Genomic DNA, 57,671 nt, shown 5'->3' with positions numbered 1-57,671 from the left:
GCCGGGCTCGCCGCGATCTTCCTCCCCGCACCGCTTCCGCGTGAGGGCCGTATCGCCTTCTGGGACCCCGAGGACGCACCCCTGCCCGCCGCGTCCCCCGAGAGCGACGCCAGGCCGGTGGAGCGCACCGAGCTCACCGTCGTACGACCGTACGGCGCCGGAGTCCGCCGCCGGACCGCTCCCGCCCTCTCCCTCCCGGTCGGGGAGGGCCTGCCGCTGCTCGTCCGGGCCCGCCGGGACCCCGCCGCCCATCCCGCCACCGCCTGCTGGGGCGCGGCCGCCCTGCACGCGCTGCGGCTCACGGCCCGCGGCCGGCTCCTGCCCGGCCTGACCGCCACCGGCCACGACGCCTGGCGGGCCGGCCCCCTGGACCCCGACGACATCGCCCACCTGCGCGCGATCGCCGCCGCCCTTCCCTACGAGGGCCACGCGGTGCCGCTGCCGGGAACCGGCCCGCTGCGGCTGCCCGAACCGGAAGCGCTGATGCGCTCCTTCCTGGACGCGGTCGCGGACACCCTGCCCCGCACCCCGGCCGCCCCCTTCGCCGCCGGCAGGCCCTTCGCCGACCGTGCGCCCCAGCGGCTGCCGCACGCGCACGAGTGGGCCGCCGAGGTCGCCGCCGGCATGGACGCGGGCGTGCGGATCTCGCTCCGCCTCGACCTGTCCGCGTCCCGCCTCTTCAACGCCGACGACGCCGGTGCGCGCAGTGCGGGCGCCGCGATCGTCCAGGTGCACAGCCTCGCCGACCCGACCCTGGTGGCCGACGCGGCAGCCCTGTGGGCGGGCGACGCCGACGCGGTCTTCGGACCACGCGCACGCGTGGACGCGGCCCTCGCAGTGCGGCGCGCCGCCCGGGTCTGGCCACCGCTGGACCGGCTCTCCGAGCAGGACGTGCCCGACGTACTGGCCCTGTCCGACGAGGAGTTGGGCGACCTGCTGGGCGTGGCCGCGACCCGGCTCGCCGCGGCCGGCGTGGCGGTGCACTGGCCGCGGGACCTGGCGCAGGACCTCACCGCGGCGGCGGTCGTACGCTCCGCTCCGGGCTCCGCGACCGACGGCACCGGATTCTTCGAGAGCGAGGAACTCCTCCAGTTCCGCTGGCAGTTGGCGCTCGGCGGCGACCCGCTCAGCGAGGCCGAGATGGACGCGCTGGCCGAGGCCCACCGGCCCGTCGTACGCCTCAGGGACCAGTGGGTGCTGGTCGACCCCGCCCTTGTCCGCAAGGCCCGCAAACGTGAACTGGGCCTGCTCGACCCGGTCGACGCGCTCTCCGTGGCCCTCACCGGCAGCGCGGAGGTCGAAGGAGAGACCGTGGACGCGGTGCCGGTGGGCGCGCTCGCCGCCCTCCGTGACCGTCTGACGACCGGTGTGCAGCCGGCGGAACCGCCCCCGGGTCTGCTCGCCACCCTCCGCGACTACCAGCTCCGCGGCCTGGCCTGGCTGGACCTCATGACCTCCCTGGGCCTCGGCGGCTGCCTCGCCGACGACATGGGCCTCGGCAAGACGATCACCGTCATCGCGCTGCACCTGCGCCGAGCCCGCCGCGAGCCGACCCTGGTCGTCTGTCCCGCCTCCCTGCTGGGCAACTGGCAGCGGGAGATCACCCGGTTCGCCCCCGGCGTCCCCGTCCGCCGCTTCCACGGCACCGAGCGCAGCCTGGACGACCTCGACGGCGGCTTCGTCCTCACCACCTACGGCACCATGCGGGCGGCGGCGGCCCGGCTGGCGGAGCAGCGCTGGGGCATGGTCGTCGCGGACGAGGCCCAGCATGTGAAGAACCCCTACTCGGCGACCGCGAAAGCCCTGCGCACCATCCCGTCGCCCGCGCGCGTGGCCCTCACCGGCACCCCGGTCGAGAACAACCTCTCGGAGCTGTGGGCCCTGCTCGACTGGACGACCCCCGGACTGCTCGGCCCGCTGAAGTCCTTCCGCGCCCGGCACGCCCGCGCGGTGGAGAACGGCGAGGACGAGGAAGCGGTGACCAGGCTGGCCCGTCTGGTCCGCCCGTTCCTGCTGCGCCGCAAGAAGTCGGACCCCGGCATCGTCCCCGAACTGCCGCCCAAGACGGAGACCGACCACCCCGTCCCGCTCACCCGCGAACAGGCCTCGCTGTACGAGGCGGTGGTGCGCGAGTCCATGCTGGCCATCGAGACCGCGCAGGGCATCGCCCGCAGGGGCCTGGTGCTCAAACTGCTCGGGGCCCTGAAGCAGATCTGCGACCATCCCGCGCTGTACCTGAAGGAGGAGGTCCCGGCGACGGTCGGCGACCGCCTCGCCGCCCGCTCGGGCAAACTGGCCCTGCTGGACGAGCTGTTGGACACCCTGCTGGCGGAGGACGGCTCGGCGCTCGTCTTCACGCAGTACGTCGGCATGGCCCGTCTCATCACCGCTCACCTCGCCGCCCGCGCGGTCCCGGTGGACCTGCTGCACGGGGGCACGCCAGTGCCGGAGCGGGAGCGGATGGTGGACCGCTTCCAGAGCGGGTCGATCCCGGTCCTGGTGCTGTCCCTGAAGGCGGCGGGCACCGGCCTCAACCTCACCCGCGCGGGTCATGTCGTCCACTTCGACCGGTGGTGGAACCCGGCCGTGGAGGAACAGGCCACCGACCGCGCCTACCGCATCGGCCAGACCCAGCCCGTCCAGGTCCACCGCCTCATCACCGAGGGCACCGTGGAGGACCGCATCGCGGAGATGCTGGAGTCCAAGCGGGCCCTGGCCGACGCGATCCTGGGCTCCGGCGAGTCCGCCCTCACCGAACTCACGGACCGCGAACTGACCGACCTGGTCTCCCTCAGGAGGCCGTCATGACCCCGGGCCCCGCGGACGAGGCCCGCCGGGCCCTGCGGGCGGCACGGGAGCGGGCCACGGGAGCGGCCGACGGCGCCGGCACCCCGGCGCCGGAGGGCGCGGGACATCGGGAGACGGCTGACCCGGCGGCTCCGGACCCGAGGAGCGTGCCGGTGGAGGAGGGCGGGACCGCCCGGGCGTTCACGGAGCGCGACGGGCCAGGCGGGCCGGCTGGACAGGACACAGAGGCCCTGAGGTCCGAGCACACCGTCAAGGACCCTGCCCCACCCGAGCCTCGCCCCGGGGACGCGGTCCGCGCCGCCTTGCGCAAGGCCGTCGCGGGCGTGGATCACGGCACAGGCCGGTCCGACGCCGGTGCCGTCGACGCCCCCTCTGCCGCCGGCTCGAATGAGGAAGCGGACCGGAGCCCGCAGTCGGCTCGACCCCCCGCGGCAACCCCCCAGGACAACCCCCTGCCCTCCGACCCCCGCCCCGGGGACGCCGCACGCGAGGCCCTGCGTGCGGCACGCAAGAAGCATGCGGAAACCGAGGCCGCGGAGGCGGAGGCAGCCCTCGCGCGCCGCTCGCGTCGTGTCACCGCCGCGCCGCCACGGGACCGGATCCGCACCCCGCGTCCCGCTTCCGACGACCGGGCGCGTGACGTACGGGCGCGTGACGTACGGGCCCCTGACGTACGGGAGCTGCTGGCCGACGCCTTCCGGATGCCCGACGACGTGAGCAGCGGTCCGGGGGACAGGACCGAGAACAACGGCCCTGCACGACAAGGCAGTTCCGGCATACGGCCACCCGTCGCCGAGAAGGCCGTCCTCGACACCACCCCACCCACCGGCACCGACTCGACGGCCCGCTCCGCCGAACCCCCGTCAGCCCCCCGCCATCCCCGCTCCATGGCCGCCCCCAACCGGGACAACGACCTGCGCCGCACCTTCCCCGCCTTCCCGCCCCACACCTCGGGCGGTGCGCCGGACGCCCCGTTCGCCGCGACCTGGTGGGGCAACGCCTGGGTCACCGCCCTGGAGGAGGGCGCGCTGGACGCCAAACGGCTTGTGCGGGGCCGGAGTTACGTCGAGCAGGGACACGTGGACGCGATCACCGTGACGCCGGGACTCGTGCTCGCGTACGTGCAGGGGAGCCGCCCCCGCCCGTACCGGGTGCAGGTGCGCCTGCGGACGCTCGACGACGCCGACTGGGACCGGTTCCTGGACCTCGCCGCCGACCGCACCGGACACATCGCCGCACTGCTGGACGGGGAGATGCCCCAGTCGCTGGCGGAATGCGGCGTGCCGTTGCTCCCCGGCCCCGGGGACCTGGAACCGCAGTGCAGTTGCCCGGACCGCGGCCACCCCTGCAAGCACGCCGCCGCCCTCTGCTATCAGACCGCGCGCCTCCTCGACGCCGACCCCTTCGTCCTGCTCCTGCTGCGCGGCCGGGGCGAACGCGAACTCCTCGACGACCTGTCCCGCCTCAGCGCCGCCCGCGCGGCCCGCGCCGCCCAGGAACGGGAGCCGGCACCCCTGCCCGGCGTGAGGGCGAGCGAAGCCCTCGCGTCCCGCCGGCTCCCGCCGCTCCCGGCCCCGTTGCCCGCCCCGCCGCACCCCGAGCAGCCACCGGCGTACCCGGCGTCCCCGGGCGGCCCCGACCCCTTCGCCCTGGACCAGCTCGCCACCGACGCCGCCGCCCGCGCCCACACCCTGCTCGGCACCGGCCATGACCCGGTCGGCGAACTGACCCTGTGGCAGGACGCGGTCCGGCTGGCCGCGGCCCGCCCCGGTTCCGGCCTCACCGCAGGCACCCGCGCCCTCTACGTCTCCCTGGCCGCCGCCACCGGCCGCACCCCGGCCGACCTGGCCCGCGCGGTCGCCGCCTGGCGTCAGGGCGGCCCAGAAGGTCTCGCCGTCCTCGAGGAGCCCTGGGACCCGCCCGCGGGCCGTTTCGACCGCGCCCGGCCCCTGCTGCTCGCCGCCGACCTGCCCGCCTTCCGCCCCTGGCGCAACCACCTCACCCACCCCCGCGGCCATGTCCAGCTCCGCCTGGGCCGCGACGGCCTGTGGTACGCCTACGAATCCGAACCGGGCCACGACGACTGGTGGCCCCGCGGCACCCCCGACCTCGACCCGGTAGGTGCCCTCACCGGATTGGGCACCCAGAGCGACCTCTGAAAGCGGCGGAGCTTCCGGCACTCATCGCGCTCCTCGACCCACTGCGGGGCCGGATCACCCGGGTAACGGTGAATCCCACGTTCTGGCCCGTCATCCCGCGGAAGGTGCCCGTTCACGGGCACGTGGTGCGCGTCGGCTGGTTCGAGGCCGAGCAGGACCCGCACAAGTTGCTGCTGCTCCCCTGCACCGTCGGCCGCTGGGACCTGCTGGTCATCCCGCCGGACACAGAACCGGCCACCGCGGCCCGGCTCATGGCCACGGCCACCGACCCGTCGCGGACTCTCACGGCGACCGGCCTGATCCATGAGGGCGAGCGCTTCCGGACCGTGGCAGCGGAAGCGGCCGACCGGGACTCGCTCCGGGAGGCGGTCTGGGATGCGGAAGGCGGACATGCCGCACGTACCGCTGCCGCAGAGGTCATCGAGCACGTGCCCACCCCGGTAGTAGGGATGTGACAGGCAGGGAGAACGTCACCACGGTGGGCATCCTGCGGATGCGGCTGCTCACCACGCACAGCTATCCGCCCTAGTGGACTCCGTCCGATTGCCGGCGCGTCCCCCGAGGTGACCGGCCGACCCTGCGCCTGGAACAAGGGCTTCTGAACCGGCCGTTCGCCTCTCCGCACGCGAGCACGACCGTGTACCGAGCGCAGGATGAGCCGCGTGTCCGGTCCTTCGCGCGCCAGGCCCGTCTTCTGAACCGAGGTGCAGAACGGCATTGCTGACCAGTCCGCTCAGCAGGACCGCCGACTCCGCACTGTCCTCGGACACCGCCCATGCCCTCAAGACGGCCCGCGGCCGACAGCAGGTGCCACGGACGTTCTCCGGGTGGCCGGCGAGCAGCATGCGAGCCTGCGGAGCGTTCCAGGGGCGGGGGCCGTCGGCGGGCTTCCTGCCCGGTGCGGCGTCGGCCGCGTCGGCGGATGCCGGTCACGAGTGGGCGAGAAGCCGACTCCGCGTCAGCCCCGTCCAGTCCAGGTTGCGCCCGGCGTTCATGAGGCTGTCTCACATGCCGATGATCAGGCGGCTGACGTCACCGGCCTTTGCCGGTACCGCTGCGGACGTCACGCAGGTACCGCCCTCGTACTCCCAAGCCTCGTCCGGATCGAGTGGCCGGTCGGCCGTGGAGACTGCGTGCCCGGCTCGGTCCGCGGCGATGAGTGCGCTCGCGGTCAGCGGCGGGCCGTCGTAGTCGGATGCGGCCGCCATCAGGCGGGCCGCCGACTGCGCCCCGGTCTCGGGTGGGATGACGAGCAGATCCCAGCGTCCGGTGCCGTAGGAGAGCAGCAGCAGCTTGTGCGGGTCGATCTCCGGCGTGAACCAGCCGACCTTCACGACATGGCCGTTGACGGGCACCTTGCGCGGGATGACCGGCCAGTGCTCGGGGTTGACGGCGATACGGGTGATGCGGCCCCAGACGGGGTCCAGCGCGTCGGTCAGTGCTGGTAGTTCGCGCAGCAGGTCGCGCGAGCGCGGCCACCAGGCGCCGTCCAGGAGTCCACGGGAGGGGCCGTCCGTCTTCAGTACGAGGCGGGCGGGAGGGGCTGCGACGGGTGCGGGCCGCGGCAGGGTTGCTTCGAAGGTCGCGGTCATGATGCGGACCCGTCTCCGGGCCGCCCCTGGGGTTACGGCCCGGGTTTCATCTCTCGCCGAGAACGACCCGGCGTGGAAGCCGGTGTGCGAAATGCCCTCGGTGCCTTCACCCTACTCCTTCCGGAAGGCTGCGGTGGCCGTCGCACCGGCAGGAGTGGGCCGACAGAACCAGGGGCCGTCGCAGGTGATCAGACCGGTCTCGCTGTACCATCCGAGCGCGCCAGGGGGCGCCCGCCGATCGCACCCACCCAGGGCGGCCTGACGACTCCGCCGTCCACCTCTGTCGTCGCAGCCGGTCGTCAGCGGGACTCCCCGGGCTGCCACACGACAGACGGCCAACGGTGTGGCTGGCGTCGGAGTCACGTCGTCGTTCTGGGAGCTGTTCATGATCGACCGACCCGTCATCCCGTCATCGGGCGTCGGCCGGTGGCTTCGGCGGTCACCGCACCACTTCAGATGTGCCGGAGCGGCTGTCCCGAGCAGGAGTAGGCTGAAAACGTCGAGGGCACGTCGTACGCCGGTGTCCGGACCGGTCTCGTCCTCGTCGCAAGAGATGTGGTCCGTGTTCGCCGGCGATGAACAGCGCAGCTATCCCGGCCCCTCGGGAAGCGGGACGCGGCTGCACCTCACACTGGACGCCTCGCGTGCCGCCGGTCCGCTCGGCTCCTGGCTCGACTCCAGCAGACCGCCCGCCGATCGCACCCACCAGGGCGAGACCGCCTGACGGCCCCGCCGCCCACTCTCCACGTCCTCACCAGCCCAAGCCCCTGTAGCTCCCGCAGCCACCGTCCGTGCGACTCGCATCCGCTCTCAGCGATGCCGTTGCGCACCCACGTCGAAGAGGCGCAGCCCAAGACCCCGGCCGCACTGTCGTCACCGAGGTCAAGGACCGCGCATGTCTCTCCATATCCTCCGCTCCCCCTCAGCCAGCCCGCCGTCCCCGGAGTACGACGGGAGGGCAGCCTTCCCGAGAGAGGGAACGGCTGCCGGGCGCACCGGCAGCGAGCGGCTGTCGCTGGCGATCACGGCGTTGATCGTCCTTCTCCCGTTCCTGGCACTCGGTCTGGCCGTCTGGCTGCTGTGGGGGCGCCTGATCCATCCCGCCGATGTCCTGCTCGCCGCGGCGCTCTACATCGTCACGGGCCTCGGCGTCACGGTCGGCTTCCACCGTGGGTTGACCCACGGCAGCTACCGGGCCGTACGGCCGCTGCGCACCGCGCTCGCGGTGGCCGGGTCCATGAGCTTCCAGGGAGACGTGATCGGCTGGGTCGCCATCCATCGCCGCCATCACGCCTTCACCGACCGGCCGGGCGATCCTCACTCTCCGTATCGCTACGGCACTTCTGTATACGGCCAGTTGCGCGGACTGATGGATGCCCACGTCGGCTGGTTGTTCCGCAACGACCCCACGTCCGCCACGCGTTACGCTCCCGATCTGCTGGCCGACCGTGACATCCGGGCCGTGTCCCGGGCCTTCCCGGCTCTGTGTGTGCTCACCCTCGCCCTGCCCTTCGCCGTGGGGTGGCTGATCGGCGGCAGCTGGGTGTCCGCCCTGACCGCCCTGCTGTGGGCGGGACTTGTTCGCATCGCCCTGCTCCACCACGTCACGTGGAGCGTGAACTCCCTCTGCCATGTGATCGGTGAGCGCCCGTTCCGTACCCGTCGCCACGACCGCGCCACCAACCTGTGGCCCCTGGCCCTGGTCTCGTTCGGCGAGAGCTGGCACAACCTGCACCATGCCGACCCCACCTGCGCCCGGCACGGCGTCGACCGCGGCCAGCTCGACCCGTCCGCCGCCGTGATCCGCCTCTTCGAACGCCTCGGCTGGGTCAGAGACGTGCGCTGGCCCACCCCGGAGCGTATCGCCGCCCGCCGCGTGTGAACCCGAGCGACCGCATCCCCTTCAGGAGTTCCCATGACCCTCGCCCCACCGCCCCCGCTCTCCTCGTCGTCCGCCGTTCGCCTGCGCCTGGTGTCCCAGCCGGCACAGGGCCACATGGCCCGGCGCATCGACGGCGCCTGGTGGCCCCACTCGCCCGATCTGGCGTCCGAACTGCCCAGGCTGCTGGGCGGCCTGCCGCACGCCTGGGGACAGGTCACCAGCGCCCTCGTGGATGAGGCCGTATGGTCCCCGTTCCCGGGTCGGCTGCTCGTCGCCAACCAGGTCGTACGCCTGCGCCGGACGACCATCCAGCGCTCCCCGTCCACCGTCTGCCTGCTGGCGCCCGGCCGCGGCCGGTGGGACCTGCTGGTGGTGCCGCCCGCCGCCACGGACGCGGAGGCCGGGCGGCTCATGGAGAGTGTGGCCACCGTTGTGAAGGACAGCGTGGGCTTGGGAGTCGCAGTCCGTTGACGCTGGCCGTCGGACCACCCCGGGTCGGCACTCCGGGTGCGGGCCTGGGGATGTTGTCACCGGACCCGGCTGGGAGGCTCCACGTGCCCGGTCCTGGACCGGCCGCGCTGTCCGACGGGGAGTCCGCTCGGACCGTCGACGGAGTACGCTGGTGTTACCGAGGGTATTTCGTGCACCGGCTTCCATGTCGTTGTCGCTTTCGGCGATTTGATCACGCCGGGCCGGTTCCGGTCGGCCCGGAGCAGGGTTCGCGTCGTGACTGCGACCGTTTCCCCACGCCGATCCCCGGAAGCACGCCCTGCTCTACGTCACTCCGGATCTCTTGCGCTCCTCCCGGTTCCTCGCCGACGGCCGTGCTCGATCCGCTGTCGGGGCTGTTCACCGGGGGCCTGACGAACCGCGCGAACTGGCCGGCCGCGCCGGGTGCGGGGCCCTTCGGTGGGCAGGTGCAGCCGACGCCCGTCTCGGCCCTCTGGCTGATGGCCGCCGGCCGAGGCTGTCTGCGCACCTCGCACGTGCACCGGCTGATGGTGGACGCGGCGCGCCTGCGCACGATGTCGGAGACCGACTCGGCCGTTCAGGCGGCCTGGGACTCCGAAGAGGACCACGAAGTCCGCTGTCCGGCTGCACGCCCGCAGATCCCGGCCGTTTCCGCTGCGCCGACGGCGAGGTGAGGGCCATGCGCACTCCAGCGGCCACCGGGGCCACAGTCGGCGGAGCCCGGACCGGCGTACCGCAGAGTGCTCCCGGCTGAGCCGGGCCGACACACCAGAGCCTCAAAAGCAGCCCGAGACCCCGGCCGCACCGCAGACGACAGGCCGGGGTCCTCCCGCGCCGTGTGCTCCCCGGACCGCTCGGGTCCGGGACCGTCATCGACGTAAGGAAAGTGAGAACCATGGGTGTTCTGATCCCCGTGCTGGCGGTGTGCGCCGTGGCCGGGCTGGTCCTGCTCGCCCTGAGCGTGCGCAACGTCCAGCAGTACGAGAAGGGCGTGGTGTTCCGCTTCGGACGGCTGCTGCCGGACATCCGCGGGCCGGGCCTGCGGGTCATCCGGCCGATCGGGGACCGGATGCGGAAGGTGTCCGTTCAGACCGAGGTCCTCGGCATCCCGCCGCAAGGATCCATCACCGCCGACAACGTGACGCTCACCGTCGACGCGGTCGTCTACTTCAAGGTCATCGACCCCGTCAAGGCCCTGGTGAACGTGCGCAACTATCCTGCCGCCGTCTCCCAGATCGCGCAGACGTCGCTCCGCTCGGTCATCGGAAGGGCCGACCTGGACACGCTGCTCTCCGACCGCGACCACATCAACGCGGAACTCAAGAAGGTGATGGACGCCCCCACCGAGGAGCCCTGGGGACTGCGCATCGAACGCGTCGAGATCAAGGACATAGCCCTTCCGGAGTCGATGATGCGCTCGATGTCGAAGCAGGCCGAGGCCGAGCGGGAACGCCGCGCGCGGGTCATCGCGGCCGACGGAGAGTTCCAGGCGTCCCAGCGGCTGACCGACGCCGCCGCGACGATGGCCGACACCCCCGGAGCACTCCAACTGCGGCTGCTTCAGACCGTGGTGGACGTCTCTGCCGAGAAGAACAGCACCCTCGTGATGCCGTTCCCCGTGGAGATGCTCCGCTTCTTCGAGCACCAGAGCAGGGAGACCGGCGACGAGTCCGCGGGCCGGCGCGTGCACCGGACCGCCAGGCACCCCGCGCTGTCCACCAGCGCTGTGATCCCCGAGCCGGCCACCTCGGCACCTGCCTTCGCACCGTCGGTGTCCCTGCCCGGGGAGCGGGCCGGCAGCCGTGCTGAGGTGGCCCGGGAGCGGCGGGACAACTGGCCGACGCGGCGGGATGCCGAGGAAGCCTTGAGCGGTTGACCGTTCCGGGCCGCCCGGGGTGACGCGATCGTCCTGGTGTGGTGCGGAACCGCTGACGGCCCCGGTGACAGCGTGTCACCGGGGTCGCAGCGGTCCGGGGTGGCTGAAGCGGCCGGCCCGACGGTGGATGCGATGCCGGAGGGTGCGGTGGCGGACCGGCGGCTGTGCGGCCCGCGCGTCGAGGCGGGCGTAGAAGACGTGTTTGGCGCCCTCGATCAGTACCAGGTAGAGCACGACCATCAGGGCCAGGGTGAGGAGGAGTCCGAGCGGCAGGGACTGGAAACCGAGTGGTCCCGCGAGCGGGGACATCGGCAGTGCGACACCGACGGCGACGACGCTGAAGGCGCTGACCAGCAGAGGGCGGCTGGGCCGGCTGCGGTAGAACGGCACCCGGCGCGTGCGGATGGCGAAGACGACCAGCGCCTGCGTGGCGAGGGACTCCACGAACCAACCGGAGCGGAACAGCTCGGCGCCGGTGTGGAAGACCTCGATCATGACCGCGAAGGTGAGGAAGTCGAAGAGGGAGCTGACGGGCCCGAAGAAGAGCATGAAGCGACGGATGAAGGCGATGTCCCAGTGCGAGGGCGCGCGCAGCTGCTCCGGGTCGACGTGGTCGGTGGGGATGGTCAACTGCCCTGCGTCGTAGAGGAGGTTGTTGAGCAGGATCTGCGAGGGCAGCATCGGCAGGAACGGCAGCACCAGGGAGGCTCCGGCCGCGCTGAACATGTTGCCGAAGTTGCTGGAGGTGCCCATCAGGACGTACTTGATGGTGTTGGCGAAGATCCGGCGGCCCTCGGTGACCCCGTCGGCGAGGACGCCGAGGTCCTTCTCCAGGAGCAGGACGTCGGCCGCGTCCTTGGCCACGTCGGTCGCGGTGTCCACGGACAGGCCCACGTCGGCGGCGTGCAGGGCCAGCGCGTCGTTCACGCCGTCGCCCAGGAACCCGATGTCCCGGCCCCGGCGCCGCAGCGCCCGTACGACTCGGGCCTTGTCCTGGGGCGAGACGCGGGCGAAGACGGTGGTGGTCTCGGCCGCACGGGTCAGCTGGTCGTCGTCCAGCTGACCGATGTCCTGGCCGGTGAGGGCGCGGCCGGGCGGCAGGCCGAGGTCGGCGCAGACCTTCTGGGCGACGAGCGCGTTGTCGCCGGTACAGATCTTGACGGTGATGCCGAGGTCGGCGAGGCGGCGCAGTGAGGCGGCGGCGCCGGTCTTGGGCGGGTCGAGGAAGACCAGGAAGCCGGCCAGACACAGCCGGTACTCGTCGGCGGCACTGAGGGACGTCTGCCCGTCCGCGTCCCGGGTGGCCACGGCGACCACCCGGCTGCCCGCCGCGAAGTGCTCCTCGAGTACCGCCGCGGCTTTCTCCGGTACGTCACCGCAGCGGGCCAGGACCGCCTCGGGCGCGCCCTTGACGACGAGAAGGCGGCTGCCGTCCGGGCGCTCGACGAGCGCGGAGCCCAGCTGCCGGTCGTGGTCGAAGGGCAGCAGGGCGAGCCGGTGGTGTCTGGCCGGGGGTGTGCCCGTGGCCTGCCACAGCGCGCTGTCCAGCGCGTTGCCGCCCACGTGGTCGAGGTCGCCCTCGGTGGCCAGCAGGCCGAGCTTGAGCACCGTGTCGGAGAGTGCGCCGGCCGGGTCGAGGGCCGCGTCGAAACGGATGCGGCCCTCGGTGAGTGTGCCGGTCTTGTCGGTGACCAGGACGTCCATGTCGCCCAGGTCCTCGATGCACACCAGCCGCTTGACGAGGACCTTGCGCCGCGCCAGCTGCCGGGAGCCGGTGGCCAGGCTCGTGCTCACCACGGCGGGCAGCAGCTGTGGGGTGATGCCCACCGCGATGGCCAACGAGAAGAGCAGAGCGTCGAGCAGGGGGCGCTGGAGCAGGAGGTTGATGACGAAGATCCCGGTCGTGAGGGCGGCGGCGACCTTGAGGAGCAGCATGGAGAAGCGGCGCAAGCCCGCCTGGAAGTCGGTCTCCGGCTGCCGTTCCCCCAGCCCCAGCGCGATCCGCCCGAACTCGGCACGGCCCCCGGTGGCGACGACCACTCCGGTCGCGCTGCCCGCGTGCACCACCGTTCCCATCAGCGCGCAGGAGGTCAGCTCGGCCAGGGCCGCCCCGGCGACGACCGGTTCCGGTTTCTTGTCGGCGGGGGCGGACTCGCCGGTGAGGACGCTCTCGTCGCAGGCGAACGCGGTGCATTCCAGCAGGCGCAGGTCCGCTGGCACCACCTGCCCCAGCGTCAGACGCACGACGTCGCCCGGGACCAGCTCGGTCACGTCGACCTCGGCGGCCGCACCGTCCCGGACCACGACGGCGGCGTGCCGCACCCGTGAGTGCAGGGCCTGCGCCGCCTTCTCCGCCCGGTACTCGTTGACGAAGCCCAGCGCCACGCTCAGCACCAGGATCCCCGCGATGATGAGCGCGCCGGTCCGCTCGCCGAAGAAGTACGAGACGCCGGCCGTCACCGCCAGCAGGATCAGCAGGGCACTGCGCAGCTGCCGCCCGAGGACCGCGAGGACGCGGACGTGGTGGGTGCGCACGGCGTTCGGGCCGACGGCCGCGAGCCGCTCGGCCGCTTGCCCCCTCTCGCCTCCCGACAGGCCGTCGGGGCTGCTCGCGAGCGCGGCCAGAACGGCCTGCGTGTCCTCGGCGGCGGCGTCGCCCACCCGCAGCTCTGCCGTCCGGATGGTTGACTCCGCGGTCACTGGGCCCATGTCCATTCGGCGACCTCGGGCAGGTCCGCCCCGTGGGCGCGGATCCAGTCGTGATGGCGGTAGCGGACGTCGACCATCCGTTGCCGCAACGCAGCCGCGCGGACCGCGAGGCCCGGCACCCGGTCGATGACGTCCATGACCAGCCGGTACCGGTCGAGGTCGTTGCGGACGACCATGTCGAACGGGGTCGTGGTGGTGCCCTCCTCCTTGTAGCCGCGCACGTGCAGGTGCGGGTGGTTGGCCCGGCGGTAGGCGAGCCGGTGGATCAGCCACGGATAGCCGTGGTACGCGAAGACGACGGGCTTGCCGGGGGTGAACAGCGCGTCGTACTCGCTGTCGGGCATCCCGTGGGGGTGTTCCTCCGCGGGCAACAGCCGCGCGATGTCGACGATGTTGACCACCCGTACCGCGAGTTCGGGCAGGTGGCGGCGGAGCAGCGAAGCCGCGGCCAGCACTTCGAGGGTGGGTACGTCTCCCGCGCAGGCGATCACCACGTCGGGCTCGCCGGGGTCGGACTCGGTGCCGGCCCACTCCCAGATGCCTGCGCCGCGGGCGCAGTGCGCGCGGGCGGCGTCGAGGTCGAGCCAGTCGAAGCACGGCTGCTTGCCCGCGACGACGACGTTGACGTAGTCGCGGCTGCGCAGCACGTGATCCGCGACGCACAGCAGAGTGTTGGCGTCCGGCGGATAGTAGACCCGCACGACCTCAGGCGACTTGTTGAGTACGTGATCGACGAACCCGGGGTCCTGGTGCGAGAAACCGTTGTTGTCCTGGCGCCACACGTGCGAGGTGAGCAGGTAGTTGAGGGAGGCGATCGGGCGGCGCCAGGGGAGCCGACGGGCGACGCGCAGCCACTTGATGTGCTGGTTCGCCATGGAGTCGACGATGTGGACGAATGCCTCGTAGCAGGAGAACAGGCCATGCCGGCCGGTGAGGAGATAGCCCTCCAGCCAGCCCTGGCAGGTGTGTTCGGAGAGGATCTCCATCACCCGGCCACCGCGCTCCAGGTGCTCGTCGGTGTCCAGCACCTGGGCCTCCCACGCCTTGCCGCTCGCCTCGTAGACGGCTTGAAGCCGGTTGGAGGCCGTCTCGTCCGGGCCGACCAGCCGGAAGTCGCGCCGCTCGCCGGTGTCGGCCATCACCTGCGCCAGCAGGTCGCCGAGGACTCGGGTCGGTTCGTGCGCCGTCGCACCGGGCTTGTCGACCGGGACGGCGAACCGCTCCAGGGAGGGCACGGGCAGGTCGCGCAGCAGCAGGCCGCCGTTGGCGTGCGGGTTGGCGCCCAGGCGGTGTGCACCGCAGGGGACGCAGGCAAGGACCTGTTCCCGGGGGCGTCCAAGCTCGTCGAAGAGTTCCTCAGGGCGGTACGAGCGCAGCCACCGCTCCAACTGCCGCAGATGGTCCGGGTTCTCGCGCACGGCCGGCAGCGGCACCTGGTGTGCTCGCCAGGTGCCCTCCACCGGGAGCCCGTCGACCTCGGCGGGCCCGGTCCAGCCCTTGGGCGTACGCAGGACGATCACCGGCCACCGTGGGCGTTCGGCGGTGTCCTCCGTGCGGGCGGCGTGCTGGAAGGCGGCGACACGGTCCAGGGCCTCGTCCATGGCACGAGCCATCGTCTGGTGGACGGCGTGAGGGTCGTCCCCGGTGACATGGAGGGGCTCGTGGCCGTATCCCCTGAGCAGGGCGTCGAGTTCGGGCTCCGGTATCCGGGCCAGGACCGTCGGGTTGGCGATCTTGTAGCCGTTGAGGTGCAGGATCGGCAGGACGGCACCGTCCCGTACCGGGTCGAGGAACTTGTTCGAATGCCAGGAGGCGGCCAGCGGGCCCGTCTCGGCCTCACCGTCGCCGATCACGCAGGCCACCAGGAGCCCCGGATTGTCGAACGCGGCCCCGTAGGCGTGCGAGAGGGAGTAGCCCAGCTCGCCGCCCTCGTGGATCGATCCGGGGGTCTCGGGTGCGACGTGACTGGGGATGCCGCCCGGGAAGGAGAACTGCCGGAAGAGGCGGGTCATGCCGGCCGCATCCCGGGTGATGTCCGGGTACGTCTCGGTGTAGCTGCCCTCCAGCCAGGAGTTCGCCACCACGGCCGGCCCGCCGTGACCGGGCCCCCAGACACAGATCGCGTCCAGGTTCCTCGCCTTGACGACCCTGTTGAGGTGGGTGTGGACCAGGTTCAGGCCCGGTGACGTGCCCCAGTGCCCGAGCAGTCGCGGCTTGACGTGCTCAGGCGCCAACGGCTCGGTCAGCAGAGGGTTGGCCATGAGGTAGATCTGCCCCACGGCCAGGTAGTTCGCCGCCCGCCAATGGGCATCCAGAGCGCTCAGCTCCTCCTCGTCGAGGGGGTTGGGGGTGTCCGGAGTGTCGAGGGAGATCTCGCTGGTGGGGCCGAGCGGCATGACGAACCCTTCTCGCAGGAGGCTGATCAGGAACTTCCGGAAGTGAGACCGGGGAGGTGCTCGGTTTCGTCGACGAAGGCGCGGGCGTAGGCGCGCAGCGTCGTGAAGGTCCGCTCCATGTCCGTGTGGCGGCGTTCGGCGAGCTTTCCCTTGGCCTGTTCGATCAGGACGCGGCTGTTGAGGGCGGTCTGTTCGTTGAGGAGGGTGCTGCGCTCGGTGGTGCGCTGTTGCAGCAGGCTGATGGTGGCGACGTCGGCGAGGGCCTGTGCGAAGGGGGTGGCGGCGGGGCTGATGGGCGCCGGGGTGGTGTGGAAGAGGTTGAGGGCGCCGACGACCTCGTCGCGCAGGCGCATGGGCAGCGCCTGGACGGCGGTGAAGCCGAGGCGCTGCGCCTGGGCGGTGAACAGAGGCCAGCGCGCCGCTTCGTCGCGCAGGTCGGGAACGGAAACGGTGATCCCGGTGTGGAAGCAGTCCAGGCAGGGGCCTTCGTGGTTCTGGAGCTGGAAGAGTTCGAGGAGGCGCACCCGTTCGTCGGAGGTGGCCATGACGCGCAGCACTCCGTCGCGGTCGGCGAGCAGGACGCCCGCCGCACTCGCGTCGAGCAGATCGACGCAGCGGTCGGTGAGCAGACGCAGGAAGTCCATGAGGTCGAAGTCGGCGACGAGACTGTCCGCCAGCTCGACGAACGTCCGGGCCATCAGCTGTTCCTTCATCGTGCACACCTCTGTTTGTGGGGCGTGAGCATCAGGGCTCCTCGTCGGGCGGTCGCGCATCCGGCGGTTGCGGGTTGGACGCTGTCGTCTCCGGGGGGAAGCGGAGCCGATGGGCGACCACGTCGGGGGCGACCACCGAGATCCGTGTCCCCCAGGCGTACGCGCGGGCGCGCAGCCGGATGAAGGCTTCCTCGACGCCGACGCCGAGCTGGACCATGAGGATGCCGGTGGCCTGGTCGATCTCGGCCCGGTAACCGCCCAGGTCGTCGAAGGGCGCGGCGTCCGGCCGGTCCGTGCCGGTCATGTCGGTGCCGGGCGCGCCGGTGCCGGACGGGACACCCGTCTCGCTGATCCCGGCGTCGAGCAGAAGCAGCGTGGCAGTGTCGGCGAAGGCCATCGCGTCGGCCACCTCGTCCGGGTCCAGCTCGACCGAGGTGCTGGAGTACAGGTCGAGTACGCCGGGACTGATGGCACCGATCTGAAGGGGGAAGGCGAAGACCGCCCTGGCTCCGGCTTCCAGAGCCGCGTCGGCGAACACCATCCAACGCCACTGGAGTTCAGCGGCCAACAAGTCGGTGCAGAGGACCGAGGAGCCGAGGACAAAGGCATCCACGCACGGCCCCTCGCCCAGTGTGAGCTGGAGTTCTTCCAGCTGCTGGCTGACGGAGTCGGTGCTGCACAGCGGATGACTCGCCCGGTCGCGGGACATCGCGGACACCCCGGCCCCGCCGACCGGCAGCGCCGCCACCGCCGCCGTACACACGTCGAGGAGGCCGACCCGGGCGCCGCGCAGGGCCGCCTGCTCGGCCACGAGAACCTGGATCCGCGCCGACCGGCTGCCGGGGATCACGGGGACCACCGGATCAAGGGGGGAACCAACGCCAGGAACACGGCACCGCGGGCCGGCCCGCGGACGTTTCCGACGCCTTTCCTGCGCCAGGAGGGGAAAGAGGCCACAATCGGCTCCTCGGCCCGCCCCGCCAAGGCGACACCGAGTGATGCCTGGCGCTCGGAGAGGAGCGGTTCCTGCAACCGTCGGGTCACATCCCGGTGCCGCTCGTGCGGGTGAACCAGGAGCCCGGCGAAGCCGGCGCCGGTGATCCGGCCGACGGCGGGCGGGCGCACTCCGTCGAATTCCGGCCACCCGAAGCCCTCATCGCCTACGACACGGGGGGCTGGGACCGCGTGGGGGAGCCGCCGGTGCCGCCGCCCTGGGGAAGATCCGAACCCGCAGCCCTCCAGGGCCGCGGTCTCCGCGATCACCACGGCGAATCCGGGCTGCTGTACGGCGACGGCGAGACGTCCTGGACGGACTTCCGGGCTCGGCTCGAGAGCATCTTTGTCGAACGCCGCTGCGCGGGACCCCGCGACGGACCCGCGAGATCCCCGCGGGAACAGACGGCCTGCCAGCGGGCTGGACCGGCCCGGGCACATCGCTTCTACGGCGGGCTGCTCGCAACCGCCTCCGCTCCACGGCTGACCGCGGGCTGGAGAGGTGATCATGGTGCCCCCGCCCGCTGGAGGGGACGAGAGCGGCGCGAGCGGTCGCGAGCCCTCCGGCGGATGGACAGCCGCAGAATAGGGCATGACACCTCTGTTCCAGCCGTTCAGGTGTTCTCGGGACCGCTACCGGGCAACGGACGCGAGGCGCCGGGCTTCGTACCTGGCGAGGTGCGACCGAGGTCGGGGCGTACGAACACATGAGTGGGTCACCAGGTCGGAGTTACGCGCTCCGAGGCTCGGTGCCCGACAGGGATCTCCTCGAAGATGCGTCGGGTCCGGACGAGAATCCGCTCCCGTGGCATCGTGGTCAGCAGGCCGTGCGTCCACCGGGGTCCTGGGCGTCCGCTCACCAGCATAGTCCCCGGCCCTTCGCCGAGGTGGGTCCGAACAGGCCGGAATCCGGCAACCGGGCGGCTGCGGAAAGGCATCGGAGAAATCCGGGGCGAGCCGAATGTGAGTGAGCAGGTAGAGGGCTTCAGCTCCGGCCTCGTCGTCTCCGCCTACGGCTACCCCGTCCTCGCCCTCACCGGCGGCATCCTCGCTCTCGCCGTCCTCCCCGCGATCGCCACCAGTGCGAGCAGCCGGTGACCCGGCCTGCCTCGTCGGGGAAGCCGGCCGCCCTCACCGTCGACGGCACCGGGCACCGTCGTCCACGTCTTCGCCAGAACCTCATCCGCCCGATGCTGAACTCGGCAGAGACCGCCAACCCGTCCTCGGCGCCCTCCAGCCAATGAAGGCGGTGCGGTGGATCAGCTGCGGTGCCACGCCGGTGTGGTCACTTCCCGTCGCTGTTCGATGGCGCCGTCGCTGTTGGCTCCGTTTCCTGGGCGGCCGCTTGCTTGTGCTCGATGAGGGCCGTGGTACCGGCTGCCACCGCAGAAAGAGCCACTGCGGCGGACAGCATGGCCGAGGTACGGCTGACGTCGCGCCGCAGGCCCGCAGCCAGGAAAGCGGCGGCATCGACCGAGTCCATGACGATGTTCACCGCAAGAAACTGCTGCTGCTGGGGCCGGGTGAAACTGTCCATCCGTTGCAGTCCAAGCCCGAGAGCAGCGTTGCGGATCGCGAACATCCGCGAGTAGGGGATCGCGGGGGTACCGCTGGCCGTGAGCTGGAAAACCCGCGCGGCCAGCCGCGGGGTGATCAAGTGGGTGGCCGCGACGATGAAGCGCCCGGTCGTCAGCGCTCTGCGGGAAGGAACCAGGTGGAGGGGGAATTTGGACATGGAGAACCCTTTCAATCCGGAACGGGCCGGTCAGTTGTGTTTCATGGGGTTCAGAGCCCGGCGACGGTGCGTCGCAGGAAGCCCGGCGCGATGCGCAGCAAGGCGGGCATGACCTTCGTCTGACCGGGGAATGCCATGTTCCGCCCCCGCCGAAGAGCCTTCATCGTGACCGCCGCCACCTGCTCGGGAGTCAGCTTCTTCCCCGTGGCTTCGGCGTTCATGGGCGTGTCCGTGGACGGTGGGAGGACCTCGAGGACATGGGTGCCCTTCGGGGCGAGTTGACGGCGCAGGCCGTCCGCAAAGCCGTGCAGGCCGGCCTTCACCGCGCCGTGGGTAGGCGCGCGAGTGGGCGAGACCAGAGCGAACCCCGAGGTGATGAACACGAGCGCGTCGGGCTCTGGCCACCGCTCGAGCACTTCGCCCGTCAAGTGGATGGGGGCGGTGAGGTTCAGCGCCACCTCGTCGTCGAGGGTCGCATTAGGGTTCTTGCCGGCTGCATAGTCTCGTTCCTCGAACGTACCGGCGTTGTTGACCAGCACGTCCAGACGCCCGAAGCGATCAGCGACTGCCTGCAGCAACGCTGCCCGATCAGCCGCGTCCGTCACATCGGCCCGCACGGCCAGCGCCTGCGGGTGTACCAGCGCGAATCGGTCGAGCGCAGCCTGCGAACGTCCGCACACGACGACAGACGCCCCGAGCTCGACGAAGGATTGCGCGAGGCTCAAGCCGATGCCTGAGGTTCCGCCAGTGATGAGTACGGTCTGTGACACGATGTCACCTCTCTGTATAGCGTATCGATCGGTACGAAACACGTTAGCACATCCGTACCGATCGGTACCGAAGGAGTAGGATGAAGAAATGACCTCGACGACACCGGCCCCGACCGGCAGGCCCCGCGCGTTCGACATCGACGAGGCACTCGATCGTGCCGTCCTGGTGTTCTGGTCAAAGGGGTTCGAGGGCGCCAGCCTTGACGATCTCACCGAGGCGATGGGGATCAGCCGCCCCGGCCTGTACCGGGCGTTCGGCAGCAAAGAAGACCTCTTCTACAAGGCGCTGGAGCGCTACACCGAGGGCTTGACCGCCTACTTCGGCCGAGCTCTGACAGAGCCCACAAGTGCCGCAGTGGCTACTGCTGTGCTCCACGGGACGGTCGAGGCGGCAACCATGCCGGGACTGCCCACGGGCTGTCTTGGCGTGCTGGGTGCGTTGGCCACCGGGGATGAGAGCCGCCCGGTCCGAGACGCACTCATCGTATGGCGCGAGGATGGGATAGCCCACTTGAAGCGCCGGTTTCAACAGGCGGTGGACGCCGGTGACCTTCCGCCTTCCGCAGATCCTCATCTTCTGGCGCTTTACCTGAGAACAGTCGCCAATGGGATTGCCGTCCAGGCCGCGAGTGGTAGTTCCCGCGCTGAGCTGCTGCAAGTCGCGGACCTCGCGTTGGGCAGCTGGCCAAAGCCGTAGTCAGCCAGTCAGTCAGCCCGGGATCTGCGCACGTACTTCGGTCTTCCGTGGTTCGCGCGAGGCCGGTGTGACTGGCGCGACGGGCGGATGAGCTGCGGGTGCGGCGGTAGCGGGCGGCTCCGAGAGGGCGTGGGATGCCGACGCTGCGACGGGGGCCGACGAGACGGCGCGTGCCGGGGTCGAGTCACGCGGCTGACTTGCGATGATCGACTGTTCATCGAGTCGTGCGTGCCGACGGCATCCCGGCTCCCGTCCTTGTCGCGTCGGTGCCCCAGCTGGCTAGCAGGCGTAGTGCCTCCGCAGACGGGGAGTTGGGTTCGGCGTGGTACGTCGCCAGTGTCTGTTCGTGGTCGTCGGCCAGGTGGAACGATTCGAGGCGGAGCTCGAGTTCGCCGACGAGTGGGTGGTGCAGGCGCTGGATGCCGTGGCACTTGTCCTTGATGTCGTGGGTGGCCCACAGCCGCCGGAACTCCTCGCTCTTCACGGAGAGTTCGCCCACCAGCGCGGACAGCCGGGGGTCATCCGGGTGGGAGCCGGCGTCCAGGCGTAGCTGAGCGACGACGTCGTTCGCTTTGTGCTCCCAGTCCACGAACAGGTCGCTGTACTCGGGCCTGAGGAACACCAGCCGTGCCCAGTTCCGCTCGTGGGCGGGTAGCTCGGCCCAGTCGCCGAAGACCGCCGCGGTCATCCGGTTCCAGGCGAGGAGGTCCCCCCGCCGCCCCACGAGGATCGCTGGGCCGCCTTCCATGGTGTCCAGCAGCGTCCGCAGGTGGCCCCGCACCTGCTGGGTGCGGCCGGCCGGCTTCTTCTTCTGTTTCGGCTTCGCCAGGTGTGTGAGGTGGGCGTGCTCGGCGTCGCTCAGTTTGAGCGCGCGGGCGATGGCGTCGAGGACCTCCGCCGACACGTGCTGCCCGTTGCCCTGCTCCAGCCGCGTGTAGTACCCCACCGACACCCCGGCCAGCTGCGCCAGCTCCTCGCGGCGCAGCCCCGGCACCCGCCGGTACCGCCCGAAGTCCGGCAGGCCCACGTCCTCCGGTTTCAGCCGCGCCCGCCGGGTGCGCAGGAACTCGCTGAGCTCGGCACGCGGGTCCAGAGGGCCGACGGCGGGCTCGTGCACCGGTTCGGGGTATTCGTCCATGCCTTCGAGTATCCACGGTCGGACGCACACCAGCCTGCACCAGCCAGTGGTAGTCACAGCGGATGTACACAAAGCCGTGACCTGGGTGAATACCGGATCGTCCAGCACGCTGGCCACTGTGCCCGGCTGGCAGGCAGCCGGGGCGTGGCTTGCAACAAGAACGGAGCACACCCCATGACTGCAACACAGGGGACCGAGTCGAGGACGCACCAGACCGAAACGGCCGCGGAGGTAGTCGGCCGCCTTCGTGCGACGTTCAACGCCGGCGTCACCCGCCCACTGGACTGGCGCGTCGAGCAGCTGCGGCGGCTGCGGGCCCTGCTGGTGGAGAACGAGCAGGAGCTGCTCGAAGCGCTCTGGGCGGATCTGCGGAAGAGCGCCGCCGAGGCGAAGACGCAGGAGATCGACTTCACCGTCGCCGACATCGACGAGACGCTGGCGAATCTGGAGAGCTGGCTTCAGCCTCGCCCGGTGGAGGTCCCCGCCCACTTCGGTGGTCCCGCGACCACGGCCTACACCACGTACGACCCGCTCGGGGTCGTCCTGGTGATCGCTCCGTGGAATTTCCCGCTGCACCTTCTCATCGACCCCATCATCGGCGCCCTGGCCGCCGGGAACACCGTGGTGGCCAAGCCGAGCGAGATGTCGGTGCGCACCTCGGCGGTCGCTTCACGCCTCCTGCGCGAGTACTTCGACCCTGACGTGCTCACCGTGGTCGAGGGGGGAGCCGAGGAGACCACGGCACTTCTGGCGCAGCGTTTCGACCAGATCTTCTACACCGGCAATGGCACGGTCGGCCGGATCGTCATGGCCGCGGCCGCCAAGAACCTCACCCCCGTCACGCTCGAACTCGGAGGCAAGTCTCCAGTCTTCGTGGCGCCCGACGCCGACGTGGACGAGACCGCGAAGCGGCTGGTCGGTGCCAAGTTCGGCAACGCGGGCCAGCAGTGCATAGCCCCCGACTATGTCCTGGCCGACCCGGCCACCGCCGCCGCCCTGGTTCCCGCCCTGCGCACGGCGGTCGACGCCCAGTTCGGCATCAACCCGCAGACCTCGGCCGACTTCGGCCGGATCATCAACGAGCGGCACTTCGACCGGCTCACGCGTCTGCTGGACTCCGGCCGGGCGGCGGTGGGAGGCCGGCATGACCGCGACGACCTGTTCATCGCGCCGACCGTGCTCACCGATGTCGACCCAGCATCGCCGGTCATGCAGGAGGAGATCTTCGGTCCGATCCTCCCCGTCGTCGAAGTCGAAGACCTCGATGCCGCCATCGCGTTCATCAATGAACGCGACAAGCCCCTCGCTCTCTACGCCTTCACCGAGTCGGAGGCCACCAAGGCGCGCCTGGTGAACGAGACTTCCTCCGGAGGCGTCGCCTGGGGCCAGCCGGTGATGCAGCTGCTCACGCCCGGCCTGCCTTTCGGTGGCGTCGGCGAAAGCGGCATGGGCCGGTACCACGGCCGGTACTCCCTCGAGACGTTCAGCCACCTCAAGGGTGTCGCGGACGTACCGCTCAGCTAACCTCGCGCTTTCGTGCAGCAGGCTGTCCGATGGCGATCGGCCGGCGGAAGTGCCTCAGGCCGAGAATGAGGATCGCTGCGATCGCTGTTCCCGCCACCGCTGCAATCGCCTTCCAGGTGAAGCCGTGTATCGGTCCTCTTCGCGGGTGCGCGTCGAGGCAGTCGATTGTGGCGCGGCCTGCGGACACCGATCCGTACCGACTCCGGCGGCGGCACCCACGACTTCGTCACCTGGCTGACCGCTGATCAAGCGCAAGAAGCGAACGCCCGTACTCCGGCCGGCAGTTGCGCTGACCGGCGACAACGCCGACGGTATGCGGCTCTCACCGCGTTCGCCGCCAACACCGATCGCGTTCCTGGAACCGCGTCACCGCCAGCGGGCCCGCGTCTGCTCGAGGACCGCATCCGCGCCTCCGCCGGGACAGCGTGGACCCCCTGCGTCGCAGACCTTCATCCCGTTTTCCTCCCTATTGCAGAAAGAAAACCCGTGCCTGTTAACACTTCAGACGTTTCGTCCGTTCCTCCGCTTTTCTCCCCTGTCTCTCTCGGGAAGATCGAGCTCGCCAACCGCATCGTCATGGCACCGATGACCCGGGTCCGGTCCGGTTCCTCCGGCATCCCCGGGGACCTGATGGTCGAGTACTACCGGCAGCGGGCGAGCGTAGGGCTGATCATCGCCGAGGGCACCTACCCCGACCGCGCGTCGCAGGGGTATGTCGGTGAGCCGGGCATCGCCACCGACGAGCAGGCGGCCGGCTGGCAGCGGGTGTTCGAGGCGGTGCACGCCGAGGGCGGCCGCATCGTCCTGCAGATCATGCATGCCGGCCGCCAAACCCACCCCGACATCAACGGCGGCCGCCGTATCCTCGCCCCCAGCGCGATCGCCAGGACCGGCGAGACGTTCACCGAGAAGGGCGAGCAGCCCTACCCCGTACCGGAAGCGATGACCACCACAGAGATCCGTGCAGCCCTGGAGGACTTCGTCACCGCCGCCCGCCGGGCCATCGAGGCGGGAGCCGACGGCGTGGAAATCCACGGCGCCAACGGCTACCTGCTCCACCAGTTCCTCTCCCCGGCGGCCAACCAGCGCACCGATGAATACGGCGGCTCGCCGCACAACCGCGCCCGCTTCGTCGTCGAGATCGTCACGGCGGTCGCCCAGGCCGTCGGTGCCGAGCGGGTCGGGCTGCGGATCTCGCCGGAGGTCGACTTCGGGGACGTCTTCGAGACCGACCGGGACGACGTCCTGGTCACCTACGGCACCCTGCTCGACCAACTGCGCCCGCTGGGCCTGGCCTACCTCTCCGTACTGCACACCGAGCCGGGCGGCGACCTGGTACAGGAGCTGCGGCGGCGCTTCGACGGCAAGCTGATCGTCAACAACGGCCCCCTCGGCGGGCACACCACACGCGAGCAGGCGCTCCAGCAGATCGAGGCCGACCACGCCGACGCCGTGGTCGTGGGCCGGGCCCTCATCGCCAACCCCGACCTGGTCGAGCGCTGGCAGGGCGGCCACCCGGAGAACGAGCCGCGGCCGGAACTGTTCTACGGGCCGGGCGCCGAGGGCTACACCGACTACCCCTTCCTCGAAGCGGCTTGAGGCCCACGGTCACGCCTGTCCATGCGGCAGCCCCACCCACCCATGGACAGGCGCCCGACCGGCGACACCGTGATCCGCCTTTGGCAGTCGTTGAGCGCCGTGCGCAGATCGGAGATGAGGGGGGCGTACGTGGCCGGGTCCACGTGTGCGTACGCCTCCGTTACGGCCAGCCCGTCTTCCAGTGGGGTGAGCGCCTCGGACCAGCGCTCCTCGTCTGCCAGGTACTGGCCCACCCGGGCGAGGACCCGCGCGAGGTCGAAGGCGTATCGCACCGGGTCGGCCTTCCACACGGCCTCGTACTGCCTGACGGCGTCGACGCCCGCCGGCAGACGGCCCGGCTGGCGGTCGTTCGCGTTCAGACAGACGGCCAGGATCGACAGGCACCGGCCGAAGTGGGCCCCGTGAAGCTCGGGCGCTTGAGCAAGTTCGATCAGCGAGACCGCCTCCGCGGCGGACAGCGCCTCGGACGGCTGGCGCGCGTGAACGAGGAGGAGGGCGAGGTTGGACAGGGACTGCGTGAGATCACGAGTGTAAGCGGCCGGGTTGTTCCGGAAGAGGCGGTGCCGGATGGCGACGGACTCGGTAGTCGTGGCCACCGCTTCGGGGAGCCGTCCGGCCTCGGCCCGATCGGCGCCATAAACCATAAGGGCATGAGCCATGCGATCGTCGTGGGCGGTGTGGTCGGCCCTGGCCAGAGCGCGCATGCTCTCCACCGCCTTCCGAGAGAACGCCAGGGCTTGCGCGTGCTGTCCCCCTGCGGCCAACTGGGTGGAGAGGGTGAGGAGGGAGTCGGCGAGGCCGGGCTCATGTCCCGACCCGTCCTGTTCGGCGAGTGAAAGCCGGAGGCCGGTCACCTCGCGGGAGACCACATCGGACTCGGCCTGGTGTCCTTGCTCAGACAGCAAGGGCGTGCAGGGCTTCGCCGAGTTGCGGCTCGTGGGCGGGGTCGGCAGCGGAAAGCTGGCGCCAGGCCGCCGTCGCGCGTTTGCTGGCCTCCAGCGCCTCCTGGTGCCGGCCTGTCTCTGCAAGCCGCACAGCGCCCGGATCTTCAAGCTCGCCAAGGACTCCGCCGTCAACGCCCGCACCCAGGCGATCAACCAGCTCAAAGCCGTCCTGGTCATCGCCGATCCCGCACTGCGGGAACGACTGTCCAGCCTGGGCAACCGCGAGCTGTTCCGCACCTGCGCACGCCTCGGGCCAGGCGACGGCGAGGAGGGCGAGAACGCGGTGGCCCAGGCCACCCATAGGACTCTGAGAATGCTCGCGGAGCGTATCGAACAGCTCACCGGACAGATCAATGAGCTGAACCAACGCCTGACCCAGCTCGTCGAACACCACGCCCGACAGCTACTCCCCCCGGTGGGCATCGGCCCGGACAGCGCAGTCACCTTGCTGATCACCATGGGAGACAACCCCGAACGGCTGAACACCGAGGCATCCTTTGCTGCGCTTTGCGGAGTCAGCCCCGTCGAGTATTCGTCGGGCCGTCGGAGCACGCACCGGCTCAACTACGGCGGCGACCGCCGGGCGAACGCCGCCCTGCGCCGCATCGTGTTCACCCGGCTGCGCCACGACCCCCGCACCCAGGCGTACTACGAACGCCGCACCCAGGCGTACTACGAACGCCGCCCCCAGGAGGGCAAGACCCGACGCGAGATCATCCGATGCCTCAAGCGGTATGCCGCCCGAGAGGTCTTCGGCCTGGTCAGGACGGCATCTACCGATCCCGCGTTATAGGGGCGTCCGTGAGACGTGAGAGGGTCTGGGGCGTGAGTGAGACACCCCCGAACACCCTGCAATACCGCTTTGACGGGCCAGAAGACGCTCCGGTCCTGATCTTGGGTCCCTCACTGGGTACCACATGGCACATGTGGGACCGCCAGGTCCCCGAGCTGGTCAAGCAATGGCGGGTGTTCCGGTTCGACCTGCCGGGACACGGCGGAGCGCACGCCTACCCGGCGGGCTCCGTCGCCGACCTCACCGACCGGCTGCTGGCCACCCTCGACCGGTTCGGGGTGCAGCGCTTCGGCTACGCGGGCTGCGCGCTGGGCGGCGCGGTCGGCATGGAGCTGGCCCTGCGCCACCCGGACCGGCTCGCCTCGCTCGCGCTGATCGCCGCCTCGCCCCGTTTCGGCAGCGCCGACGAGTTCCGCCGGCGCGGGGTGATCGTACGGACGAACGGGCTCGACCCCATCGCCCGGACGTCGCCGGACCGCTGGTTCACCACCGGGTTCGCCGCGGCCCAGCCCGCGATCACCGAGTGGGCCGTGCAGATGGTCCGCACCACCGACCCCGGCTGCTACATCGCGGCCTGCGAGGCGCTCGCCGCCTTCGACGTGCGGGCCGAGCTCGCGAGCGTCGGGGTGCCGACGCTGGTCCTCGTCGGCTCCGACGACCAGGTCACCGGCCCGGCCGAGGCCCGCACCCTGGTCGCGGGCATCCCGGACGCCCGGCTCGCCGTGGTGCCGGGCGCCTCGCACCTGGTGCCGGTGGAGCAGCCGGCCGCCGTCACGGACCTCCTGGTCAGACACTTCTCCACCGCCTGGCAGCCCGCCTTCGACTCCACCACCGGGCAGACCGCGATCCCCACGGCCCCGGTCGCACCGGTCCTCACGTCGGCGCCGCCGTACCCGGTGCCGATCGCCGAGATCGCCCCGGCCGTCCCGGACCCCCAGGCGGCGGGCCGTGTCGACCCGTACGACGCCGGCATCAAGGTGCGCCGCGAGGTGCTCGGCGACGCGCATGTGGACGGGGTGCTGGCCCAGGCCGACGACTTCTCGGGCGACTTCCAGGAGCTCCTCACCCGCTACGCCTGGGGCGAGATCTGGGACCGCCCGGGGCTCGACCGCCGCTCCCGCAGCATCGCCACCCTGACCGCACTGGTCGCGGGCGGACACCTGGACGAGCTCGCCTCCCACACCCGGGCCGCCCTGCGCAACGGCCTCACCCCCTCGGAGATCAAGGAAGTGCTGCTCCAGACGGCCGTGTACTGCGGTGTCCCGGCGGCCGGCAGCGCGTTCAGGGTGGCCCAGCAGGTCATCCGCGAGGAGACCACCCCCGCCGAGTGATCGTCGGAGGCGGGTGGCGAGAGCACCCGCCTGGAGTTGCCCGGCCGTACGGGCAGAAGGGCAGGATGAGTCCCATGAAGCTCACGAAGAAGTCGCACGCCTGTGTCCGCCTCGAGAAGGACGGACGCACCCTCGTCCTCGACCCCGGGGCCTTCAGCGAGGAGGACGCTGCCCTCGGCGCCGACGCGATCCTCGTCACCCACGAACACCTCGACCACTTCAACGAGGAACGGCTGCGCGCGGCAATGGACGCCAACCCCGCCGCCGAGATCTGGACCCTGAGGTCGGTCGCCGAGAAGATCTCCGCCGCCTTCCCGGGCCGCGTGCACACCGTCGGCCACGGCGACACCTTCACCGCGGCGGGCTTCGACGTCCAGGTGCACGGCGAACTGCACGCGGTGATCCACCCGGACATCCCGCGCATCACCAACGTCGGCTACCTGATCGACGGCGGCCGCGTCTTCCACCCCGGCGACGCCCTCACCGTCCCCGACCACGCCGTCGAGACGCTGATGCTGCCCGTCATGGCTCCCTGGAGCAAGATCTCGGAGGTCATCGACTACGTCCGTGAGGTCAAGCCGCAGCGCGCCTACGACATCCACGACGCCCTCCTCACGGACCTCGCCCGCCCGATCTACGACAACCAGATCGGCGCCCTCGGCGGCGCTGAGCACCTGCGCCTGAAGCCGGGGGAGAGCACGGCTCTGTGAGTGTCAGTGCCGCCGGGTAGGTTGTCAGGCATGCGCATCGCGACCTGGAACGTCAACTCGATCACCGCCCGTCTTCCGAGGCTGCTGGCCTGGCTGGAGAGCACCGGCACCGATGTGCTGTGCCTCCAGGAGGCCAAGCTCGCCGAGGAGCAGTTCCCGTTCGACCAGCTGCGCGAGGCGGGCTACGAGGCGGCGGTCCACGCGACCGGGCGGTGGAACGGCGTGGCGGTCATCTCCCGGGTGGGCCTGGAGGACGTCGTCAAGGGACTGCCCGGCGACCCCGGTTACGACGGCGCCCCCGAGCCCCGCGCCATCTCGGCGACCTGCGGCCCGGTCCGCGTGTGGTCGGTGTACGTGCCGAACGGCCGCGAGGTCGACCACCCGCACTACGCGTACAAGCTCCAGTGGTTCGAGGCGCTGAAGGCCGCGGTCGCCGGTGACGCGGCGGGCAGCCGCCCCTTCGCGGTCCTGGGCGACTACAACGTGGCGCCGACCGACGACGACGTCTACGACGTGGCCGCCTTCGAGGGCCTCACCCACGTCACCCCGGCCGAGCGCGCCGCCCTCGCCGCTCTGCGCGAGGCGGGCCTGTCGGACGTGGTCCCGCGCCCCCTCAAGTACGACCACCCGTTCACCTACTGGGACTACCGCCAGCTCTGCTTCCCCAAGAACCGCGGCATGCGCATCGACCTGGTGTACGGCAACGAAGCCTTCGCGAAGGCCGTCACCGACGCGTACGTGGACCGGGAGGAGCGCAAGGGCAAGGGTGCGTCCGACCACGCGCCGGTCGTCGTGGACCTGGACGTCTAGCCCCGGAGCCGCACAGCGTCTGGGCCCGGGACCTCACAGCAGCGTCAGATCCACCGACTCCGCGAGGGCGGCCAGCCCCGCGTCTCCCGGATGCAGATGGTCCCCGCTGTCGTACCCGGCCCGCATCCGCTCGGGGCGGGCCGGGTCGCGCAGCACACCGTCGAAGTCCAGGACGCCGTCGAACACCCCGGTGTCCCGGATCCAGGAGTTGACCGCGAGCCGCTCGGCGTCGACGGCGGCCGTGCACTGCGCCTCGCCCCCGCAGGGCAGGATCGTCGCCACGAGCATCCGCAGCCCGCGCGCCCGTCCCCGCTCCGCGAGCTCCCGCAGCCCTGCCACCACCTCCCGCGCGGGCACCCCCGACCGCAGGTCCTTGACGCCCTCGAACACCACGGCCGTCCGCACCGATGCCTGGGCGAGCACATCCCGGTCGAACCGGCTCAGGGCACTCACCCCCTGGGTCACCGTGGAGACCCCGTCACCGGGATACCCGTCCAGGACCACACGGTTCCCGGAGATCCCCTGGTTGAGCACCCCGAAGCGGCACCGCACCCTGCTCCCGCAGCCGTGCGGCCAGCACGTCCGGCCACCGCCGGTTGGCGTCCGTCGTGGACCTCGTCCCGTCCGTGATCGAGTCCCCGACCACCACCACGGACCCCGGCCCACCGCCCACCTCGACACCGGTCAGCAGCGGCCGGCTCGTGAGGACCGAGGTGTACGGCGTAGCCGAACCGTCCGCCGTGTGGTCGCCGGGCCCGCTCACGTACGACCGCTGCGCCCCGAGCCGGTGCACCGGCGCCGCCGTCACCGTCCCCGGCAGATGGAAACTCACCAGCAGGTCGGCGCCGGCGGGCACCTCGAAGCCGAGCGGATCGCTGAACGCCTGCGCCCCGGCCGGGATTCCGACACCGGGCGCGCCCGCGAAGGCCACCGTCACCGGTGTTCCGCGCGCCGCCGCACCCGCCTCGCGCACCGCCACACTCGCGGCGCCGATCCGCACCGGCGCCGCCGCGAAGGTGTTGTCGAACCGCAGCCGCACCCGGTGCCCGCCCGCCGAGGTGTGCACCACGAGCCGCAGCGTCCGGTCGGTCCACGGCCCCACGGCCAGGAGACCGGAGCTCGCGGCAGCCCAACTCCCGCTCCAGCCCAGGGTTTTGGCTCGCACCGCGAGAGCGAACACATGGATGCCGGGTGCCTGCGGCAGTCGTACCGAGGCCACCTCGCGGTCCGGAGCCAGCGGCACCGTCACGACGTACAGCCGTGCCTTCTCGGTGAGTTGACCCTCGCGTGTGTTCACATGCGGCAGCGCCACCGCCTTGGTGGCGAGCGGGCCGCGTCGCCAGTCGGGGACGGCCAGCCGGTACGCCGAGGTGCTGCCGTCCCCGTACGTCACGGACCCCGGGCCTTCGACCGTTTCGCCGTCCGTGCCCGTCGCCAGAAAGGCGAGCGCGTTCCCGCGACCGCTTACCCGGACGTCCTGTCCGGCGGCCCGCACGTTGTCGGGAGCGCCGGCCCGCCGGTCCGGCCAAGTCAGCGCGGTGGCCTGCACGGTGAGGGTGCGGCCCGGGGTCCAGCCCGCGGCGGCGAGGTCCTGGGCCGAGAGGGAGGTGCCGGAGCCGTCGAGGTCCGCCTCGCCCGGGCGGGTGTCGTCGCTGACGGCGGTGTTGTCGAAGTGCCGCTCCAGCGGCAGCGCCCCCGCCGGGAGGACGGGCTCCGCACCGGCGGCCGGGCGGCCCGGCGCGAGAGCCGCGCACAGAGCGAGAACCACCGCACCACACCGGACACGTCGGTGCACAGATGCCTCCTTCTCCTCATAGACCACAAAAAACGCATCGCGAAACTAAGGAGACATCCGTGGCAGGTCAACGCGCCATGCGCCGAGTGGGCGCGAACTCGACCGGAAACGACGGCCCGCGCGCCTGTGGTGCACGCGCCGGGGTGAGTGACACGCTGGGCGTATGAAGATCCCTTTTCTGGGCGGCCGGAGTGAGAATCCCGGGACCCGCGACGCCGAGGGCATCGCCGAACTGCTCGCCGAGTGCGAGCTGCTGCGTTCGCACGCGTTCCGGTCCGGAGTCGAACTCGACGACACGGAGGCGTCGTTGGAGGCGCTCGATCAGTTGGTGCCCGGCTGGCGCGACGACGAGGACGTCCTGCTGTGGCTCGGCAACGACGCCGGGCTCTATCTCGGCACGGTCATCGTGCGGACCGTCCCGGGGGCAGCCTGGGATCTGCGGTCGGACGGACAGCCCGTGATCCGGCTGGAATCCGGCCGTGAGTTCGATGTCGTGGCCGCCGGTCACGAGTGGGCCGGCAGTGGGGTCCCCGAGCTGTCCCAGCTCTACGCGGAGGTCGCCGAGGAGTGAATCCATGGCCGTAAGCTCGGCGTAAATACGGCTAATGACCGAAAAGTGCGTGTCGTTCCTTATGCGAGATCTTGCCTCGATAGGTTGCGGCAACCACGACACAGCTGAGAGTGAGTAGGGCTGGGCATGGCCGTCGTCGATCCGTTGATCGAACTGCGTGACGTCAACAAGTACTACGGAGAGCTGCATGTCCTCCAGGACATCAACCTCACCGTCGGCAAGGGGGAGGTGGTCGTCGTCATCGGCCCTTCGGGGTCGGGCAAGTCCACGCTGTGCAGGACGATCAACCGTCTGGAGACCATCAAGTCCGGTTCCATCACGCTCGACGGGCAGCCGCTGCCCGAGGAGGGCAAGGCCCTCGCGAAGCTCCGTGCCGAGGTGGGCATGGTCTTCCAGTCCTTCAACCTGTTCGCCCACAAGACGGTCCTTCAGAACGTGTCGCTGGCCCAGGTCAAGGTGCGCGGGAAGAAGAAGGAGCAGGCCGACCGCCGCTCCCGTGAACTTCTCGACCGGGTGGGCCTCGCCGACCAGGCCGACAAGTACCCCGCCCAGCTCTCCGGCGGCCAGCAGCAGCGCGTGGCCATCGCCCGCGCCCTCGCCATGGAGCCCAAGGCCCTGCTGTTCGACGAGCCGACCTCGGCCCTCGACCCGGAGATGATCAACGAGGTCCTGGAGGTCATGCGGCAACTGGCCCAGGAGGGCATGACCATGGTCGTCGTCACCCATGAGATGGGCTTCGCCCGCTCGGCCGCCAACCGCGTGGTCTTCATGGCGGACGGCCGTATCGTCGAGGACCGCGCTCCCGACGACTTCTTCACGAACCCGGACAGCGAGCGCGCCAGGGACTTCCTCTCCAAGATCCTCAAGCACTGAGAGGGGCGACGGCCATGTCCTCGAGCCTCGACTACGATGGTCCGTTCATCCCCACGGTGATGGCGGTCGAGCCCCCAGGGACGCTGCTGCCGGGTGGGGATCCCCCCACGGCCCTTGCACCGTAGGGGGCAGCAGTCACAGAGCCATACCCGCCCGGCGCCGGCCGGAGATCACTGCTCGCGCAGCGGAATCGACACGTACGACGGGTCGTTCGCCGGCGAGGAGAAGGTCAGCTGAGCGCCGGACGGGTTGTGCTCGATGTAGAGCGGGTCGACCGTGTCGACCACCAGGGCCAGACGATGCCCTGCCGGGACGTCGTAGGCCGTGGAGAACAGGTCCAGGTCGACGTCGAACGGCTCCCCGGGCGTCCGCCCGTGGAAGGTGTACGGCGCGTTGGAGACCAGCTTGCCGAGGCCGAGCGGCCCCACGTCGTACAGGTAGGCGACGAGGGTGCCGCTCTCCTTGGTGGGAGTCAGCGTGGTGTGCAACTTCGCGGTACCGCGCACCTGTTGGGCGCTCCGGTACTTCTCCGACTGCCATACGGCGGCCCAGCGGCGCGGCAGCAGGGGGATCGAGGCCATCGGCGGAGCCTGGGCGATCTGGTCGAGGATGCTGGACAGGAAGACGATCCCGCCGTCGGCGCCCGAGTCGACGTTGGTGTGGATCGTGGTGGTGCCCGACAGGGCGATCTTCTTCCGCGTGGCGCCGACGGACTTCCAGTCCGGGTAGCCCTCGTAGCCGCCTGTGGAACGGGACTTGAGCTGGACCGGGTCCTCGCGGTCGATCCCGTTGTCCTCTCCCTTGAGGTAGTGGTCGAACCAGCGCCCGGTGTCGGTCCACACGTCGTTGGGCAGTCCGAACAGCCCGGGAATCTCGGCGGTCGCGTGGTCGCCGGGCCTGAGTTCCAGCCGCTTCGGGCCGGTCAGCTTCTCGTAGAAGTCCGCGTACTGGTTGGGCGCGAAGACCGTGTCGCCCCACGCGTTGGCCATCAGGACCGCCGCACCGTTCTGGTTGAGCTGGTCCACGTATGTGGCGGCCGAACGTTTCTTCCCCCAATCGATCATCTCCTGTTCCTTCGACAGGTTCGACGCGTAGAAGTTGTCGAAGATCTGCCGGACTTCGGCGCTCTGGCGGCCGGTCACCAGGCTCGCGCCGTCCAGCACGGCGCCGGCCTCGACGTGCTGGGTGCGTCCCGAGTAGATCGAGTCGATCAGGTCGGCCCAGCCGCTGAGGGAGGCGACCGCCTTGATGCGCTTGTCGTGCGCGGCGGCGAGCAGGCTGATGCCGGCGCCGTACGAGACGCCCGCCATGCCGATGTGCCGGGCGTCGGAAGGGGTGTTGGCGAGCGCCCAGTCGATGACCTTGGACGCGTCGGCGGTGTCGGGCGGGCCCGCCACTTCTATCTGCCCGCCCGACTGCCAGAACCCGCGCACGTTGTAAGTCACCACCACATAGCCCGAGTTCGCGAGCTTCTGGGCCTGGGCGAGGTACTCGACCTGGGGCAGGCCCCAGCTGGTGGGCAGCACGATGAGCGGGAAGCGCCGGGAGCCGTCCGCACCTGGGGGCGTGACGACGTTGGCCTTGAGAACGGTGCCGCCGTCGCCCGCGATGTCGACGAAGCGGACGGCGTCGGTCGCCTGGGCGGCAGGGGCGAGCCCGAGGGCGCCACCGGCGATCAGGGTCGCGGAGACGGCGCCCACGGTGGTCGTGCGCAGGGCCTTGCGAGGGTGTCCCACGGGTCACTCCCTACTCGTGTCAGTGCAAAGTGACCAGACGGTAACCTCGACCGCTTACCGCAAGTAACCCGTCGGTAAGTTACGTGGGAGTAACGATTGTTGTGCTGTGAAGCAATTCAGGAGGCGCGGTGGGAGTTCCGTGCGGGTGTGGTCGTCGGCAGCGGAGCCTGGGCCGCGCGGGTCACGTCGGCGACCAGTTCGGCGACATCCGGGCCGTAAGCGTGCGAGTTGACCACCTTCAGCAGGAGGACGAACGTGTTGTCGCCGTACTTGCGGGCCAACCGCTCGTGGTTGCGGGCCAGATAGCGGGTGGCGGCCTGGTTGGTGATGGCGGTCTGGCCGCAGAACAGGAAGACGGGCCGGCTCTGTCCCGGCTGTCCGGCGGTGAGACGGGCCAGCAGCACGTACTCCGACAGCCCCTTCTCCAGGTGGTAGTCCTCGCCGCCGATCTGGTACGTCATCCGGATCGGGCCCGGCTCCGACGGGTCGATCTTCACCTGCACCCCGGGCAGCATGGCGGTCATGTGCGCCATCATCCGCCGGTTCGACGAGGGGCCGCCGACGCAGAACTCCGTGCGCTCACCGAAGCCTTGCCGGGCCGTGTCCTGGGTGACCACCTCGGCGTGCGCACCGCAGTCCTTGATGAGGGCGGACAGTTCGAGGAGGGCGAACACGTCGTAGCGGTGCACCGCGAGATCGGAGCTGCCGGCGTCCCGGTTGACGACCAGCAGCGACTCGGAGTTGTCCGGCAGCCCGAAGAAGGCCTGCTTGCGGCGGAGTTTCCGCTTCCACAGATACGTCCGGGCAAGCCAGCCGAGCGCGGCGCTGATGCCCGCCGCCACCACGCCGAGGACGATGTTGCGCACGTCGTCGTTCATGTGCGCGCATGCTAGCGGCCCGACGGCACTGGTACGTACCGGTGTTCGAAGTGTGGCATTCGCATGACACCTCCACCGAGGAGGGGTGTCGGTGCACCTGGGATGTGGTTACGCTGCGCGGACGGTCCTGGACTGGAGGTAAGGATGCGTCGCCCTGTCGCACGGAAACTGTCGGTCCTGGCGGTCTCGGCCGCCGTGGTGTCGGTGGGGGCGGCAGCGCCGCCGCAGGCCACCTCGGCACCGCAGAAAGCACCTGTCGCCGTCGGCTACGGGGGTGCCGTCTCCAGTGTCGACGCGGACGCCTCCGCCGCCGGCATCGAAGTCCTCAGGAAGGGCGGCAACGCGGTCGACGCGGCCGTCGCCACCGCCGCCGCGCTCGGCGTCACCGAGCCGTACTCCTCCGGCATCGGCGGGGGCGGCTACTTCGTCTACTACGACGCCAAGTCCCGTACGGTCCACACCATCGACGGCCGCGAGACGGCACCGCTGAGCGCCGGCACCGACCTCTTCGTGGAGAACGGCAAGCCGCTCGCCTTCGCCGACGCCGTCAGCAGCGGACTGAGCGTCGGAACACCGGGCACACCGGCAACCTGGGCCACCGCGCTCGGCAAGTGGGGCAGCAGATCCCTGGGCACCGTCCTCAGGCCCGCCGAGCGGATCGCACGGAACGGGTTCGTCGTGGACGACACCTTCCGCTCGCAGACCGCCTCCAATGAGACGCGGTTCCGGTACTTCCCGGACACCGCGAAGCTGTTCCTGCCCGGCGGCCGGCTCCCGGTCGTCGGATCGACCTTCAAGAACCCCGATCTCGCCCGCACCTACGCCGAGTTGGCGCGCAAGGGCGTCGGCGCGATCTACCACGGAGACCTCGGCGACGACATCGTCGACACCGTGAACCACCCTCCGGTGGACCCGGCCTCCGGCTGGAACGCGCGTCCCGGGAACCTCACCGAGAAGGACCTGGCCGCCTACCGGGCCAAGCTCCAGAAGCCGACCAAGACCTCCTACCGAGGGCTCGGCGTCTACTCCATCGCCCCCTCCTCCTCCGGCGGCACCACCGTCGGTGAGGCCCTCAACATCCTGGAGCACACAGACCTTTCGAAGGCCAGCGAGGTCCAGTACCTGCACCACTACATCGAGGCCAGCAGGATCGCGTTCGCGGACCGCGGGCGCTGGGTCGGCGACCCCGCCTTCGAGGACGTACCGACGAAGGAACTGCTGTCGCAGAAGTTCGCCGACTCGCGGGCCTGCCTCATCAAGGACGACGCGGTGCTCACGAGCCCGCTGGCGCCCGGGGACCCGCGGCATCCCGCGACCTGCGCCGACCGGGGGACGGCGGCCCCGACGACGTACGAGGGCGAGAACACCACGCACCTCACGGTCGCCGACAAGTGGGGCAACGTCGTCTCCTACACGCTGACCATCGAGCAGACCGGCGGCAGCGCGATCACCGTGCCGGGGCGGGGGTTCATCCTCAACAACGAGCTGACGGACTTCTCCTTCGTGCCCGCGAACCCGGCGGTGCACGACCCGAACCTGCCCGGGCCCGGCAAGCGGCCGCGGTCCTCGATCTCGCCGACGATCGTGCTCGACCGGCACAACAAGCCGGTGGTGGCGCTGGGTTCGCCCGGTGGGGCGACCATCATCACCACCGTGCTCCAGGTGCTGACCGAGTTCGTGGACCGCGGGCTGCCGTTGGTGGACGCGATCGCGGCGCCCCGGGCGAGTCAGCGGAACGCCGCGCAGACGGAGCTGGAGCCGGCGTTGTACAGCAGCGGGGTGCGGTCTCAGTTGGAGGCCATCGGGCACTCGTTCAAGCTGAATCCGGAGATCGGGGCGGCTACTGGGGTGCAGCGGTTGCCGGGTGGGAAGTGGTTGGCGGCTGCTGAGACGGTGCGGCGGGGTGGGGGATCCGCGCAGGTGGTGTACCCCGCGCCGTAGGTCACTGCGGGCGCGTGGGGGCTGGTCGCGCAGCTCCCCGCGCCCCTAAGAACCTCACCTGAACGTCAGCGTGCCTGCTGAGGCGTCCACCGTCACCTGGTCGCCGTCCTTGATGGTGCCGTCCAGGAGCAGGCGGGACAGCTGGTTGTCCACCTCCCGCTGGATCGTGCGGCGCAACGGACGTGCGCCGTACTCCGGTTGGTAGCCGTGTTCCGCCAGCCAGTCCACCGCGCTGTCCGTGAAGGTGACCTCCACGCCCTGGGCCCGGAGCAGACGGCGGGTGCTCCGGAGCAACAGCTCCGTGATCTCGCGCAGTTGCTCGTCGGTGAGCCGGCGGAAGACGACCACCTCGTCGATGCGGTTCAGGAACTCCGGGCGGAAGTGGTCGCGCAGGGGCCGCAGGATCTGCTCGCGGCGGGCCTCCTCACCGGACTGGGAACCGAAGCCTATGCCCGTGCCCCCGCGGGTGATCGCCTCCGAGCCCAGGTTGCTGGTCATCACGATCACCGTGTTGGTGAAGTCGACCGTACGGCCCTGGGAGTCGGTGAGGCGGCCGTCGTCGAGCACCTGGAGCAGGATGTTGAAGACGTCCGGGTGGGCCTTCTCCACCTCGTCCAGCAGGAGCAGGGAGTACGGGTGCCGGCGGACGGCCTCCGTCAGCTGGCCCGCCTCCTCGTGGCCGACGTATCCGGGCGGGGCGCCGACCAGGCGGCTGACGGTGTGGCGCTCCTGGTACTCGCTCATGTCGAGGCGGACCATGCGCTCCACGCTGCCGAACAGCGACTCCGCCAGGGCGCGGGCCAGTTCGGTCTTGCCGACGCCGGTCGGGCCGAGGAAGAGGAAGCTGCCGATCGGGCGGTCCGGGCTCGCGAGGCCCGCCCGGGAGCGCAGCACGGCGTCCGAGACGACCCGTACGGCCTCGTCCTGGCCGACCACCCGCTCGTGCAGGTGCTGCTCCAGGCCGAGCAGGCGGTCCTTCTCCTCCTGGGTGAGGCTGCTGACCGGGATGCCGGTCAGCCGGGACACCACCTCGGCGACGGCCTCGGCGGTGACCTCCAGGTGCTGGCCCTCGTCGGCCTCGTCGCCCCCGGTGGCCTCGGCGATCCGCTGCTTCAACTCGGCGATGCGGTCCCGCAGTTGCGTGGCCTGCTCGTACTGCTCGTCGGCGACCGCCCGGTCCTTGTCGTGGCCCAGCTGCTCGACCTCGCGCTCCAGGGCCCGTACGTCCGTGCCCTTGGTGCGCGCCCGCAGCCGTACCCGTGCCCCTGCCTGGTCGATGAGGTCGATCGCCTTGTCCGGCAGCCGGCGGTCGGGCAGATAGCGGTCGGAGAGCTCCACGGCGGCCACCAGCGCCTCGTCGGTGTAGCGGACCTGGTGGTGGGCCTCGTAGCGGTCGCTGAGTCCGCGCAGGATCTCGATGGCGTCCGCCGTGGTGGGCTCGGGGATCAGGATCGGCTGGAAGCGGCGGGCGAGGGCCGCGTCCTTCTCGATCCTGCGGAACTCCTCCAGCGTGGTCGCGCCCACGATGTGCAGTTCGCCGCGGGCCAGGGCCGGCTTGAGGATGTTGGCGGCGTCCATGGAACCGCCCTCGCCGCCTCCGCCCGCGCCCACGACGGTGTGCAGTTCGTCGATGAAGACGATCAGCCGGTCGGAGTTGTCGCGGATCTCGCCCACGATGTTCGTCAGGCGCTCCTCGAAGTCGCCCCGGTAGCGGGTGCCCGCGACGACCCCCGTCAGGTCCAGGGCGAAGACCCGCCGCCCGGTCAGGACGTCGGGCACGTCCCCGTCGACGATCCGCTGGGCCAGCCCCTCCACGACCGCGGTCTTGCCGACCCCCGCGTCACCGATGAGCACCGGGTTGTTCTTTCCGCGCCGGGACAGCACCTCGATGGTCTGCTCGATCTCGTCGTCCCGGCCGATCACCGGGTCGATACGGCCCTGCCGGGCCAGGTCGGTGAGGTCGCGGCCGTACTTGTCGAGGGTGGGCGTGCTCGTGCTGCGCTGGGCCTCCGCGCGGGGCTGCCCGCCGTCCGGGACCGCCTCGGGCGGCAGGCCGGCGGGGGCGAAGCGGGCCGAGTTGAGGATGTGCCCGGCGGCCGAGTCGGGGTTCGCGGCCAGGGCACTCAGTACGTGCTCCGGGCCGATGTGGCCGGCGCCCCGGGCGCGGGCCAGCTCGTGCGCGTCCAGCAGGGCCCGCTTGGCGGCGGGGGTCAGCGCCAGTGAGGTCGGTGGTGGGGCCTCCTCCGGCTGGTGCTGGACGGGTCCGGAGCGTTCGTCGATCTCCGAGGCGAGGGTGTCGGGGTCGGCGCCCGCACGGCTCAACAGGGTCCGGGTCGGTTCGGCGGCGAGTGCCGCCCGCAGCAGATGCTGGGTGTCCAAATCCCGGCTGCCGTGCTCGGTGGCGTACTGCGCGGCGTCCCGCACCAGCTCCCGGGCAGGACGGCTCAGCAGCTGGCCGATGTTGATCTGCCGGGGGCCCGGGCGGGGGCCGCCGAAGAAACGGGCGAGGAACTCTCCGAAGGCGTCGTAGCCGTCCGGTCCGCTGAAGCCGCTGGTCATGGGCGTTCCCATCCGGCATCCCCGCGGGTGTCCCCCCGGGCCGAGTCCGCGCGCGGACTGGTGGAGGGCCGGGGACGCCCTCGCTGATCGACGTGCCGGGGCCGGGTAACCCGGGAGTCAGCCGGTTACACCTTCGCACGGATGGGGGAGCGGGGCACGTTCAGTCATGAGCGCCGGGCAGGCCGGTCCGCGGGCGGTGGGACCGGCCCTGCCCGGCCCGCGGATCTGCCCTGCCCGCGGCCCTGCCCTGCCCGCGGCCCTGCCCTGCCCGCGGACCGACCCTGTGAGGCCGGGCTCAGCGTGCCGTCAGGACGCGGGGGCCCGCGTCGGTGATCGCCACCGTGTGCTCGACGTGCGCCGCCCGTGAGCCGTCGGCCGTCTTCAGGGTCCAGCCGTCCGGTTCCTCGCGGTACGCGTCGGTGCCGCCCGCGATGAGCATCGGCTCGAGCGCGAGGACCATGCCGTGCCGCAGGGGGAGACCGCGCCCCGGGCGCCCCTCGTTGGGGACCGGCGGGTCCTCGTGCATACGGCGGCCGATGCCGTGTCCGCCGAAGTCGTCCATGATGCCGTAGCCGCCGGCCCGGCACACCGAGCCGATCGCGTGCGCGATGTCCCCGATGCGGTTGCCCACGACCGCGGCACCGATCCCGGCCGCGAGGGCGCGCTCGGCGGTCTCGATCATGCGCACGTCCTCCGGCCGCGGCGCGCCCACCGTGAAGCTGATCGCCGAGTCCCCTGCCCAGCCGCCGAGTTGGGCACCGCAGTCGATCGATACGAGGTCGCCGTCGCGCAGCCGGTAGTCGCTCGGGATGCCGTGCACGATCGCGTCGTTCACGGAGGCGCAGATGACCGCGGGAAAGGGGGTGGTGGCGAAGGTGGGCCGGTAGCCGAGGAACGGCGAGGACGCCCCGGCCGCGCGCAGCACCCCGCGCGCCACCTCGTCCAGCTCCAGCAGGGATACGCCCACGTCAGCGGCCTTCTCCACGGCTGTCAGGGCTTGCCCGACGACCTGTCCCGCCTCGTACATGGCATCCATCGATGTGTCCGTCTTCAGTTCCACCATGCCAATTACTATACCGGTATTAGAATGGGGTCATGGTGCGCACCCCTCTCACCCCCGAAGAACGCGAACGCGGCGAGCGGCTCGGCCGGTTGCTGCGCGAAGCCCGTGGCGGCCGCAGCATGACCGAGGTCGCGGCGAGTGCCGGGATCTCCGCGGAGACCCTCCGGAAGATCGAGACCGGGCGGGCGCCGACCCCGGCGTTCTTCACGGTCGCCGCGCTCGCCCGGGCCCTCGGGCTGTCCATGGACGAGTTGGCCGGGATGTGCGAGGCCGCAGGCGTGTGACGGGAGTTCACCCAGTGGCCCGGGTCGCGCCGGGGGACTCCTGCTGCGCCTTTGAAAACTCGCTGTAGCCCGTTCGTAACACTGCTGGTGTTCTCTTACGCACTGGAGTGCTCCGGTCTAACGGGAGTTGAGCGATGGCAGTGGATCAACTCCCGGGACAGGTGCGGGAGTTCGTGGCCTACCTGAGCGGTGTGCTGGCCCGTCTGGACCAGGGTGGCGGCTGGTGCGCGGTGTTCTGGCAGCGCGATCCGGACGGTATGCAAGCGTGCCTCGACGGCCGCGAGGTGCCGCCCTGGGACGTCGTGGAGGCACTCCTCCAGGACCTGGCCGGGGCGTACGGCATCGACGCGGCCCGCGCCGAGGCCGAACGGGCCCGTCCCCTGCACGCGGCCGCGCAGGGCGCCCACGACGCCCGTCCCGGCGGCCGGGACGCCCTCGGTGACCGCTTCGACGTCATGCTCCGCGAACAGCGTTACGCGGCGGAACGGCAGGCCGAACTGGGCCGGCTGCTCGCGGCCGCCGCCACCCAGGAGGAGGCCGACGCCCTCCGCCTCGACCTCGCCTGGGCCCGCGACGACCACGAACGCGCGGTCCGCCGCTGCGCCGAACTCCAGTCCCGGATGAAGGAGTTGGACCGCCGAACGATGGGCGACCGCGCCGACGCGGTCCGGCGCGGCCAGGTGGAGAGCGCCGGATTCTTCCGCCGTGGCCGGACCGGCAACACGGCGGCGTACGGGGACGACGAGCCGGGCGTAGGACCGGGCATGAGCGGGCACGGCGAGCGGGGCGACGGGGCTTGGGTCGGCGGTCGCGTGGGCGGGGGTTCGGCTTGGGTCGGCGGTCGCGTGGGCGGGGGTTCCGGGTCGCACGGGCATGAGGGCGAGGAAGCAGGCGGGAGCGGGCACGGGGAGCCGGACGACCGCGGTTGGGGCGACGCCCGGGTGAGTGAGGGCTTTTCGACGGGCGGGCGTGGGCACGGCGACGAGTGGGCGGGCGGGCACACGGGCTCCGCCGACGGCGTGGGGGCGGGCCGTCCCGGAGCCAACACCACCGGCTTCCCCGCCATGCCTCAGCAGCGCGGCACCGCGGGCGCGGCGGCCACGGAAGCGGTCGGCACCGGCTACGCGGCGCAGCGCCCGGCCGCTCCTCAGGACGCCGGACCGGCCGCTCCTTCCGCCACCGGCCCGGGACCCGCCGAAGGGCCCCACTCCGGATACGGCCCGCGGCCGTCGGCACCCGACACATCCCTCCGCCCCGGATACGGCACCCCCCAGCCGAACCGCGCCGACGCGTTCGACCAGCCATATGCCCCGCAGCAGACCTCGACCGGAACCGCCGCCGACGACCGGACCCCCCGTACCGACGCCCCAACCGGTACCCCTCCGGAGACACCCCCGACGACCAAGCAGCGCAAGCGTCGCCGAGGTGGTGCTCGGTTCGCCGGGGAGGCGGACGCCGAGGTCGGCCCCGTCGTCGTACCGCCGACCGCCGTACCGGATCTTCCCGCCCAGTCCGCCAAGCGGGGCCGCACTCCACGTGGAGCGCGGTTCGCCGGGGCGGCCGAGGCGACGGACATACGGCAGCCGGGGCGCACGCGGTCGCAGAAGGCGCCGAGCGGCGCCGAGGACGCGGCGGCGCCGCGGGAGACCGCCGACACCGTCGCGACGCTGGTACGGCTGCGCGCCGAGGGCCGTACCGGCGAGGCGCACGCCCTGCTCGTCGAGGTCGCCCACTGGCCCGCCGCCCGTTTCCCGCTGCTCGCGGCGGAGCTCCACCGCGCCGGGCTCGGCGCCGACTGGGCGACCCTGCTCTGGGAGGCCGCCTCACTGCCCGCCGAGCGGTTGGTGGCCGCCGCGGACGCGCTGGTCGCGGCCGGGCGGGGCGCCGACGGCGAGCAGATGCTCCGCCAGGGGGTCGCGCGGCCCGCCGGGGAGATCGGCGCGGCCGTGCTCGCCCTGCTCGGCGAGGGGCGGCGCCGCGAGGCCTCCGCGCTCCTCGACGCGTACGTCCGCGTCCGTACCCCCGAGGAGGCCGCCCGCAGCGCCGAACCCGACCCACGGACCCTCGTCCCGCTCCTCCTCGCGGCCGCGGGGGCCGTGTCGCAGGAGCGGCACTGGGACCTGGTGCACGCCCTGCGCGTCGCCGGGTTCTCCGCCTGACAGGTCCCGCACCACGCCGCCGACCGGGCACGTCACTCCTCCACTGGAGTGTGAAACGTGATCGACTTGCCGGGTTAACGACAATGGTCTTGGCAAGCCTCTCCAGGAGGCTTACGTTCGTCCCTCTACGGTCTGATCTACGGGCGTAGAGGCTCTGACGTCCCGCCGAAGGAGCAGCTCATGGCCAACGTCGTACGTGCCGCTCTGGTCCAGGCCACCTGGACCGGCGACACCGATTCCATGGTGGCGAAACACGAGGAGCACGCCCGCGAGGCGGCCCGACAGGGCGCGAAGATCATCGGGTTCCAGGAAGTCTTCAACGCCCCCTACTTCTGTCAGGTCCAGGAACCCGAGCACTACCGCTGGGCCGAGCCGGTGCCGGACGGCCCCACCACCACGCGGATGCAGGAACTCGCCCGCGAGACCGGCATGGTGATCGTGGTGCCGGTGTTCGAGGTCGAGCAGTCCGGGTTCTACTACAACACCGCGGTCGTCATCGACGCCGACGGCAGCGTCCTCGGCAAGTACCGCAAGCACCACATCCCGCAGGTCAAGGGCTTCTGGGAGAAGTACTACTTCAAGCCCGGCAACCTCGGCTGGCCGGTCTTCGACACGGCGGTGGGCAAGGTCGGCGTCTACATCTGCTACGACCGCCACTTCCCGGAGGGCTGGCGGCAGTTGGGCCTCAACGGCGCCCAGCTCGTCTACAACCCCTCCGCCACCCACCGGGGCCTGTCCTCCTACCTGTGGCGCCTGGAGCAGCCCGCGGCCGCCGTCGCCAACGAGTACTTCGTCGCCGCCATCAACCGGGTCGGCGTCGAGGAGTACGGCGACAACGACTTCTACGGCACCTCCTACTTCGTCGACCCGCGCGGCCAGTTCGTCGGTGACACGGCCAGCGACAAGGAGGAGGAACTGGTCGTCCGCGACCTGGACTTCGACCTCATCGAGGAAGTGCGGCAGCAGTGGGCCTTCTACCGCGACCGCCGCCCCGACGCCTACGAAGGGCTGGTGCAGCCGTGACCAGGGACCTGCTGGGACGCCACCGCGCCGTCCTGCCCGACTGGCTCGCCCTCTACTACGAGGAGCCGCTGGAGATCACCCACGGCGAGGGCCGGCACGTCTGGGACTCCGAGGGCAACAAGTACCTCGACTTCTTCGGCGGCATCCTCACCACGATGACCGCGCACGCCCTGCCCGAGATCACCAAGGCGGTCAGTGAACAGGCGGGGCGGATCATCCACTCCTCCACCCTGTACCTGAACCGGCCGATGGTCGAACTCGCCGAGCGAATCGCCCAGTTGTCCGGCATCCCGGACGCCCGGGTCTTCTTCACCACCTCCGGCACCGAGGCCAACGACACCGCGCTGCTGCTCGCCACGACCTACCGCCGCAGCAACACGATCCTGGCGATGCGCAACAGCTACCACGGCCGCTCCTTCAGCGCGGTCGGCATCACCGGCAACCGCGGCTGGTCGCCCACCTCGCTGTCCCCGCTCCAGACGCTGTACGTCCACGGCGGGGTCCGCACCCGCGGCCCCTACGCCTCGCTCAGCGACGACGACTTCATCGCGGCCTGCGTCGACGACCTGAAGGACCTCCTCGGCCACACCCGCCCGCCCGCGGCCCTGATCGCCGAGCCGATCCAGGGCGTCGGCGGCTTCACCTCCCCGCCCGACGGCCTCTACGCCGCCTTCCGCGAGGTGCTGAACGAGCGGGGCATCCTGTGGATCGCCGACGAGGTGCAGACCGGCTGGGGCCGCACCGGCGACCACTTCTGGGGCTGGCAGGCACACGCGAGGTCCGGTCCGCCGGACATCCTCACCTTCGCCAAGGGCATCGGCAACGGCATGTCCATCGGCGGGGTCGTGGCCCGCGCCGACATCATGAACTGCCTCGACTCCAACAGCATCTCGACCTTCGGCGGCACCCAGATCACGATGGCGGCCGGGCTCGCCAACCTGTCGTATCTCCTGGACCACGACCTCCAGGGCAACGCCCGGCGGGTCGGCGGGCTGCTGCTCGAGCGGCTGCGGTCCGTCGCCGCGCAGGTCCCGGGCGTACGGGAGGTGCGCGGGCGCGGGCTGATGCTGGGCGTCGAGCTGGTGAAGCCCGGCACCGACGAGGCCGATCCGCAGGCCGCGTCCGCCGTGCTGGAGGCCGCCCGCGCCGAGGGGCTGCTGCTCGGCAAGGGCGGCGGGCACAACACCAGCGCCCTCCGGATCGCCCCGCCGCTGTCCCTGACCGTCGCGGAGGCCGAGGAGGGCGCCGCGATCCTCGAACACGCTCTGAGGAGCACCATCCAGTAGGCCCACAGCGAGGGAACACCGTCATGAGCACCACCTTGGAGCCCTTGGAGCCTCTGGAGTCCATGGAGCCGACCCTGTCGGTCCGGCAGGTCCTCATGCTGGAGCGGGTCCTCGCCGGGGAGCCCGAGGTGGTGGCGGGTGCCGGTCAGCTCGACCGGGCCGTGCGCTGGGTCCATGTCGCCGAGGCCGCCGACGTCGGGGTGATGCTCAGCGGCGGCGAGATGGTCCTCACCACCGGGGTGCTGCTGGCCGGGGACGACGACAAGCAGGCCGAGTACATCCAGTCGCTGCACCGCGCGGAGGCCGCGGCCGTGGTCCTCGGACTCGGCCGCGCCTTCCCGGCGCCGCCGGACGCGATGCGCCGGGCCGCCGAGCGGTGCGGACTGCCGATGGTCGTCCTGCACCGGCCGTTCCCCTTCGCCGAGTTGACGGAGGAGGTCCAAGCCCGGCTGGTGCGGCGGAAGTTCGCCGCCATCAGCATGTCCGAGGCCGTGCGGACCGCCCTCACCGGACTCATCACCGCGGGCGCCCCGCTCCAGCACCTGCTGGACGAGATCGCCCACCACAGCGGCTGCCCCGTCGTCGTCACCAACCTCGCGCACCGCGTCCTCGCCACCGCGGGGGAGCGGTCCGCGGTGGACGACGTGCTGCGCGACTGGGAGCGCATCGCCCGCCAGGCATGGGGGCACCTCCCAGGCCGTTCAGGCACTGGGGGAGGCAGCGAGGGCGACCGCTGGATCCGCGCCGAACTCGGCGGGCGCGGGGAGCGCTGGGGCCAGATCATGCTGTGCGGCTACCGCGGCGACACCGCCACCGGCCGCCTCCTCGCCGACCGCGCCGCCGAGTCCCTCGTCCTGCACCGCATGCTCGGCGGCACCTCCGCCCACACCTGGGAGGAGCAGTCCGCGCAGAGCCTGCTCACCGACCTGGTCAGCGGGGTCGTACCGGCGCGGCAGCTGCTGCCCCGCGCGCGGGCGGCCGGCCTTCCGGTCAACCGGCGGACCTTCGTGCCGCTCGTCGTACGAGACGGCGATCCCGCCGAACTCGACCGTGTCCTACGGCTGTTGGGGCTGCCCGGGATCGTCGCCGAACTCGCCGACGGGGCCACCGCCGTGCTGCTGAGCCTGGCCCGGGACCAGGACGCCACCATCCTCACGGCGAACTTCGCGGCCCGGCTGGCCGGGACCGTGGTGGCGGCGGCCGACCCCCGTACGGCCTGGGACGACGTGCCCGCCGGGATGCGCGAGGCCCGGCATGTCGCCGACGCCGTCGCGTCCGGGGTGCTCGACCTCCCGGCCGTCGTACGCCTCAAGGACGTCCATCTGCGCGGCCTGATCAGGCTGTTGCGGGACGATCCGCATGTGCAGTCCTTCGCGGAGCGCGAGCTGGACGGGCTGCTGTGCGACTCGGGCTCGGGTGCCGCGGACGATCTGCTCGCCGTGCTGCGCACCTATCTCGCCACCGGCCGCAACAAGTCCCGCACGGCCCAGCTCCACCATGTCTCGCGGCCCGCGCTCTATCGCCGGCTGGAGGCGATACAGGGCCGGCTCGGCGTCGACCTCGACGATTTCGAGCAGGCGGCCTCAGTGCACATCGCGCTCCTCGCGCACGACGCGCAACAGAGCTGAAACATGCCATGACCTGGGAAAACGGCGGTGAAACATGGGCTCGCGAAAGGGTGACACGGTGGCACGCCGGGTGCCCGCAGACGTGACACCGTGCAACTCAAAGCCGGTTTTCGGACTTCCTACGCTTCTCGCACACCGAGCGACCGGAGGTCCCGATGAGCAGAGTGATTCGTGCCGCCCTCTTCCAGACCGCGTGGACGGGCGACAAGGAGTCGATGATCCAGGTACACGAGCAGGCGGCCCGGGACGCGGCCGCGCAGGGTGCTCAGGTCCTGTGCTTCCAGGAGCTGTTCTACGGGCCGTACTTCTGCCAGGTCCAGGACAAGGCGTTCTACGAGTACGCCGAGCAGATCCCCGACGGGCCGATCGTCAAGCGGTTCCAGGCGCTGGCCAAGGAGCTGGGCATCGTCCTGATCCTGCCGATGTACGAGGAGGAGCAGCCCGGCGTCCTCTACAACACCGCCGCCGTGATCGACGCGGACGGCTCGTACCTCGGCAAGTACCGCAAGCACCACATCCCCCAAGTGCCGGGATTCTGGGAGAAGTTCTACTTCCGCCCCGGCAACCTGGGATGGCCGATCTTCGACACCAAGGTCGGGAGGATCGGCGTGTACATCTGCTACGACCGCCACTTCCCGGAGGGCTGGCGGGCGTTGGGGCTCGCGGGCGCCGAGATCGTCTTCAACCCGTCGGCCACCTCGCGCGGACTGTCCGCCTACCTGTGGCAGCTGGAGCAGCCGGCCGCGGCGGTCGCCAACGAGTACTTCGTGGGGGCGATCAACCGGGTGGGCGTGGAGGAACTGGGCGACAACGACTTCTACGGGACGACCTACTTCGTCGACCCGGAGGCCCAGTTCGTGGGCGAGGTGGCGAGCGACAAGGAGACCGAACTGGTCGTCCGCGACCTGGACATGGCCAAGCTCCGCGAGGTACGCGACCGCTGGCAGTTCTACCGCGACCGCCGTCCGGACGCGTACGAGCCGCTGACGGCGCCGTAACAGCCGACGTCGGCACCCGCGCCCTGTTTTCAGGGGCGCGGGGCAGCGTCCATATGCGGCTCCACCGCGTGGGCGCGACCAGCCACAGATGACCGTCACTTTCTTCGACAACCGAACGGAGCGTGAACCCATGGCCGGCCGTACCGTCATCAGCGGTGGACTCGTCATCACCGCGTCCGACGAGATCCACGCAGACGTGCTGATCGAGGACGGCCGCATCGCCGCCCTCGCCGTGCCCGGTACCCAGAGCTGGACCGCCGACCGCACGATCGACGCCACCGGAAAGTACGTCATCCCCGGTGGCGTCGACGCCCACACGCACATGGAGCTGCCCTTCGGCGGCACCTTCGCCTCCGACACCTTCGAGACCGGCACCCGGGCCGCCGCCTGGGGCGGCACCACCACCATCGTCGACTTCGCCGTGCAGAGCGTCGGCCACACCCTGCGCGAGGGCCTCGACGCCTGGCACGCCAAGGCGGAGGGCAACTGCGCCATCGACTACGGCTTCCACATGATCGTCTCCGATGTGAACCGGGAGACGCTCAAGGAGATGGACCTGCTGGTGGAGGAGGGCGTCACCTCCTTCAAGCAGTTCATGGCCTACCCCGGTGTCTTCTACTCCGACGACGGCCAGATCCTGCGCGCCATGCAGCGCTCCGCCGAGAACGGCGGACTGATCATGATGCACGCCGAGAACGGCATCGCGATCGACGTCCTGGTCGAGCAGGCGCTGGCTCGCGGCGAGACCGACCCCCGCTATCACGGCGAGGTCCGCAAGGCGCTGTTGGAGGCCGAGGCCACCCACCGCGCCATCAAGCTCGCGCAGGTCGCCGGCGCCCCCCTGTACGTCGTGCACGTCTCGGCCATGGAGGCAGTGGCCGAACTGGCACGCGCGCGGGACGAAGGGCTCAACGTCTTCGGCGAGACCTGCCCGCAGTACCTGTTCCTGTCCACGGACAACCTCGCCGAGCCGGACTTCGAGGGCTCGAAGTACGTGTGCTCGACGCCCCTGCGGCCGAAGGAGCACCAGGCCAAGCTGTGGCAGGGCCTGCGGACCAACGACCTCCAGGTCGTCTCCACCGACCACTGCCCCTTCTGCTTCGTGGGCCAGAAGGAGCTCGGCCGCGGCGACTTCTCGAAGATCCCCAACGGCCTGCCCGGCGTCGAGAACCGCATGGACCTGCTCCACCAGGCCGTCGTCGACGGACACATCACCCGCCGCCGCTGGATCGAGATCGCCTGCGCCACCCCGGCCCGGATGTTCGGCATGTACCCGAAGAAGGGCACCATCGCCCCGGGCGCCGACGCGGACGTCGTGATCTACGACCCGAACGCCGAGCAGATCGTCTCAGCCGAGACCCACCACATGAACGTCGACTACTCGGCGTACGAAGGAAAGCGCCTGACCGGCCGGGTCGAGACGGTTCTCTCGCGCGGCGAACTCGTCATCACCGAGCGGGAGTACACCGGGCACGCCGGGCACGGCGCCTACACCCCCCGCTCCACCTGTCAGTACCTCAACTAGGAGTGGCGCCCATGGACTTCGGACTCGTTCTCCAGACGGACCCGCCCGCCTCGAAGGTCATCAGCCTGATGAAGCGGGCCGAACGCAACGGCTTCACCTACGGCTGGACCTTCGACTCCGCCGTGCTCTGGCAGGAACCGTTCGTGATCTACAGTCAGATCCTCGCCAACACCTCGAAGTTGACCGTCGGCCCGATGGTCACCAACCCGGGCACCCGCACCTGGGAGGTCACCGCCTCCACCTTCGCCACCCTCAACGACATGTTCGGCAACCGCACGGTCTGCGGCATCGGCCGCGGCGACTCCGCGATGCGCGTCGCGGGCCGTACGCCCAACACCCTCGCCCGCATCAGCGAGGCCATGAAGGTCATCAGGGCGCTCGGCTCCGGCCAGGAGGCCGACCTCGGCGGCACCGTCGTCAAGTTCCCGTGGATCAAGGAAGGCGCCGAACTCCCCGTCTGGATGGCGGCGTACGGGCCCAAGGCGCTGAAGATGACCGGTGAGGAGGCCGACGGGTTCATCCTCCAGCTCGCCGACCTGTACCTCACCGAGTACATGGTCAAGGCGGTCAAGGACGCGGCCGCGGCCGCCGGCCGGAACCCGGCGGACGTGAAGATCTGCGTGGCCGCCCCGGCCTATGTCACCGAGGACGACTCGCCGGAGGCACTCGCGCACGCACGCGAGCAGTGCCGGTGGTTCGGCGGGATGGTCGGCAACCACGTGGCCGACCTGGTGTCCAAGTACGGCACCGGCGGTGGCCTGGTCCCGCAGGAGCTCACCGACTACATCAAGGCCCGCGAGGGCTACGACTACTCCCACCACGGCCGTGCCGACAACCCCGACACCGCCTTCGTGCCCGACGAGATCGTCGACCGGTTCTGTGTCATCGGACCGCCCGAGAAGCACATCGAGAAGCTGCACGCGCTGCGCGAGCTGGGCGTCGACCAGTTCGCCGTCTACGACATGCACGACGCCCAGGAAGCGACCATCGACGCCTACGGCTCCACGATCATCCCCGCTGTCAACGCCTGACCAGCACGCCGTAACCGCTCGACCGACCCCCCACTCCTTGTCCCCCCTCCCCTCCGTCCAGGGGAGGGGTGGCGGGGCCGGGAAAGGCCTCCCCGCCCGTCCCGGTCCCGCCCGAGGCCCCCGCACGGCCCATCCCGTCCCGTCCTGATCCGATTGGCCTGCCCATGACCGAAACAGTCCCCACGGGGTCGTCGATACCGCACAACCCCGGTGCTCGCGTCGAGCTCGCCCCCGAGGCCTTCCCCGCCGACAGCCCCTTCGCCAACGAGGACCTGCGTCCCGTACCGGTCGCCGAACGCAAGTGGACGACGTACAACTTCGCGGCCCTGTGGATCTCCATGGCGCACTGCATCCCCAGCTGGACCCTGGCCTCCGGCCTGGTCGCGCTCGGCATGGACTGGAAGCAGGCCGTGTTCACCATCGCCCTGGCCAACATCATCGTGCTGTTCCCGATGCTGGCCACCGGGCATGCCGGACCGAAGTACGGCATCCCCTTCCCGGTGCTCGCCCGCGCCTCCTTCGGGTTGCGCGGCGCCAACATCCCGGCGCTGATCCGGGCCGCGGTGGCCTGCGGCTGGTTCGGCATCCAGACCTGGATCGGCGGCAGCGGCATCTTCGCGCTGGGCTCCAAGCTGACCGGCGGCCACTGGGAGGACGCGGGCAAGATCGCGGGCAACCCGTGGCCCCTGTGGCTCTGCTTCATCCTGTTCTGGGCGCTCCAGATCGCGATCATCTACCGCGGCATGGACTTCCTGCGGCACTTCGAGAACTGGGCCGCCCCCTTCGTGATCGCGGGCGCACTCGTGCTGCTGATCTGGATCGCGGTCAAGGCCGACGGCTTCGGCGCGCTGCTCGACCAGCCCTCCAAGCTCGGCTGGGGCCCCGACTTCTGGCCGGTCTTCTTCCCGTCGCTCATGGGAATGATCGGCTTCTGGGCCACCCTGTCCCTCAACATTCCCGACTTCACGCGCTTCGGTGCCAGTCAGAAGGCGCAGACCTGGGGGCAGGCCCTGGGGCTGCCGACCACCATGACCCTGTTCGCGGTCCTCGCCGTGCTCGTCACCTCCGGCTCCGAGGCGGTCTACGGCGAGGCCATCTGGGACCCCGTCGCGCTCGCGGCCAAGACGGACAACGCCTTCGGGCTGCTGTTCGCGCTGATCGTGGTGCTGGTCGCCACGATCTCCGTGAACATCGCGGCGAACGTGGTCTCACCGGCGTACGACCTGTCCAACCTGGCCCCGAAGTTCATCAACTTCCGTACGGGCGCGCTGATCACGGGTGTCGTCGGCATCCTGATCTTCCCGTGGAAGCTGATCTCGACGCCCGAGTTCTACATCTTCACCTGGCTCGGCGTGGTCGGCGGTCTGCTCGGCACGGTCGCGGGCATCCTCATCGCCGACTACTGGATCGTCCGGCGCACGGTCCTGCACCTCGCGGACCTCTACACGCCCGGCGGGCGCTACTGGTACGCCAACGGCTGGAACTGGCGGGCGATCGTCGCCTTCGTCGTCGGCGGTCTGCTCGCGGTCGGCGGCTCGTACTCGGCCGTGGGCGCGGACGGCAAGAAGACCGGGCCGTTCCCGGTCGACGGTCTGATCCCGTTCCTCAAGCCGCTGGCCGACTACGGCTGGGCGGTGGGCCTGGCCACCTCACTGCTCCTGTACGTGGCGCTCATGCTGCCCAAGGGCAAGGAGCAGGAGGGCCTCGCGGCCTGACAGCGAAAGCGGTCAGGGGGCCCGGGCCGGTTCGGCTCAGGCCTTCTGACCGCTTTGCAGTGCCGCCACCGCTTCCTTGGCGGCCTTGATGGCGCCCTTGTTGATCTCGTCCGTGGCGGGCGCCTTCTTGGACTCGAAGTCGCTGCCGTTGTACGTCACGGTGACCAGCGCGTTGGAGGCCTGGATCATGACCACGCCCTCACGGGTCTGCTGCTTGTCCTCGGTGGTCAGGTTCACCACCGAGTACCCGGCGTCGCCGACCCCGGGCACGGTTCCGCCGCCGCTCTTCGCGGTGATGTTCTCCTTGTACGACTTCGCGGCCGCCGCGTCGGACTCCGTGATCTCGAAGGAGACGTCGAGCCAGCGGTAGTCGTACCCCTTGAGCGCGTTCCAGGAGCAGGTGCGGCGCAGGGCCGGGTCCGTGGAGGGGATCTCCTTGCCGGCCGTCTTGGCGCCGGGGACCAGCGACTTGATCGTCGCCGCGCCGATGCTGCCGCAGGGGGCGGGGGCGGCGGAGTACCGCTTCGTCGTGGCCGCCGCGGACGCGCCGCCGTCCGAGGACGGCTGGTCGGCGGACTGCGGTGCCGACGCCTTCTGGGGGGCCGGAGTCGCGGCCGGGCCTGACGTCAGCACCCAACCCGCCGCGGCGAGCACGACGACGGGCGAGATGCGCGCGGTGAGGGCGAGCGGCAGGGAAAGAGTTCGCACGGCGCACTTTTCGTGGGGGACGGACGGTGCGGACGGGTCCGCACTGCGGACGGTACGCCAGTTTCACACGTCTCCCTGTGGGGTGGAAGTGCGAACTCGCTCCGTGGTGGGGCCGTCACCGCACCCTGCCGTCGATGCGTCATGTGTCCCTTTATGTCCCGGCGATGGGGTGGTCGAGGGCCGATTCGCCGACCGTCTCAGGCTCTGGCGACGGTGCGCGGGAGGGCCGATTCGATGCGGTCCACGGCCAGGAACGCCCCGTAGGCCGCGAGGTGCACCAGGCACTGGTCGGTGTGCTCCGGCCGCCGCCAGGCCGCCACGTCCTCGTCCGTGATCCGGTACGGCGCGAGCGCGGCCAGCAGCACCAGCCGTGCCCCGGGACGCTCCCGCCGGTCCGGGAAGGTACGGAGGCCCAGCGGGGGATGCGAGCCGTCCCAGTCCAGCAGAACCTCTTCCACGAGATCCTGGTCGTCGGTGCCGAGGAGCCCGGCGCCCGTCATGGCGGCCCGCAGCAGCGCCGCGTAGGCGAGCCCCACGGGGGTGCCGTCCGCCCACGCGGGAGCCTCGCCCGGATCGGGCAGGTCGAGGAGCGACAGTGACGCCCCCGGCCGGGCCGGCGCACGGTCCGGGCGAGCGTGCGGCCAGCGAGACTGCGCACCGCCCTGAAGCGCTGGGCGTTGCCCGGCAGCAGGCTCTCGGTGAGCAGGGCGGACACGATCCGGTTGATGAAGTGGAAGGTGAACGCGGTGCCCAGATAGCCGGGGGCGTGCTCGCGCGGGAACGGGTACGGTCCGGCGCCCGCGCCGCCCGGCACACGCGTGTGCCTGCCCCACTCCAGCACGCGCGCGTGGTCCTCGTTCTCCGGCCGTTCCCCTCGGACGACACGTTCGGCGAGGGCGTGGTCCCCGGTGGCGTGCAGCAGCATGGTGTGCGCGTCCACGCAGAACGGGCAGCGGTTGGCCAGCGAGACCCCGAGCGCCGCCAGCTCCTTGCCGGTGCGGCTGCCGGGACCCGCGATCAGCGACTCGCGCATCAGCGCCCAGGCGGGAGCGAGGAGCTCCGGCGCGGAGGAGAGGGCCACGAAGGTGACGGGTTCGGCGATGCCGAAGTCGCGGGACAGCTGCTCGTAGACCTCGGCGACTGGGCCGGTCGCGGCCTTCGGTGGCTGGGGCCGGGTGTACCGGAAGGGTGTGGGCATGGACAGCAGGGTGCGCCCCGGCCCTGGCGGCGGTCGTCGTACGGCCGAAGGGAGTTGGCGCTGCGTCCGTGAGGGCGGACCGGGCGGAGGACTACTCCCTGGGGAGTAGCGCGGGAGTTGTCCACAGGGCTGACGCCGGTGTCGCCGGAGCGGTCTAGCGTGTGGGAGATGAGCGGGCACTCGGTCGACTCGACCGTCTCACAGCGCCTCGCCGACCTGGCCCTGGCGGTCGTGGTCGGCGCCCTCGCCCTGGTCGCGGCGGGCTTCGACGCGGACACGACCGTCCTCGACCAAGGCCTCCTCGTGGTGAGTTCGGCCGTGCTCGCGTTCCACCGCGCGGTCCCGGTGGCGGTGCTGGCCGTGTCCACGCTGAGCGGAGCGGCCTACGTCCTGCACGCCCACCCGGGGCCCCTCGGGGCGCTGCCCGTCTTCGCCGCCGTGCACCTGGCCTCCCAGCAGGGGCGCCGGGGGTGGGCGGCCGGGGCGAGCGGGCTCTTCCTCGCCGCCTACGCTGCCACGGGCCCGACCGTCCATGAGGCCGTGGAGAAGACCGCACTGCTCGCGGGCTGGTTCCTGTGCGGGGTCGTGACCGGCCTCGCCGGCAGCAACTGGCAGGCCTACCTGCGCCAGACCGAACAGCGTGCCCTGGAGGCCGAGCGGACCCGCGAGGAGGCCGCGCTGCGCCGGGCCGGAGAGGAACGCCTGCGCATAGCACGGGAGTTGCACGACTCCCTCACCCACAGCATCTCCATCGTCAAGCTCCAGGCGGGAGTCGCCGTCCACCTGGCCCGCAAGCGGGGCGAGGAGGTGCCGCCCGCCCTGCTCGCCATCCAGGAGGCGGGCGGCGAGGCCATGCGCGAGCTGCGGGCCACGCTGGAGGTCCTGCGCACCGACGAACCCACCGGCACCCCCGGGCTGCTCGTGGAGCGGGCGAGGGCGGCGGGACTCGCCGTCGACCTGAGCGTCACGGGCGAGGAGTGCGCCCTGCCGGCTCCGCTCGACCGGGCCGTCTACCGGATCGTGCAGGAGTCCCTGACGAACGCGGCCCGGCACGCGGGACCGGCGAAGGTGCGGGTGGAACTGGCCTACGGGACGGACCACTTGACCGTACGGGTGGACGACGACGGGGCCGCGGACCCGGACCGTCCGCCGCGGCCCGGCCACGGCCTCACCGGCATGCGTGAGCGGGTCACGGCCCTGGGCGGCACGCTGAGCACCGGACCACGGGACGAGGGAGGGTTCTCGGTGTCCGCGCGCCTGCCGTTGGAGCCGGGGCCGCGACTGCCGCAGGGGGCTGGATCACACCTGTCCTCCGGAGAGGGGGCGCACCTGCCGTCGGGGCCGGGGCCGGGGCCGGGGCCGCACCTGCCGTCCGGGGCGGGGCAGCAGGTGTCCGCAGAGCTGGGGCAGCGGGTGTCCGCGGAGCCGGGGGAGTCGGCGTGATCCGAGTGGCTCTGGTCGACGACCAGGCGCTGATGCGGGCCGGGTTCCGGGCGCTGCTCGACGCCGAGGACGGCATCGAGGTGGTCGGGGAGGCCGCGGACGGGAAACGCGGCGTGGAGCTGGTGCGCGCGCAGGTGCCCGACATCGCGCTGATCGACGTGCAGATGCCGGTGATGACCGGCATCGAGGCCACCCGACAGATCGCCGAGGACCCGGAGCTGGCCGCGGTCCGTGTGGTCATCCTCACCAACTACGGCCATGACGAGTACGTCTTCGAGGCGCTGCGGGCCGGTGCGAGCGGCTTTCTGCTGAAGGACACCGAACCGGCCGACCTGCTCCAGGCCATCGAGGTGGTCGCCCGCGGCGAGGCGCTGCTGTCACCCGCGGTCACCCGCACCCTGATCGGCGAGTTCGTGTCCCGCCCGCCCGACCGGTCCACCGCCCCCGGTCTGGAGTGCCTCACCCGCCGCGAGCGCGAGGTCACGGCCCTGGCCGCCCGGGGGCTGAGCAACGAGGAGATCGCCGAGCACATGGTGATCAGTCCCCTGACGGCGAAGACGCACGTCAGCCGTGCGATGACGAAGCTGGGGGCCCGGGACCGCGCCCAACTGGTCGTCTTCGCCTACGAGTCGGGGCTGGTGACGGCGCGCCTCAACTGAGTTGCGGACCGGGGGCGTTGATCAGCACTCTGAGGTGATGACCGAGACGGCACCGCGGGTGCGTGAAGAGATCCTCGCCTATTACGCCCGGGGCAAGGAGGACGCCCGTCTCCGAGACGGTGGTGCCCCGGCCGGGCGGCTGGAGTTCTGGCGCACCCAGGACGTGCTGCGGCGACTGCTGCCGCCCGCGCCCGCACGCGTGCTGGACGTCGGAGGCGGCAGCGGAGTGCACGCCGAGTGGCTCGCGCAGGACGGACACCAGGTCCGGATCGTCGACCCCGTACCGCTCCACGTGGAGCAGGCCGCCCGGCTGTCCGCAGTGACCGCGCGCCTCGGGGACGCCCGTGAACTCACCGAGGCCGACGCCTCGTACGACGTGGTGCTGCTGCTCGGCCCGCTGTACCACCTGACCGAACGGGCCGACCGGGTGACGGCGTTGGCCGAGGCGGAGCGTGTTGTCAGGCCCGGCGGACTGGTGGTCGCCGCCACCATCAACCGGTACGCGCAGCTGCACGACCTGCTGCGCGAGGAGCGCTACTTCACCCCGTCGGTCCGGGCGCACACCGACGCGGTCCTCGCGGACGGCAGGCATCCCTACCAGGAGGGCGGCTTCTTCACCGTGGCGCACTTCGCCCAACCGGCCGAGGTGACCGCCGAGTTCGCCGAGGCGGGGCTGTCCGTCGGGGGACAGTACGGCGTGGAGGGCGTCGCCTGGCTGATGGGCGGGGTCGAGGACTGGCTGGACGACCCCGAGCGGCGGGAGACGGTCCTCGCGGCCTGCCGGCACATCGAGTCCGAGCCGGCACTGCTGGGAACGAGCGGGCATCTGCTCACGGCGGGCAGACGGCCACGGTGACCACGGTCATGGTGAGCACGGTCGCGATGAGCGCGGCCACGGTGAGCAGATGCCGTGTGGGCAACTACGCGGCCGTACCGCCCGAGTAGTCG

General features: G+C 71.1%; 46 protein-coding genes and 2 pseudogenes (2 of these 48 running past the window's edge). 31 read left to right on the top strand and 17 right to left on the bottom strand.

Going from position 1 to position 57,671, the window contains the following annotated elements; all coding sequences use genetic code 11:
* The 3 genes in view from IF54_RS0100770 to IF54_RS0100760 are tightly spaced (each overlapping or abutting the next) and all read left to right on the top strand, a layout consistent with a single transcriptional unit that may run on beyond the window.
* Nucleotides 1–2,808: the 3' portion of a DEAD/DEAH box helicase gene (locus tag IF54_RS0100770; RefSeq protein WP_234438889.1), read on the top strand. It extends 129 nt beyond the left edge of the window; only the last 2,808 of its 2,937 coding nucleotides appear in the window; the start codon falls outside the window, past its left edge; it ends in the stop codon at nt 2,806–2,808.
* On the top strand, nt 2,805–4,967 hold the full coding sequence (locus tag IF54_RS0100765) for an SWIM zinc finger family protein (RefSeq protein ID WP_030313312.1): 2,163 nt from the start codon (nt 2,805–2,807) through the stop codon (nt 4,965–4,967). The genes IF54_RS0100770 and IF54_RS0100765 overlap by 4 nt, the downstream gene beginning before the upstream one ends.
* Nucleotides 4,943–5,422, top strand: coding sequence for a DUF5994 family protein (locus IF54_RS0100760; protein ID WP_051735301.1), 480 nt, complete (start codon nt 4,943–4,945; stop codon nt 5,420–5,422). Before IF54_RS0100765 ends, IF54_RS0100760 begins: the two co-directional genes overlap by 25 nt.
* A 549-nt stretch (nt 5,423–5,971) precedes the next feature.
* Here the strand turns inward: IF54_RS0100760 and IF54_RS0100755 are convergent.
* The gene (locus IF54_RS0100755) at nt 5,972–6,559 is read right to left on the bottom strand and encodes a DUF5994 family protein (RefSeq protein WP_234438888.1); all 588 of its coding nucleotides are present in this window, start codon (nt 6,557–6,559) and stop codon (nt 5,972–5,974) included.
* A gap of 562 nt (nt 6,560–7,121) precedes the next feature.
* Here IF54_RS0100755 and IF54_RS0100750 point away from each other — a divergent pair.
* The 5 genes from IF54_RS0100750 to IF54_RS0100730 all read left to right on the top strand — a co-directional run bounded on the left by IF54_RS0100750 (nt 7,122) and on the right by IF54_RS0100730 (nt 10,788).
* Complete coding sequence (locus IF54_RS0100750) at nt 7,122–7,283, top strand: hypothetical protein (protein WP_159002050.1); 162 nt, start codon at nt 7,122–7,124, stop codon at nt 7,281–7,283.
* A gap of 171 nt (nt 7,284–7,454) precedes the next feature.
* The gene (locus IF54_RS0100745; RefSeq protein WP_030313305.1) at nt 7,455–8,441 is read left to right on the top strand and encodes an acyl-CoA desaturase; all 987 of its coding nucleotides are present in this window, start codon (nt 7,455–7,457) and stop codon (nt 8,439–8,441) included.
* A gap of 33 nt (nt 8,442–8,474) precedes the next feature.
* A complete protein-coding gene (locus tag IF54_RS0100740) occupies nt 8,475–8,912 on the top strand; it encodes a DUF5994 family protein (RefSeq protein ID WP_037819016.1) in 438 nt (145 codons plus the stop codon).
* A 353-nt stretch (nt 8,913–9,265) separates the two neighbouring features.
* On the top strand, nt 9,266–9,586 hold the full coding sequence (locus tag IF54_RS0100735; protein ID WP_051735285.1) for a hypothetical protein: 321 nt from the start codon (nt 9,266–9,268) through the stop codon (nt 9,584–9,586).
* A gap of 221 nt (nt 9,587–9,807) precedes the next feature.
* Nucleotides 9,808–10,788, top strand: a complete 981-nt coding sequence (locus IF54_RS0100730) for a slipin family protein (protein ID WP_051735284.1) — start codon at nt 9,808–9,810, stop codon at nt 10,786–10,788.
* Nucleotides 10,789–10,863: 75 nt separating this feature from the next.
* On the opposite strand, the gene mgtA is transcribed toward IF54_RS0100730, so the two are convergent.
* The 4 genes from mgtA to IF54_RS0100710 are packed head-to-tail and all read right to left on the bottom strand — an operon-like array spanning nt 10,864 to nt 17,456.
* Complete coding sequence (gene mgtA, locus IF54_RS0100725; protein WP_051735300.1) at nt 10,864–13,497, bottom strand: magnesium-translocating P-type ATPase; 2,634 nt, start codon at nt 13,495–13,497, stop codon at nt 10,864–10,866.
* On the bottom strand, nt 13,485–15,893 hold the full coding sequence (locus IF54_RS0100720; protein WP_234438887.1) for a phosphoketolase: 2,409 nt from the start codon (nt 15,891–15,893) through the stop codon (nt 13,485–13,487). The genes mgtA and IF54_RS0100720 overlap by 13 nt, the downstream gene beginning before the upstream one ends.
* 26 nt (nt 15,894–15,919) lie before the next feature.
* On the bottom strand, nt 15,920–16,606 hold the full coding sequence (locus tag IF54_RS0100715; protein WP_030313294.1) for a GAF and ANTAR domain-containing protein: 687 nt from the start codon (nt 16,604–16,606) through the stop codon (nt 15,920–15,922).
* Between the two features lie 31 nt (nt 16,607–16,637).
* A complete protein-coding gene (locus IF54_RS0100710; RefSeq protein ID WP_051735299.1) occupies nt 16,638–17,456 on the bottom strand; it encodes a GAF and ANTAR domain-containing protein in 819 nt (272 codons plus the stop codon).
* Nucleotides 17,457–18,562: 1,106 nt separating this feature from the next.
* On the opposite strand from IF54_RS0100710, the gene IF54_RS43840 reads away from it, so the two are divergent.
* Complete coding sequence (locus IF54_RS43840; RefSeq protein WP_267884938.1) at nt 18,563–18,697, top strand: hypothetical protein; 135 nt, start codon at nt 18,563–18,565, stop codon at nt 18,695–18,697.
* Between the two features lie 187 nt (nt 18,698–18,884).
* Here IF54_RS43840 and IF54_RS40715 read toward each other — a convergent pair whose 3' ends face one another.
* Complete coding sequence (locus IF54_RS40715) at nt 18,885–19,334, bottom strand: hypothetical protein (RefSeq protein WP_063754915.1); 450 nt, start codon at nt 19,332–19,334, stop codon at nt 18,885–18,887.
* A gap of 50 nt (nt 19,335–19,384) precedes the next feature.
* Complete coding sequence (locus IF54_RS0100690) at nt 19,385–20,104, bottom strand: SDR family NAD(P)-dependent oxidoreductase (RefSeq protein ID WP_051735282.1); 720 nt, start codon at nt 20,102–20,104, stop codon at nt 19,385–19,387.
* An 88-nt stretch (nt 20,105–20,192) separates the two neighbouring features.
* On the opposite strand from IF54_RS0100690, the gene IF54_RS0100685 reads away from it, so the two are divergent.
* Nucleotides 20,193–20,801: a TetR/AcrR family transcriptional regulator gene (locus tag IF54_RS0100685; RefSeq protein ID WP_030313285.1), complete on the top strand. Its 609-nt coding sequence runs from the start codon at nt 20,193–20,195 to the stop codon at nt 20,799–20,801.
* Nucleotides 20,802–21,015: 214 nt separating this feature from the next.
* Here the strand turns inward: IF54_RS0100685 and IF54_RS0100680 are convergent, their stop codons facing one another.
* Nucleotides 21,016–21,939 carry a helix-turn-helix transcriptional regulator gene (locus tag IF54_RS0100680; protein WP_030313284.1) on the bottom strand — a complete coding sequence of 308 codons (924 nt, stop codon included), beginning with the start codon at nt 21,937–21,939 and terminating at the stop codon, nt 21,016–21,018.
* Nucleotides 21,940–22,113: 174 nt separating this feature from the next.
* On the opposite strand from IF54_RS0100680, the gene IF54_RS0100675 reads away from it, so the two are divergent.
* Both IF54_RS0100675 and IF54_RS0100670 read left to right on the top strand, forming a co-directional pair.
* A complete protein-coding gene (locus tag IF54_RS0100675) occupies nt 22,114–23,463 on the top strand; it encodes an aldehyde dehydrogenase family protein (RefSeq protein WP_030313282.1) in 1,350 nt (449 codons plus the stop codon).
* 486 nt (nt 23,464–23,949) lie between these two features.
* Entirely contained in the window at nt 23,950–25,062 is a 1,113-nt protein-coding gene (locus tag IF54_RS0100670) for an alkene reductase (protein WP_078851828.1), read from the top strand.
* Here the strand turns inward: IF54_RS0100670 and IF54_RS0100665 are convergent.
* Nucleotides 25,038–25,766: a hypothetical protein gene (locus IF54_RS0100665; RefSeq protein ID WP_159002048.1), complete on the bottom strand. Its 729-nt coding sequence runs from the start codon at nt 25,764–25,766 to the stop codon at nt 25,038–25,040. The genes IF54_RS0100670 and IF54_RS0100665 overlap by 25 nt on opposite strands.
* A 205-nt stretch (nt 25,767–25,971) precedes the next feature.
* On the opposite strand from IF54_RS0100665, the gene IF54_RS0100660 reads away from it, so the two are divergent.
* From IF54_RS0100660 to IF54_RS0100645, 4 genes are all read left to right on the top strand, one after another.
* Nucleotides 25,972–26,799 (top strand): transposase, encoded by an 828-nt coding sequence (locus tag IF54_RS0100660; RefSeq protein ID WP_234438886.1) that lies wholly within the window; start codon nt 25,972–25,974, stop codon nt 26,797–26,799.
* A 32-nt stretch (nt 26,800–26,831) separates the two neighbouring features.
* The gene (locus tag IF54_RS0100655) at nt 26,832–28,130 is read left to right on the top strand and encodes an alpha/beta fold hydrolase (protein WP_030313277.1); all 1,299 of its coding nucleotides are present in this window, start codon (nt 26,832–26,834) and stop codon (nt 28,128–28,130) included.
* Between the two features lie 74 nt (nt 28,131–28,204).
* Nucleotides 28,205–28,840 (top strand): MBL fold metallo-hydrolase, encoded by a 636-nt coding sequence (locus IF54_RS0100650; RefSeq protein ID WP_030313275.1) that lies wholly within the window; start codon nt 28,205–28,207, stop codon nt 28,838–28,840.
* A gap of 30 nt (nt 28,841–28,870) precedes the next feature.
* Nucleotides 28,871–29,650: an exodeoxyribonuclease III gene (locus IF54_RS0100645; protein WP_020133409.1), complete on the top strand. Its 780-nt coding sequence runs from the start codon at nt 28,871–28,873 to the stop codon at nt 29,648–29,650.
* Between the two features lie 33 nt (nt 29,651–29,683).
* Here IF54_RS0100645 and IF54_RS39305 read toward each other — a convergent pair.
* Nucleotides 29,684–31,445: pseudogene (locus tag IF54_RS39305) on the bottom strand (GDSL-type esterase/lipase family protein).
* A 163-nt stretch (nt 31,446–31,608) separates the two neighbouring features.
* On the opposite strand from IF54_RS39305, the gene IF54_RS0100635 reads away from it, so the two are divergent.
* Both IF54_RS0100635 and IF54_RS0100630 read left to right on the top strand, forming a co-directional pair.
* On the top strand, nt 31,609–32,016 hold the full coding sequence (locus IF54_RS0100635) for a DUF6278 family protein (protein ID WP_030313273.1): 408 nt from the start codon (nt 31,609–31,611) through the stop codon (nt 32,014–32,016).
* Nucleotides 32,017–32,142: 126 nt separating this feature from the next.
* A complete protein-coding gene (locus IF54_RS0100630) occupies nt 32,143–32,889 on the top strand; it encodes an amino acid ABC transporter ATP-binding protein (protein ID WP_030313271.1) in 747 nt (248 codons plus the stop codon).
* Nucleotides 32,890–33,059: 170 nt separating this feature from the next.
* On the opposite strand, the gene IF54_RS0100625 is transcribed toward IF54_RS0100630, so the two are convergent.
* Both IF54_RS0100625 and IF54_RS0100620 read right to left on the bottom strand, forming a co-directional pair.
* Nucleotides 33,060–34,625, bottom strand: a complete 1,566-nt coding sequence (locus tag IF54_RS0100625) for a CocE/NonD family hydrolase (RefSeq protein WP_030313269.1) — start codon at nt 34,623–34,625, stop codon at nt 33,060–33,062.
* Nucleotides 34,626–34,741: 116 nt separating this feature from the next.
* Nucleotides 34,742–35,503, bottom strand: a complete 762-nt coding sequence (locus tag IF54_RS0100620; protein ID WP_030313267.1) for a hypothetical protein — start codon at nt 35,501–35,503, stop codon at nt 34,742–34,744.
* A 144-nt stretch (nt 35,504–35,647) separates the two neighbouring features.
* Here IF54_RS0100620 and ggt point away from each other — a divergent pair, with 144 nt between their 5' ends.
* A complete protein-coding gene (gene ggt / locus IF54_RS0100615; RefSeq protein WP_030313266.1) occupies nt 35,648–37,444 on the top strand; it encodes a gamma-glutamyltransferase in 1,797 nt (598 codons plus the stop codon).
* Between the two features lie 54 nt (nt 37,445–37,498).
* Here ggt and IF54_RS0100610 read toward each other — a convergent pair whose 3' ends face one another.
* On the bottom strand, nt 37,499–40,003 hold the full coding sequence (locus IF54_RS0100610; protein ID WP_030313265.1) for an ATP-dependent Clp protease ATP-binding subunit: 2,505 nt from the start codon (nt 40,001–40,003) through the stop codon (nt 37,499–37,501).
* A gap of 295 nt (nt 40,004–40,298) precedes the next feature.
* A complete protein-coding gene (gene map, locus IF54_RS0100605) occupies nt 40,299–41,066 on the bottom strand; it encodes a type I methionyl aminopeptidase (protein WP_030313264.1) in 768 nt (255 codons plus the stop codon).
* Between the two features lie 32 nt (nt 41,067–41,098).
* Between map and IF54_RS0100600 the strand changes: the two genes are divergently transcribed.
* The 9 genes from IF54_RS0100600 (at nt 41,099) to IF54_RS0100560 (ending at nt 52,715) form a co-directional block, all read left to right on the top strand.
* The gene (locus IF54_RS0100600) at nt 41,099–41,350 is read left to right on the top strand and encodes a helix-turn-helix domain-containing protein (protein ID WP_028808906.1); all 252 of its coding nucleotides are present in this window, start codon (nt 41,099–41,101) and stop codon (nt 41,348–41,350) included.
* Nucleotides 41,351–41,484: 134 nt separating this feature from the next.
* Nucleotides 41,485–43,509, top strand: a complete 2,025-nt coding sequence (locus tag IF54_RS0100595; RefSeq protein ID WP_030313262.1) for a hypothetical protein — start codon at nt 41,485–41,487, stop codon at nt 43,507–43,509.
* 180 nt (nt 43,510–43,689) lie between these two features.
* Nucleotides 43,690–44,532, top strand: a complete 843-nt coding sequence (locus tag IF54_RS0100590) for a nitrilase-related carbon-nitrogen hydrolase (RefSeq protein WP_020133397.1) — start codon at nt 43,690–43,692, stop codon at nt 44,530–44,532.
* The gene (locus IF54_RS0100585; RefSeq protein WP_030313260.1) at nt 44,529–45,818 is read left to right on the top strand and encodes an aspartate aminotransferase family protein; all 1,290 of its coding nucleotides are present in this window, start codon (nt 44,529–44,531) and stop codon (nt 45,816–45,818) included. Before IF54_RS0100590 ends, IF54_RS0100585 begins: the two co-directional genes overlap by 4 nt.
* A gap of 23 nt (nt 45,819–45,841) precedes the next feature.
* Nucleotides 45,842–47,446, top strand: coding sequence for a PucR family transcriptional regulator (locus tag IF54_RS0100580; RefSeq protein ID WP_030313258.1), 1,605 nt, complete (start codon nt 45,842–45,844; stop codon nt 47,444–47,446).
* Between the two features lie 155 nt (nt 47,447–47,601).
* Nucleotides 47,602–48,444 carry a nitrilase-related carbon-nitrogen hydrolase gene (locus IF54_RS0100575; protein WP_030313257.1) on the top strand — a complete coding sequence of 281 codons (843 nt, stop codon included), beginning with the start codon at nt 47,602–47,604 and terminating at the stop codon, nt 48,442–48,444.
* A gap of 130 nt (nt 48,445–48,574) precedes the next feature.
* Complete coding sequence (gene hydA, locus IF54_RS0100570; RefSeq protein WP_030313256.1) at nt 48,575–49,969, top strand: dihydropyrimidinase; 1,395 nt, start codon at nt 48,575–48,577, stop codon at nt 49,967–49,969.
* Between the two features lie 11 nt (nt 49,970–49,980).
* Complete coding sequence (locus IF54_RS0100565) at nt 49,981–51,000, top strand: TIGR03842 family LLM class F420-dependent oxidoreductase (protein WP_030313254.1); 1,020 nt, start codon at nt 49,981–49,983, stop codon at nt 50,998–51,000.
* A gap of 164 nt (nt 51,001–51,164) precedes the next feature.
* Nucleotides 51,165–52,715 carry an NCS1 family nucleobase:cation symporter-1 gene (locus tag IF54_RS0100560; RefSeq protein WP_030313253.1) on the top strand — a complete coding sequence of 517 codons (1,551 nt, stop codon included), beginning with the start codon at nt 51,165–51,167 and terminating at the stop codon, nt 52,713–52,715.
* Nucleotides 52,716–52,751: 36 nt separating this feature from the next.
* On the opposite strand, the gene IF54_RS0100555 is transcribed toward IF54_RS0100560, so the two are convergent.
* Both IF54_RS0100555 and IF54_RS39300 read right to left on the bottom strand, forming a co-directional pair.
* Nucleotides 52,752–53,423 (bottom strand): hypothetical protein, encoded by a 672-nt coding sequence (locus tag IF54_RS0100555; protein ID WP_030313251.1) that lies wholly within the window; start codon nt 53,421–53,423, stop codon nt 52,752–52,754.
* Between the two features lie 197 nt (nt 53,424–53,620).
* A pseudogene (locus IF54_RS39300) lies at nt 53,621–54,621 on the bottom strand (carboxymuconolactone decarboxylase family protein).
* A 168-nt stretch (nt 54,622–54,789) separates the two neighbouring features.
* Between IF54_RS39300 and IF54_RS0100545 the strand changes: the two are divergent.
* From IF54_RS0100545 to IF54_RS0100535, 3 genes are read left to right on the top strand one after another with little or no spacing between them, the layout of a single operon-like run.
* The gene (locus tag IF54_RS0100545) at nt 54,790–56,064 is read left to right on the top strand and encodes a sensor histidine kinase (RefSeq protein ID WP_234438885.1); all 1,275 of its coding nucleotides are present in this window, start codon (nt 54,790–54,792) and stop codon (nt 56,062–56,064) included.
* Nucleotides 56,061–56,723, top strand: a complete 663-nt coding sequence (locus IF54_RS0100540) for a response regulator (RefSeq protein WP_030313247.1) — start codon at nt 56,061–56,063, stop codon at nt 56,721–56,723. The genes IF54_RS0100545 and IF54_RS0100540 overlap by 4 nt, the downstream gene beginning before the upstream one ends.
* Nucleotides 56,724–56,760: 37 nt before the next feature.
* Nucleotides 56,761–57,579, top strand: coding sequence for a class I SAM-dependent methyltransferase (locus IF54_RS0100535; RefSeq protein WP_030313246.1), 819 nt, complete (start codon nt 56,761–56,763; stop codon nt 57,577–57,579).
* A 64-nt stretch (nt 57,580–57,643) separates the two neighbouring features.
* Here IF54_RS0100535 and IF54_RS0100525 read toward each other — a convergent pair whose 3' ends face one another.
* Nucleotides 57,644–57,671: the final stretch of a phospholipase D-like domain-containing protein gene (locus IF54_RS0100525; RefSeq protein WP_030313245.1), read on the bottom strand. It continues 968 nt past the right edge of the window; 28 of the gene's 996 nt are visible here — the last part of the coding sequence; the start codon falls outside the window, past its right edge — the gene reads right to left on this strand; the stop codon is at nt 57,644–57,646.

The organism is Streptomyces sp. NRRL B-3229, from assembly GCF_000719505.1.
GTDB lineage: Bacteria > Actinomycetota > Actinomycetes > Streptomycetales > Streptomycetaceae > Streptomyces > Streptomyces griseorubiginosus.
This window is presented reverse-complemented; position numbering and strand designations above follow the sequence as displayed.

Coding starts and splice junctions, on each gene's coding strand:
- IF54_RS0100765 (WP_030313312.1), top strand. CDS start 2,805: ATGACCCCGGGCCCCGCGGACGAGGCCCGCCGGGCCCTGCGGGCGGCA.
- IF54_RS0100755 (WP_234438888.1), bottom strand. CDS start 6,559: ATGACCGCGACCTTCGAAGCAACCCTGCCGCGGCCCGCACCCGTCGCA.
- IF54_RS0100745 (WP_030313305.1), top strand. CDS start 7,455: ATGTCTCTCCATATCCTCCGCTCCCCCTCAGCCAGCCCGCCGTCCCCG.
- IF54_RS0100740 (WP_037819016.1), top strand. CDS start 8,475: ATGACCCTCGCCCCACCGCCCCCGCTCTCCTCGTCGTCCGCCGTTCGC.
- IF54_RS0100730 (WP_051735284.1), top strand. CDS start 9,808: ATGGGTGTTCTGATCCCCGTGCTGGCGGTGTGCGCCGTGGCCGGGCTG.
- mgtA (WP_051735300.1), bottom strand. CDS start 13,497: ATGGGCCCAGTGACCGCGGAGTCAACCATCCGGACGGCAGAGCTGCGG.
- IF54_RS0100720 (WP_234438887.1), bottom strand. CDS start 15,893: ATGCCGCTCGGCCCCACCAGCGAGATCTCCCTCGACACTCCGGACACC.
- IF54_RS0100715 (WP_030313294.1), bottom strand. CDS start 16,606: ATGAAGGAACAGCTGATGGCCCGGACGTTCGTCGAGCTGGCGGACAGT.
- IF54_RS40715 (WP_063754915.1), bottom strand. CDS start 19,334: ATGTCCAAATTCCCCCTCCACCTGGTTCCTTCCCGCAGAGCGCTGACG.
- IF54_RS0100685 (WP_030313285.1), top strand. CDS start 20,193: ATGACCTCGACGACACCGGCCCCGACCGGCAGGCCCCGCGCGTTCGAC.
- IF54_RS0100680 (WP_030313284.1), bottom strand. CDS start 21,939: ATGGACGAATACCCCGAACCGGTGCACGAGCCCGCCGTCGGCCCTCTG.
- IF54_RS0100675 (WP_030313282.1), top strand. CDS start 22,114: ATGACTGCAACACAGGGGACCGAGTCGAGGACGCACCAGACCGAAACG.
- IF54_RS0100665 (WP_159002048.1), bottom strand. CDS start 25,766: ATGCGCGCTCTGGCCAGGGCCGACCACACCGCCCACGACGATCGCATG.
- IF54_RS0100650 (WP_030313275.1), top strand. CDS start 28,205: ATGAAGCTCACGAAGAAGTCGCACGCCTGTGTCCGCCTCGAGAAGGAC.
- IF54_RS0100645 (WP_020133409.1), top strand. CDS start 28,871: ATGCGCATCGCGACCTGGAACGTCAACTCGATCACCGCCCGTCTTCCG.
- IF54_RS0100635 (WP_030313273.1), top strand. CDS start 31,609: ATGAAGATCCCTTTTCTGGGCGGCCGGAGTGAGAATCCCGGGACCCGC.
- IF54_RS0100630 (WP_030313271.1), top strand. CDS start 32,143: ATGGCCGTCGTCGATCCGTTGATCGAACTGCGTGACGTCAACAAGTAC.
- IF54_RS0100620 (WP_030313267.1), bottom strand. CDS start 35,503: ATGAACGACGACGTGCGCAACATCGTCCTCGGCGTGGTGGCGGCGGGC.
- ggt (WP_030313266.1), top strand. CDS start 35,648: ATGCGTCGCCCTGTCGCACGGAAACTGTCGGTCCTGGCGGTCTCGGCC.
- IF54_RS0100610 (WP_030313265.1), bottom strand. CDS start 40,003: ATGACCAGCGGCTTCAGCGGACCGGACGGCTACGACGCCTTCGGAGAG.
- map (WP_030313264.1), bottom strand. CDS start 41,066: ATGGTGGAACTGAAGACGGACACATCGATGGATGCCATGTACGAGGCG.
- IF54_RS0100600 (WP_028808906.1), top strand. CDS start 41,099: ATGGTGCGCACCCCTCTCACCCCCGAAGAACGCGAACGCGGCGAGCGG.
- IF54_RS0100595 (WP_030313262.1), top strand. CDS start 41,485: ATGGCAGTGGATCAACTCCCGGGACAGGTGCGGGAGTTCGTGGCCTAC.
- IF54_RS0100590 (WP_020133397.1), top strand. CDS start 43,690: ATGGCCAACGTCGTACGTGCCGCTCTGGTCCAGGCCACCTGGACCGGC.
- IF54_RS0100580 (WP_030313258.1), top strand. CDS start 45,842: ATGAGCACCACCTTGGAGCCCTTGGAGCCTCTGGAGTCCATGGAGCCG.
- IF54_RS0100575 (WP_030313257.1), top strand. CDS start 47,602: ATGAGCAGAGTGATTCGTGCCGCCCTCTTCCAGACCGCGTGGACGGGC.
- hydA (WP_030313256.1), top strand. CDS start 48,575: ATGGCCGGCCGTACCGTCATCAGCGGTGGACTCGTCATCACCGCGTCC.
- IF54_RS0100565 (WP_030313254.1), top strand. CDS start 49,981: ATGGACTTCGGACTCGTTCTCCAGACGGACCCGCCCGCCTCGAAGGTC.
- IF54_RS0100560 (WP_030313253.1), top strand. CDS start 51,165: ATGACCGAAACAGTCCCCACGGGGTCGTCGATACCGCACAACCCCGGT.
- IF54_RS0100545 (WP_234438885.1), top strand. CDS start 54,790: ATGAGCGGGCACTCGGTCGACTCGACCGTCTCACAGCGCCTCGCCGAC.
- IF54_RS0100535 (WP_030313246.1), top strand. CDS start 56,761: ATGACCGAGACGGCACCGCGGGTGCGTGAAGAGATCCTCGCCTATTAC.